The 57,406-nt window shown below is 41.4% G+C and carries 60 protein-coding genes (1 of these 60 cut by a window edge); 30 read left to right on the top strand and 30 right to left on the bottom strand.

Features of this window, described 5'->3' with window-relative positions; genetic code table 11:
- Positions 1–1,229 carry the 5' portion of a monovalent cation:proton antiporter-2 (CPA2) family protein gene (locus E7T07_RS07210; protein WP_135710279.1) on the bottom strand. Its footprint begins 574 nt before the window's first position, so 1,229 of the gene's 1,803 nt are visible here — the first part of the coding sequence; it begins with the start codon at positions 1,227–1,229; its stop codon lies beyond the left edge, outside the window.
- Positions 1,230–1,355: 126 nt separating this feature from the next.
- Between E7T07_RS07210 and rimO the strand changes: the two genes are divergently transcribed.
- The gene (gene rimO / locus E7T07_RS07205; RefSeq protein ID WP_135710278.1) at positions 1,356–2,687 is read left to right on the top strand and encodes a 30S ribosomal protein S12 methylthiotransferase RimO; all 1,332 of its coding nucleotides are present in this window, start codon (positions 1,356–1,358) and stop codon (positions 2,685–2,687) included.
- Between the two features lie 16 nt (positions 2,688–2,703).
- Positions 2,704–4,611: a UDP-glucose:protein N-beta-glucosyltransferase gene (locus E7T07_RS07200; protein WP_135710277.1), complete on the top strand. Its 1,908-nt coding sequence runs from the start codon at positions 2,704–2,706 to the stop codon at positions 4,609–4,611.
- 109 nt (positions 4,612–4,720) lie between these two features.
- On the opposite strand, the gene E7T07_RS07195 is transcribed toward E7T07_RS07200, so the two are convergent.
- The 7 genes from E7T07_RS07195 to mobA form a co-directional block, all read right to left on the bottom strand.
- Positions 4,721–5,020: a nucleotidyltransferase family protein gene (locus tag E7T07_RS07195; protein ID WP_135710276.1), complete on the bottom strand. Its 300-nt coding sequence runs from the start codon at positions 5,018–5,020 to the stop codon at positions 4,721–4,723.
- On the bottom strand, positions 5,013–5,426 hold the full coding sequence (locus E7T07_RS07190; protein WP_135710275.1) for a nucleotidyltransferase substrate binding protein: 414 nt from the start codon (positions 5,424–5,426) through the stop codon (positions 5,013–5,015). Before E7T07_RS07190 ends, E7T07_RS07195 begins: the two co-directional genes overlap by 8 nt.
- A 73-nt stretch (positions 5,427–5,499) precedes the next feature.
- Positions 5,500–6,249 carry an amino acid ABC transporter ATP-binding protein gene (locus tag E7T07_RS07185; protein ID WP_135710274.1) on the bottom strand — a complete coding sequence of 250 codons (750 nt, stop codon included), beginning with the start codon at positions 6,247–6,249 and terminating at the stop codon, positions 5,500–5,502.
- Positions 6,250–6,257: 8 nt separating this feature from the next.
- Positions 6,258–6,974, bottom strand: a complete 717-nt coding sequence (locus E7T07_RS07180) for an amino acid ABC transporter permease (protein WP_135710272.1) — start codon at positions 6,972–6,974, stop codon at positions 6,258–6,260.
- On the bottom strand, positions 6,964–7,749 hold the full coding sequence (locus E7T07_RS07175; RefSeq protein WP_135710271.1) for an amino acid ABC transporter substrate-binding protein: 786 nt from the start codon (positions 7,747–7,749) through the stop codon (positions 6,964–6,966). The genes E7T07_RS07180 and E7T07_RS07175 overlap by 11 nt, the downstream gene beginning before the upstream one ends.
- A gap of 118 nt (positions 7,750–7,867) precedes the next feature.
- A complete protein-coding gene (locus E7T07_RS07170) occupies positions 7,868–8,422 on the bottom strand; it encodes a DNA-3-methyladenine glycosylase I (RefSeq protein WP_135710269.1) in 555 nt (184 codons plus the stop codon).
- Positions 8,419–8,991 carry a molybdenum cofactor guanylyltransferase MobA gene (gene mobA, locus E7T07_RS07165; protein ID WP_135710267.1) on the bottom strand — a complete coding sequence of 191 codons (573 nt, stop codon included), beginning with the start codon at positions 8,989–8,991 and terminating at the stop codon, positions 8,419–8,421. Before mobA ends, E7T07_RS07170 begins: the two co-directional genes overlap by 4 nt.
- A gap of 84 nt (positions 8,992–9,075) precedes the next feature.
- Between mobA and E7T07_RS07160 the strand changes: the two genes are divergently transcribed.
- The 5 genes from E7T07_RS07160 to E7T07_RS07140 all read left to right on the top strand — a co-directional run bounded on the left by E7T07_RS07160 (position 9,076) and on the right by E7T07_RS07140 (position 12,264).
- Entirely contained in the window at positions 9,076–9,345 is a 270-nt protein-coding gene (locus E7T07_RS07160; RefSeq protein WP_135710266.1) for a YihD family protein, read from the top strand.
- 9 nt (positions 9,346–9,354) lie between these two features.
- Positions 9,355–9,972 (top strand): thiol:disulfide interchange protein DsbA, encoded by a 618-nt coding sequence (gene dsbA / locus E7T07_RS07155; RefSeq protein WP_135710265.1) that lies wholly within the window; start codon positions 9,355–9,357, stop codon positions 9,970–9,972.
- Positions 9,973–10,001: 29 nt separating this feature from the next.
- Positions 10,002–10,331, top strand: coding sequence for a MaoP family protein (locus E7T07_RS07150; RefSeq protein ID WP_135710263.1), 330 nt, complete (start codon positions 10,002–10,004; stop codon positions 10,329–10,331).
- An 83-nt stretch (positions 10,332–10,414) separates the two neighbouring features.
- On the top strand, positions 10,415–11,509 hold the full coding sequence (gene trmA / locus E7T07_RS07145) for a tRNA (uridine(54)-C5)-methyltransferase TrmA (protein ID WP_135710261.1): 1,095 nt from the start codon (positions 10,415–10,417) through the stop codon (positions 11,507–11,509).
- A 5-nt stretch (positions 11,510–11,514) separates the two neighbouring features.
- Positions 11,515–12,264 (top strand): class I SAM-dependent methyltransferase, encoded by a 750-nt coding sequence (locus tag E7T07_RS07140; protein ID WP_135710259.1) that lies wholly within the window; start codon positions 11,515–11,517, stop codon positions 12,262–12,264.
- 47 nt (positions 12,265–12,311) lie between these two features.
- Here E7T07_RS07140 and E7T07_RS07135 read toward each other — a convergent pair whose 3' ends face one another.
- From E7T07_RS07135 to E7T07_RS07070, 14 genes are all read right to left on the bottom strand, one after another.
- Entirely contained in the window at positions 12,312–13,088 is a 777-nt protein-coding gene (locus tag E7T07_RS07135; protein ID WP_135710257.1) for a Cof-type HAD-IIB family hydrolase, read from the bottom strand.
- 97 nt (positions 13,089–13,185) lie between these two features.
- Positions 13,186–13,614 (bottom strand): F0F1 ATP synthase subunit epsilon, encoded by a 429-nt coding sequence (locus E7T07_RS07130; RefSeq protein ID WP_135710255.1) that lies wholly within the window; start codon positions 13,612–13,614, stop codon positions 13,186–13,188.
- Positions 13,615–13,648: 34 nt separating this feature from the next.
- On the bottom strand, positions 13,649–15,025 hold the full coding sequence (atpD, locus tag E7T07_RS07125; RefSeq protein WP_135710253.1) for a F0F1 ATP synthase subunit beta: 1,377 nt from the start codon (positions 15,023–15,025) through the stop codon (positions 13,649–13,651).
- A 15-nt stretch (positions 15,026–15,040) separates the two neighbouring features.
- Positions 15,041–15,910: a F0F1 ATP synthase subunit gamma gene (atpG, locus tag E7T07_RS07120; RefSeq protein WP_135710252.1), complete on the bottom strand. Its 870-nt coding sequence runs from the start codon at positions 15,908–15,910 to the stop codon at positions 15,041–15,043.
- Between the two features lie 18 nt (positions 15,911–15,928).
- Positions 15,929–17,470 (bottom strand): F0F1 ATP synthase subunit alpha, encoded by a 1,542-nt coding sequence (atpA, locus tag E7T07_RS07115; RefSeq protein WP_135710250.1) that lies wholly within the window; start codon positions 17,468–17,470, stop codon positions 15,929–15,931.
- 15 nt (positions 17,471–17,485) lie between these two features.
- Positions 17,486–18,016, bottom strand: coding sequence for a F0F1 ATP synthase subunit delta (gene atpH, locus E7T07_RS07110; protein WP_135710248.1), 531 nt, complete (start codon positions 18,014–18,016; stop codon positions 17,486–17,488).
- 13 nt (positions 18,017–18,029) lie between these two features.
- Positions 18,030–18,500, bottom strand: a complete 471-nt coding sequence (gene atpF / locus E7T07_RS07105) for a F0F1 ATP synthase subunit B (RefSeq protein WP_135710247.1) — start codon at positions 18,498–18,500, stop codon at positions 18,030–18,032.
- 58 nt (positions 18,501–18,558) lie between these two features.
- Complete coding sequence (gene atpE, locus E7T07_RS07100; RefSeq protein ID WP_115636838.1) at positions 18,559–18,813, bottom strand: F0F1 ATP synthase subunit C; 255 nt, start codon at positions 18,811–18,813, stop codon at positions 18,559–18,561.
- A 118-nt stretch (positions 18,814–18,931) separates the two neighbouring features.
- Positions 18,932–19,720: a F0F1 ATP synthase subunit A gene (atpB, locus tag E7T07_RS07095; RefSeq protein WP_135710245.1), complete on the bottom strand. Its 789-nt coding sequence runs from the start codon at positions 19,718–19,720 to the stop codon at positions 18,932–18,934.
- A 12-nt stretch (positions 19,721–19,732) separates the two neighbouring features.
- Entirely contained in the window at positions 19,733–20,107 is a 375-nt protein-coding gene (locus tag E7T07_RS07090; RefSeq protein ID WP_425455038.1) for an ATP synthase subunit I, read from the bottom strand.
- 249 nt (positions 20,108–20,356) lie between these two features.
- Positions 20,357–20,989 carry a 16S rRNA (guanine(527)-N(7))-methyltransferase RsmG gene (rsmG, locus tag E7T07_RS07085; RefSeq protein WP_135710406.1) on the bottom strand — a complete coding sequence of 211 codons (633 nt, stop codon included), beginning with the start codon at positions 20,987–20,989 and terminating at the stop codon, positions 20,357–20,359.
- A complete protein-coding gene (gene mnmG, locus E7T07_RS07080) occupies positions 20,982–22,871 on the bottom strand; it encodes a tRNA uridine-5-carboxymethylaminomethyl(34) synthesis enzyme MnmG (RefSeq protein ID WP_135710241.1) in 1,890 nt (629 codons plus the stop codon). Before mnmG ends, rsmG begins: the two co-directional genes overlap by 8 nt.
- Before the next feature lie 599 nt (positions 22,872–23,470).
- Positions 23,471–23,794 carry a DMT family transporter gene (locus tag E7T07_RS07075; protein WP_135710239.1) on the bottom strand — a complete coding sequence of 108 codons (324 nt, stop codon included), beginning with the start codon at positions 23,792–23,794 and terminating at the stop codon, positions 23,471–23,473.
- Entirely contained in the window at positions 23,791–25,722 is a 1,932-nt protein-coding gene (locus E7T07_RS07070) for an ABC transporter ATP-binding protein (RefSeq protein ID WP_135710237.1), read from the bottom strand. Before E7T07_RS07070 ends, E7T07_RS07075 begins: the two co-directional genes overlap by 4 nt.
- Positions 25,723–25,881: 159 nt before the next feature.
- Here E7T07_RS07070 and E7T07_RS07065 point away from each other — a divergent pair, with 159 nt between their 5' ends.
- The 10 genes from E7T07_RS07065 (at position 25,882) to waaF (ending at position 36,694) form a co-directional block, all read left to right on the top strand.
- Positions 25,882–26,145: a type II toxin-antitoxin system Phd/YefM family antitoxin gene (locus tag E7T07_RS07065; protein ID WP_135710235.1), complete on the top strand. Its 264-nt coding sequence runs from the start codon at positions 25,882–25,884 to the stop codon at positions 26,143–26,145.
- A complete protein-coding gene (locus E7T07_RS07060; protein WP_135710233.1) occupies positions 26,142–26,546 on the top strand; it encodes a type II toxin-antitoxin system VapC family toxin in 405 nt (134 codons plus the stop codon). The genes E7T07_RS07065 and E7T07_RS07060 overlap by 4 nt, the downstream gene beginning before the upstream one ends.
- Positions 26,547–26,627: 81 nt before the next feature.
- Positions 26,628–27,479: a protease HtpX gene (htpX, locus tag E7T07_RS07055; RefSeq protein WP_135710231.1), complete on the top strand. Its 852-nt coding sequence runs from the start codon at positions 26,628–26,630 to the stop codon at positions 27,477–27,479.
- An 18-nt stretch (positions 27,480–27,497) separates the two neighbouring features.
- A complete protein-coding gene (locus tag E7T07_RS07050; RefSeq protein WP_135710229.1) occupies positions 27,498–28,112 on the top strand; it encodes a MarC family protein in 615 nt (204 codons plus the stop codon).
- A 211-nt stretch (positions 28,113–28,323) separates the two neighbouring features.
- Complete coding sequence (gene glpT, locus E7T07_RS07045; protein ID WP_135710227.1) at positions 28,324–29,769, top strand: glycerol-3-phosphate transporter; 1,446 nt, start codon at positions 28,324–28,326, stop codon at positions 29,767–29,769.
- Positions 29,770–29,850: 81 nt separating this feature from the next.
- On the top strand, positions 29,851–30,930 hold the full coding sequence (gene glpQ, locus E7T07_RS07040) for a glycerophosphodiester phosphodiesterase (RefSeq protein ID WP_135710225.1): 1,080 nt from the start codon (positions 29,851–29,853) through the stop codon (positions 30,928–30,930).
- 237 nt (positions 30,931–31,167) lie between these two features.
- Entirely contained in the window at positions 31,168–32,847 is a 1,680-nt protein-coding gene (gene glpA / locus E7T07_RS07035) for an anaerobic glycerol-3-phosphate dehydrogenase subunit A (RefSeq protein ID WP_135710223.1), read from the top strand.
- Positions 32,837–34,129: a glycerol-3-phosphate dehydrogenase subunit GlpB gene (glpB, locus tag E7T07_RS07030; protein WP_135710221.1), complete on the top strand. Its 1,293-nt coding sequence runs from the start codon at positions 32,837–32,839 to the stop codon at positions 34,127–34,129. The genes glpA and glpB overlap by 11 nt, the downstream gene beginning before the upstream one ends.
- Before the next feature lie 10 nt (positions 34,130–34,139).
- A complete protein-coding gene (gene glpC / locus E7T07_RS07025) occupies positions 34,140–35,417 on the top strand; it encodes an anaerobic glycerol-3-phosphate dehydrogenase subunit GlpC (RefSeq protein WP_135710219.1) in 1,278 nt (425 codons plus the stop codon).
- 233 nt (positions 35,418–35,650) lie between these two features.
- Positions 35,651–36,694, top strand: a complete 1,044-nt coding sequence (gene waaF, locus E7T07_RS07020) for a lipopolysaccharide heptosyltransferase II (protein ID WP_135710217.1) — start codon at positions 35,651–35,653, stop codon at positions 36,692–36,694.
- A gap of 157 nt (positions 36,695–36,851) precedes the next feature.
- On the opposite strand, the gene E7T07_RS07015 is transcribed toward waaF, so the two are convergent.
- From E7T07_RS07015 to E7T07_RS07005, 3 genes are read right to left on the bottom strand one after another with little or no spacing between them, the layout of a single operon-like run.
- Positions 36,852–38,183 (bottom strand): chloride channel protein, encoded by a 1,332-nt coding sequence (locus E7T07_RS07015; protein ID WP_425455037.1) that lies wholly within the window; start codon positions 38,181–38,183, stop codon positions 36,852–36,854.
- A gap of 38 nt (positions 38,184–38,221) precedes the next feature.
- Positions 38,222–38,602 carry a fluoride efflux transporter CrcB gene (crcB, locus tag E7T07_RS07010; RefSeq protein WP_135710213.1) on the bottom strand — a complete coding sequence of 127 codons (381 nt, stop codon included), beginning with the start codon at positions 38,600–38,602 and terminating at the stop codon, positions 38,222–38,224.
- A 15-nt stretch (positions 38,603–38,617) separates the two neighbouring features.
- Positions 38,618–39,436, bottom strand: a complete 819-nt coding sequence (locus tag E7T07_RS07005) for a Cof-type HAD-IIB family hydrolase (protein ID WP_135710211.1) — start codon at positions 39,434–39,436, stop codon at positions 38,618–38,620.
- 147 nt (positions 39,437–39,583) lie between these two features.
- Between E7T07_RS07005 and ilvG the strand changes: the two genes are divergently transcribed.
- The 3 genes from ilvG (at position 39,584) to E7T07_RS06990 (ending at position 42,107) form a co-directional block, all read left to right on the top strand.
- On the top strand, positions 39,584–41,239 hold the full coding sequence (ilvG, locus tag E7T07_RS07000) for an acetolactate synthase 2 catalytic subunit (protein ID WP_135710209.1): 1,656 nt from the start codon (positions 39,584–39,586) through the stop codon (positions 41,237–41,239).
- Positions 41,240–41,267: 28 nt separating this feature from the next.
- The gene (ilvM, locus tag E7T07_RS06995; protein WP_135710207.1) at positions 41,268–41,498 is read left to right on the top strand and encodes an acetolactate synthase 2 small subunit; all 231 of its coding nucleotides are present in this window, start codon (positions 41,268–41,270) and stop codon (positions 41,496–41,498) included.
- Positions 41,499–41,573: 75 nt separating this feature from the next.
- Positions 41,574–42,107, top strand: coding sequence for an inorganic diphosphatase (locus E7T07_RS06990; protein ID WP_135710205.1), 534 nt, complete (start codon positions 41,574–41,576; stop codon positions 42,105–42,107).
- A gap of 82 nt (positions 42,108–42,189) precedes the next feature.
- Here the strand turns inward: E7T07_RS06990 and lptD are convergent, their stop codons facing one another.
- The 3 genes from lptD to E7T07_RS06975 all read right to left on the bottom strand — a co-directional run bounded on the left by lptD (position 42,190) and on the right by E7T07_RS06975 (position 47,154).
- Positions 42,190–44,553 carry an LPS assembly protein LptD gene (gene lptD, locus E7T07_RS06985; protein ID WP_135710203.1) on the bottom strand — a complete coding sequence of 788 codons (2,364 nt, stop codon included), beginning with the start codon at positions 44,551–44,553 and terminating at the stop codon, positions 42,190–42,192.
- A 255-nt stretch (positions 44,554–44,808) separates the two neighbouring features.
- A complete protein-coding gene (locus E7T07_RS06980; protein ID WP_135710201.1) occupies positions 44,809–46,188 on the bottom strand; it encodes a rhodanese-like domain-containing protein in 1,380 nt (459 codons plus the stop codon).
- Positions 46,189–46,200: 12 nt separating this feature from the next.
- A complete protein-coding gene (locus tag E7T07_RS06975) occupies positions 46,201–47,154 on the bottom strand; it encodes a YeeE/YedE family protein (RefSeq protein WP_135710199.1) in 954 nt (317 codons plus the stop codon).
- Between the two features lie 188 nt (positions 47,155–47,342).
- Between E7T07_RS06975 and E7T07_RS06970 the strand changes: the two genes are divergently transcribed.
- From E7T07_RS06970 to E7T07_RS06960, 3 genes are read left to right on the top strand one after another with little or no spacing between them, the layout of a single operon-like run.
- Positions 47,343–47,609, top strand: coding sequence for a FeoA family protein (locus E7T07_RS06970; protein ID WP_135710197.1), 267 nt, complete (start codon positions 47,343–47,345; stop codon positions 47,607–47,609).
- A gap of 1 nt (position 47,610) precedes the next feature.
- Complete coding sequence (gene feoB / locus E7T07_RS06965) at positions 47,611–49,467, top strand: ferrous iron transporter B (RefSeq protein WP_135710195.1); 1,857 nt, start codon at positions 47,611–47,613, stop codon at positions 49,465–49,467.
- The gene (locus tag E7T07_RS06960; protein WP_135710193.1) at positions 49,464–49,601 is read left to right on the top strand and encodes a FeoB-associated Cys-rich membrane protein; all 138 of its coding nucleotides are present in this window, start codon (positions 49,464–49,466) and stop codon (positions 49,599–49,601) included. The genes feoB and E7T07_RS06960 overlap by 4 nt, the downstream gene beginning before the upstream one ends.
- A gap of 72 nt (positions 49,602–49,673) precedes the next feature.
- Here E7T07_RS06960 and E7T07_RS11265 read toward each other — a convergent pair whose 3' ends face one another.
- A complete protein-coding gene (locus tag E7T07_RS11265; protein ID WP_135710191.1) occupies positions 49,674–49,766 on the bottom strand; it encodes a methionine/alanine import family NSS transporter small subunit in 93 nt (30 codons plus the stop codon).
- Between the two features lie 2 nt (positions 49,767–49,768).
- Entirely contained in the window at positions 49,769–51,274 is a 1,506-nt protein-coding gene (locus tag E7T07_RS06950) for a sodium-dependent transporter (protein WP_135710189.1), read from the bottom strand.
- A gap of 132 nt (positions 51,275–51,406) precedes the next feature.
- Between E7T07_RS06950 and E7T07_RS06945 the strand changes: the two genes are divergently transcribed.
- The 7 genes from E7T07_RS06945 to E7T07_RS06915 all read left to right on the top strand — a co-directional run bounded on the left by E7T07_RS06945 (position 51,407) and on the right by E7T07_RS06915 (position 57,186).
- The gene (locus tag E7T07_RS06945) at positions 51,407–51,955 is read left to right on the top strand and encodes an RBBP9/YdeN family alpha/beta hydrolase (RefSeq protein WP_135710187.1); all 549 of its coding nucleotides are present in this window, start codon (positions 51,407–51,409) and stop codon (positions 51,953–51,955) included.
- A gap of 205 nt (positions 51,956–52,160) precedes the next feature.
- Positions 52,161–53,126: a mannose/fructose/sorbose PTS transporter subunit IIA gene (locus E7T07_RS06940; protein WP_135710185.1), complete on the top strand. Its 966-nt coding sequence runs from the start codon at positions 52,161–52,163 to the stop codon at positions 53,124–53,126.
- A 12-nt stretch (positions 53,127–53,138) separates the two neighbouring features.
- Positions 53,139–53,936 (top strand): PTS mannose/fructose/sorbose transporter subunit IIC, encoded by a 798-nt coding sequence (locus E7T07_RS06935; protein ID WP_135710183.1) that lies wholly within the window; start codon positions 53,139–53,141, stop codon positions 53,934–53,936.
- Between the two features lie 14 nt (positions 53,937–53,950).
- On the top strand, positions 53,951–54,778 hold the full coding sequence (manZ, locus tag E7T07_RS06930; RefSeq protein WP_135710181.1) for a PTS mannose transporter subunit IID: 828 nt from the start codon (positions 53,951–53,953) through the stop codon (positions 54,776–54,778).
- A 109-nt stretch (positions 54,779–54,887) separates the two neighbouring features.
- On the top strand, positions 54,888–55,268 hold the full coding sequence (locus tag E7T07_RS06925; RefSeq protein WP_135710179.1) for a hypothetical protein: 381 nt from the start codon (positions 54,888–54,890) through the stop codon (positions 55,266–55,268).
- Complete coding sequence (gene mobB, locus E7T07_RS06920; protein ID WP_135710177.1) at positions 55,265–55,774, top strand: molybdopterin-guanine dinucleotide biosynthesis protein B; 510 nt, start codon at positions 55,265–55,267, stop codon at positions 55,772–55,774. The genes E7T07_RS06925 and mobB overlap by 4 nt, the downstream gene beginning before the upstream one ends.
- A gap of 5 nt (positions 55,775–55,779) precedes the next feature.
- The gene (locus E7T07_RS06915) at positions 55,780–57,186 is read left to right on the top strand and encodes a DHA2 family efflux MFS transporter permease subunit (protein ID WP_135710175.1); all 1,407 of its coding nucleotides are present in this window, start codon (positions 55,780–55,782) and stop codon (positions 57,184–57,186) included.
- Positions 57,187–57,406: the final 220 nt, after the last annotated feature.

The raw sequence follows: 57,406 nt of genomic DNA, 5'->3' as shown, positions 1-57,406 counted from the left end.
AAACCAATTAGCACCGTTGGATGTTGTTCTTCAATATGATCAGCCGCTTGCTCTTGCGTATGGGTTAAATGTGGGATGAGATATTTTTTGTGCAAAATAATGAAAACTGGCGTTAAAACCATTGATAGCACCACAATAGCGGTCATATTGGCTTGCACTTCGGCACTAATCACGCCTTTATCAGCAGCTGCTGCGAAGAGAACGAAGGCAAATTCGCCACCTTGCGCCATAATAATCATACGATCAATGGCGTTGGCATGGCTGGTGCGCGTAACACGTGCCACAATATAAATACAGAGCGCTTTGACCAACATAAAGCTCAACACACCTGCGATAATTAAACCCCAGTTTTCCATAACCACCGTTAAGTTTAGGGACATGCCCACCCCTAAGAAAAACAACCCTAGCAATAAGCCACGGAAAGGCTCAACGTCTGCTTCAAGTTGATGACGGAAGCTTGATTCGGATAACAATACGCCGGCCACAAACGCCCCCATTGCCATGGATAAACCGCCGCCTTCCATTAGCAAAGCGGAACCCAATACTACCAATAATGCGGCTGCCGTCATCACTTCTCGGTTTTTGGTTTTGGCGAGAATTTTAAATAATGGATTTAATAGCCAAAGCCCTGCTGCCACTAATACCGCAATAGATCCCCCTGCCAAAGCAATTTTTTGCCATAAAGGCTCACTGGATTCTACGTGGTTTGGCGATAAGAAAGTGACGATGGCCAGTAAAGGCACAATCAATAAGTCTTCAAATAATAAAATGGAAACAATACTTTGTCCCCTTGGGGTGGCAACATCACCGCGATCGCTGAGCTCTTGCATCACAATCGCTGTTGAAGTTAACACAAAGCCTGCGGCACTGACAAACGCCACGCGCCAATCAAACCCAAATGCCATAGCAAGCCCTGTTAAGGCAGAAGCACAAAGCCCGATTTGAAATGCGCCTAAACAGAAAATATGGTTACGTAATCCCCAAATATGGGAAGGTTTCATCTCAAGCCCGATAATAAATAGAAACATTACCACACCGAGTTCAGCGAGATGAATAATGCCCTCGGGATCCGTAAAGACCCCCAAGCCAAAAGGTCCAATAACAAGTCCTGCGGCTAAATACCCTAAAATAGATCCCAAACCTAAGCGTTTAAATAACGGCACGGCAATGACCGCGGCGGTTAACAAGGTTACAACATTAATCAGTTGATTTGCCCCTTCTGCTGCCATAAATACTCCTTAATAAGCAGATTTTCTCAATTAAAATCTTTACAAAACCTTTACACTAAAAATTCGCCTTTTTCAGGGTTCTTCGGTAAAATATGCGTCCAAATTATTTACCGGAAATATCTATTTATGTCTAAAACTCCAAACATTGGCTTTGTAAGTCTTGGTTGTCCCAAAAACTTAGTGGATTCAGAGCGTATTCTGACAGAGTTACGCACCGATGGCTACAATATTATTCCAACTTATGAGAACGCTGATTTAGTGATTGTAAATACCTGTGGCTTTATTGATTCCGCGGTACAAGAATCGCTGGAAGCAATTGGCGAAGCCTTGGAAGCCAATGGCAAGGTGTTGGTAACAGGTTGCTTAGGTGCCAAAGAAGATCAAATTCGCGAAGTCCATCCTAAAGTATTAGAGATTACAGGACCACATTCTTATGAAGCGGTGATGGAACATGTGCATAAATACGTGCCAAAACCGGAATACAATCCTTATGTGAACCTTGTGCCGAGCCAAGGGATTAAATTAACACCGAAGCATTATGCCTATTTGAAAATTTCCGAAGGCTGCGACCACAATTGTACATTCTGTATCATCCCATCTTTGCGCGGAAAATTAGACAGCCGCCCAATTACACAGGTGTTAGATGAAGCGAAACGTCTAGTGGATTCCGGGGTGCGAGAGCTATTAGTGGTTTCACAAGATACGTCAGCCTATTCCCTTGACCAAAGCAAAGAAGCACAAAATAAAACGGTTTTCTGGAATGGAATGCCGATTAAAAATAACTTAATTACATTATGCCAAATGCTGGGAACGCTAGGGGCTTGGGTACGTTTGCATTATGTTTATCCTTATCCGCATGTGGATGATTTAATTCCATTGATGGCGGAAGGAAAAATTTTGCCGTATTTAGACATTCCATTGCAGCACGCCAGCCCGAAAATCTTGAAAGCGATGAAACGCCCGGGTTCCGTAGAGCGTGTCTTAGAACGTATTAAAAAATGGCGTGAGATTTGCCCGGAGTTAACCTTACGTTCAACCTTTATTGTGGGCTTTCCGGGGGAAACTGAAGAAGATTTCCAAATGCTGTTGGACTTCTTACAAGAAGCACAACTTGATCGCGTAGGTTGCTTTAAATTCAGCCCGGTTGAAGGTGCCAAAGCAACGGATATGGCAGACCAAGTGCCTGAAGAAATCAAAGAAGAACGTTTCCAACGTTTTATGGAATTACAACAACAAATTTCTGCCCAACGTTTACAACAAAAAGTGGGCAAAACACTGAAAGTTATCGTAGACGAAATTGATGAAGAAGGCATCATTGGTCGCTCAATGGCGGATGCCCCTGAAATTGATGGTGTGGTTTATGTGGATAATTTAAGTGAAAGCGCGGTGAAAATTGGGGATGTTTTGGATGTAACCATTACCAACGCCGATGAATATGATTTATGGGGAACTTGTTAATATTAAGGAATATGTGATGACTGAAGGGCAAAAGAAACCTAATGTAGAACGTTTTGAGCAAGCGGTTGCTGCCAAAAACTATGAAGAAGCCTGCGTTGAGCTATTAGAAATTTTAGGTAAATTAGACAGCAATTTTGGTGCCATTGACGGTATTGAATTTGCAATGCCTGCGCAACTGAATGAACCAACGTTAAAGTATGATCTTGTTAAATATTTTTGTACACGTATGGCAACGGCAATCAGCACCTTATTCAGCGATAAAGAATTAATTATTTCTGATAGTGGTGCGACACGCTTCTTCTCATTCCAACGTTGGATAACAATGATTTTTGCCTCATCGCCTTATATCAATGCTGACCATGTGTTGCAAGTCTATAATTTAAATGCCGCCAACAATGATCCTGCGGATGTGCAATTAGACGGAACAAAAGAAAGTTTAGTTAAATTCTGTATTCTTTACTTACCGGAATCTAATCTTGTTTTAAATTTAGATACGCTTTGGCAAATTAGCCCCGAAATTTGTGCATCTCTTTGTTTTGCCTTGCAATCAGCGCGCTTCATTGGCACAAAAGAAGCCTTTGCAAAACGCTCAGCAATTTTGCAATGGTTCCCTGAAAAATTAGCACAAATTCAGAACTTAAATAACGTACCAAGTAGTATTAGTCACGATGTTTATATGCATTGTAGCTATGATATTGCCCCAAATAAACATTGGGTAAAAAATGCATTAAACCAAGTAATCCGCCGCCATATTGTCGAATCTGGCTGGCAAGATCGCGATGTCTCTACGATTGGCTACCATAACGGCAAACCTGTAATGGTCGTTGTGTTAGAGCACTTCCATTCCGCCCATTCTATTTATCGCACGCACTCAACCTCAATGATCGCCGCGCGCGAACATTTCCACTTAATTGGCTTAGGTAATTCAAGTGTTGATCAGTTGGGACAAGAGGTCTTTGATGAATTCCATTTATTGGAAGGCGACCATATTCTAGATCGTATGAATTTTGTGCGTGATATTTGCGAGAAAAACAACGCAGCAATCTTATATATGCCATCTATTGGGATGGATTTATTACCAATTTTCTTAAGCAATACGCGTCTTGCACCAATTCAAGCGGTGGCATTAGGTCATCCGGCGACCACGCATTCTCCGTTTATTGAGTATGTTGTTGTAGAAGACGATTATGTCGGTTCTGAAGACTGTTTCAGTGAAACCTTATTGCGTTTGCCTAAAGATGCGTTACCTTATGTGCCTTCTGCGTTAGCACCAAAATCTGTTAACTACAAATTGCGCGAAAATCCTGAAGTGGTCAATATTGGTATTGCTTCAACCACCATGAAATTAAACCCTTATTTCTTGGAGGCATTAAAAGTGATTCGCGACCGAGCTAAAGTGAAAGTGCATTTCCATTTTGCCTTAGGACAATCAAGCGGTGTGACGCACCCTTATGTAGAACGTTTTATTAAATCTTATTTGGGCGATGATGCCACCGCACATCAGCACACCCCATATCAGCAATATTTAGAAATCTTGCACAATTGCGATATGATGGTGAACCCTTTCCCATTTGGCAATACCAACGGTATTATTGATATGGTGACCTTAGGTTTAGTGGGGATCTGTAAAACCGGCCCGGAAGTACATGAACATATTGACGAAGGCTTATTTAAACGCCTTGGTTTACCGGAATGGTTAATTGCCAATACCGTTGATGAATATGTGGAACGTGCGATTCGTTTAGCAGAAAATCACGAAGAACGACTTGCATTGCGCCGTCATATTATTGAAAACAACGGATTGCAAACGTTATTCACCGGCGATCCAAGACCAATGGGACGCATCTTCCTACAAAAATTAAAGGAATGGGAAGAACGGAAAACCAAGTCTCAAAAAAGCGCGGGTAAAAAAAAGAAACGTTAGTCGATTAGGTTCAACTTAGCACGAGCAATGCTAGGTTTGTAAAACCCAGTTCTAGGTGTAATAAACAAAAAAGTTGCTAATATTTGTTTGTCTTAGCAACTTTTTTCTCTTATTGAAGTTCAATATAATGAGATTGAATGATTTTTCTGAATGTCTCACTTGTTGTTGCCCAATCAACCACATCAACTTTCCAAATTAAATCTGATTCAGCAAATGCTTCTCGCAAAGCTGCACTTTCCGCAAGAGAAAGAGGCGTATCAGTGATAATGGCTAAATCGAGATCTGAATATTTTTTTGCAGTCCCTTTAACACGCGATCCAAAAGCCCACACTGGATAGTGAGGGATCACGGTTTGCAGAATTGATTTAACAATGTTCAATTCTTCATCTGTAATAGCTAATTTATTCATTTAATAAAGAAAGTAATTTATTGCCTAAATACTGAACTTCTTCTAAGAATTTTGGAATACCCGCAACAACATCTAATGCGGTATTTTCATCGTAAGTGTGGCTGGTTCTGCTTCGCATTTCCCGATATTGTCGCCAATCAAGCCAATTTCCTAACAACAAATTTCGTTCATTTCCTGTTCGAATAAGATCTTGAAAAGTCATTTCATCAAAGGCTTCCATATTGGCAGAAGTCGCTTCTAAATAACGCTTTAGCATTTTATGACTGACTTCATAAGTAAATTCAAAACGTTGAATAAGTCCATCGCGAATTTGAATATCAGAAATATCCTGTTGATAACGCGTTAACCCTTCAGCAAGGCGATGAGTAGCGTTAATTAATGGGGTAATGTCTAATTTATCCGTCATTATTTTCTGTCCAACATAAAAAAAGTGCGGTTAGTTTACCACACTTTTTTGTTTATTAAGTCAGCTAATAGCTTCAATGAGAACGCAAACGCTGTAAAAAAGCCTTGGTACGTTCATGTTGCGGATTATCGAATAATTGTTGTGGTGAGCCTTGTTCAACAATCACACCACCATCCATCACAATCACTAAATCCGCCACATCAAGGGCAAATTTAATTTCGTGGGTCACAACCACCATTGTCCAGCCTTCTTTGGCAAGGGATTTCATGGTGTCTAATACATCTTGCACTAACTCAGGGTCAAGCGCCGAAGTGGGTTCATCAAAGAGCATTAATTCCGGTTGTAATGCTAAGGCACGGGCAATACCGACTCGTTGTTGTTGCCCGCCTGATAATTGGAACGGATAGAGATCCGCTTTGTCAGCGAGCCCAACTTTGGTGAGTAATGTTAATGCTTCTTGGCGTGCTTGTTCTTTGGCTTTACCTTGAACTTGAACAGGGCCTTCCATCACATTTTCCAACGCAGTTTTGTGGGGAAAAAGATTGTAATTTTGGAACACCATCCCTGATTTACGGCGCAAGGCAAGAATCTCTTTTTTAGTAGGTTTTGCGCCAAAATCAATGTGTAATCCGTTGGCATTATCAAATTCAATGGTGCCTTGTTCGGGCATTTCCAGCGCATTTAAACAACGTAAAAAAGTGGTTTTTCCCGAACCCGAAGGCCCAAGAATAACGACTACTTCGCCTTTGGTAATCTCTAAATCAATGCCGCGTAAAATCGTATTATCGCCAAAAGATTTCTGAATATTTTTAATTTTTATCATCGGATCTCCTAGTGTGCTACAAAACGAGACATTCGTTTTTCAATTCGTGCTTGAATAAAGAATAATACCCAGCAGAAACACCAATACACTAAACCTGCTTCAATATAAACAGGCAAGAAATCGTAGGACATATTAGCCATTTGTTGTGCCACGCGGAACATTTCCGTTACCGTAACCACCGAGGCTAATGACGTGTCTTTAAATAAACCAATGAAGGTATTACTTAATGGCGGAACGGCTACGCGAAAGGCTTGCGGTGCAATAATACGGCGGAATGTTTGAAGGTAATTCATGCCTATGGTATAGCCCGCTTCCCATTGTCCTTTAGGAACGGAAGAAATGGCTGCGCGAACCGTTTCCGACCCATAAGCACCAATATTGAGCGAAAAACCAATAATTGCCGCAGGAATAGGATCGATAAAAATACCAATAGCCGGCAAACCGTAAAACACCACGGAAATTTGCACTAACATTGGGGTGCCGCGGATAATGGATATATAGATTTTCACCAACACCAAGGCAATGCGATGAACAATACCATTCACCGGCGTAATACGAATTAACGCAACGCCTACGGCAATAATCATCCCGATAATAAATGACGAAATTGCCAATGGAATAGAGACTAAAAAAGCCGCTTCAACCATTGGCCAAAAAGCACTAATGACCAAGTCCACGCGGGACTCGGTCATAAAAGGTAAAGAAAGAAGAAAATTATTTAACACTGATATCTTTTCCGAAGAATTGTTCACCTAATTTTTTCAATGTACCGTCTTTTTGTAATTCCACCACGGCAGCACTAATTTTCGCAAGGGCTTCATCATTGCCTTTATTAACAATGAAACCTGAGCCTAATTTATCTTCAGCAGGGGCTTCCCAAGCGGTTTTTAAACCGGCATTAGGATTTTTCTTCAAGTAATCTAAAATCGCCAAACTGTCATTTAAGGTTAAGTCTGCACGTTTTTGCTGAACAACCAATAATGATTGGGCTAAACCATCTACCGGCACGATATTCGCTTGTTTTTCGCGCGCCAGTTCACCATAGTTACTGGTTAAGGATTGTGCTGCTTTGCGTCCTTTAATATCATCTAAGGTTTTAATGCTGTTGTCATCTTCACGCACAACCATCATTGCGCCAGACCAACTATAAGATTCTGATTTATCAAAAGTCGCACGGCGTTCAGGCGTAGTTAACGCCACTTGGTTTGCCACAATATCAAAACGACCGGCTTTTAAACCCGCCATCATCGAATCCCAAACCGTCTCTTTAAATTCGACTTTAACCCCTAATTTTTCCGCCACAGCACGCGTTACTTCTACGTCATAACCCGTTAATTTACCGCTGGCATCATGGTAAGTGAATGGCGCATAAGTGCCTTCTGTACCCACGGTAATGGTTCCTTTGTTGTTAATGCGCTCAAGCAAACTATCAGCGGCAATCGCTTGTGTAGTTGTAAAAGCAAAAACAGAGGTGGCTAAGAGTAAAAATTTTTTAAACATAATACTTTCCTTTTGAATGTTGTTATAAACGAAACTGATTTTAAGGATATTGAATGAAATTAAGAAATACAAAAAACATATATCTTATAACTGAAATTTTCAGCGGCTTATTTATAACTTATTTTGCCTTGCAAGGGCAACTATTTAAATGATCGTCCACTAATCCCATCGATTGCATAAAGGCATAACAAGTGGTTTCGCCCACAAATACAAACCCACGCTTTTTTAAGGCTTTGGACAACGCTTTTGACGTATCCGTTTTGACCGGAATAACGCTTAGCGTTGGTACATCATTAATTTGTGGTTTATGGTTCACAAAAGACCACACAAAATCACTAAAATTTTCACCGCACTTTTGCATTTGAAGATAGGCCTTAGCATTTTTAACAATAGCTTCCAATTTGGCGCGATGGCGAATTAAACCTTCATTTTGCATTAAGCGGTCAATATCTGCACCGGTCATTGTGGCAATTTTTTCAGGATCAAAGTGATGAAAAGCCGCGCGATAGGCTTCTCTTTTCTTTAATACCGTAATCCACGAAAGCCCGGCTTGTTGCCCTTCAAGGCAGATTTTTTCAAATAATTTTTGGCTGTCAAACTGGGGTTTTCCCCATTCCTTATCGTGATAATCTATATAAATTTGGCTGTCGCCGGACCAAGGACATCGGCTCATGGTTGCTCCTGTAAATCCGCTAAGGTATTAAAATTGCGAAAGGCGTTTTTTTGTTCGGAAAAATCCACACTCACCGCACCTTGTTCACGTAAAAACGTAAAGATTCGCCGTTCACCACCGGCAAGATATTGTTCAAGTGCGGTGAATAATTGGCGAGAAATAAGGCTGAATGTCGGGTGATCTCGTTCGCCATCATGGGCATAAGCACATAAAACAGCCGAATTTTCTACCGCACTTTTGAGTTTTTCCGCTAAATTGAGTGGCAGATAAGGACAATCACAAGGGACAAATAACACATAATCCGTTGTCGCTCGGCGTAGTGACGTTAACATTCCGCTGAGTGGGCCTTGAAAATCGGCCATTTCATCGGGAAACACAGGCACGCCAAATTGTTCATATTCTGCCAAATGGCGATTAGCATTAATGGAAATGGCGTTAACTTGTGATTTTAAGCGTGCTAAAACCTGTGCGATAAGCGGTTGGTGATGCAAAAGCTGCAAGCCTTTTTCGACACCGCCCATCCGTCTTGCTAGTCCGCCTGCTAAAATTACGGCACTGATGGTGATCATTGTTTGTCAATTGCCCCTAATTCAAGTATCATTCTGCGCGAGCTATTTGCTACGCAATTAAATCTAATTTTAAAGGAAGTTTTTATGAAATGTCATCGTTTAAATGAAGTATTGGAACTTTTACAACCTTATTGGTCTAAAAAAGACCCGGAAATGAATTTGGTACAAATTTTGCAAAGCATTGCCGATGAAGCGGGTTTTGATAAACCGCTTGCGGAATTATCTGATGAAGTGATTATTTATCAATTAAAAATGCGCGATGCTGGCAAATATGACCCTATTCCGGGTATTCAAAAAGACTATGAAGAAGACTTTAAAACCGCTATTTTAAAAGCACGCGGTATTATTAAATAAGGATAAATGATGAAAAAATTATTAGCCGCTTTAGTTGTGGCAACGGCCACCATGACCGGTTTTCAAGCGCAAGCTGCTGAATTAAAAGACGGCGAGCAATATATTACCTTAAACCAAGCACGCGCCGCCCAACCTGAAGTGATTGAGTTTTTCTCATTCTACTGCCCACATTGCTATAGCTTTGAAATGCAATACAAAATTCCAAGCAAAGTGAAAGCGCAATTACCACAAGGCACGACTTTCAAACAATATCATGTGGATTTCTTAGGTCCGCAAGGTAAAAACTTAACTCGTGCTTGGGCATTAGCCATGACTTTAGGCGTAGAAGATAAAGTCAAAACGGCTTTATTTGATGGCGCACAAGCAAATGCATTTAAATCAATGGATGATATTCGCCAAAAATTTATCGACAATGGCGTCACCGCAGAACAATTTGACGGTACCATTAATAGTTTTGCTGTGACTACGTTAGTGAAAACACAACAGAACTTAGTGAAACAATTCCAAGTTAATGGTGTGCCAGATTTTTATGTAAATAACAAATTCCGCGTAAATCCTGAAGGTTTATCTCGAGATGATTTCGTGGGCGATTATGTAAAAACAGTGATCGAATTATTGAAAAAATAACCTTATTAAATAGACCCTAGGAGCAAAAAATGGCTGAGAGTTTCAGTGTTGAACGTCGTTTTTTTGACGACAAAAATTATCCACGTGGCTTTTCTCGTCACGGTGACTATACCATCAAAGAATCACAAGCATTAGAACAATACGGACAAGCGTTTAAAGCATTGGATTTAGGTGAACGTGAACCAAAAACAGCAGAAGAAAAAGCCTTTGTTGCAGTTTGTAAAGGCGAACGTCAGCCGGAAACTTTCTTTGAAAAAACATGGAATAAATACCGCACTTTAACCAGCAAAACAAAACGTGTTTACACCCTTTCAGGAGTGGTTGCGGATAGCGTTGAAGATATGGCAACGGCAGATTAATCTTTTGTAACAAAAGACAAGGCTTGAGAAATCAAGCCTTTTAATTTTCCATAACAATCCCCTAAAAATGAGTAAAAACAGTAATGCAATCATTACCCATTGAACAATATGATAATTTATTAGCCCAAAAGCGTGAAAAATTAACCGCGCTTTTGTCGCCATTTAATGCGCCTGAGTTGGACGTATTTTCTTCGCCGAAACAACATTTCCGTATGCGTGCTGAATTTCGTGTTTGGCACGATCGGGGCGATCTGTATCACATTATGTTCGATCAGGAAACGAAGCAACGTTATCGTGTAGATAACTTTCCCATTGCCAGCCGGCTGATTAATCACATGATGACAACGCTGTTGCCTTTGTTAAAAGAGCAAGAAGTCTTAACGCGTAAATTATTCCAAATTGATTATCTTAGTACCTTGAGCAACAAGATTGTTGTGAGTTTGTTGTATCACAAAACCTTGGATGCACAATGGGAAACAGCAGCACGCGCGCTGAAAGTGCGGTTAGAAAAAATGGATTTTGATGTACAACTCATTGGTCGTGCTACAAAACAAAAAATTTGTCTCGATCAAGATTTTGTGGATGAAGTTCTGCCTGTGAATGGCAAAAATTATGTGTATCGCCAAGTGGAAAATAGTTTTACTCAACCCAATGCGGCCGTAAATAGCAAAATGTTGGCATGGGCGATTGATTGCACGAAAAATTCTACAGGCGATTTGCTTGAGCTTTATTGCGGTAACGGTAATTTTTCCATTGCCTTGGCACAAAATTTCCGCAAGGTGTTGGCAACGGAAATTGCGAAGCCCTCTGTGGCTGCGGCACAGTTTAATATTGCAGCTAATGGTGTGAACAATTTGCAAATTATCCGTATGTCCGCGGAAGAATTTACCCAAGCGATGAACGGTGTGCGTGAGTTTAATCGCTTGAAAGGCATAGATTTAAAAGCCTATGAATGTAACACTATTTTTGTCGATCCACCGCGCGCGGGGCTTGATCCTGATACGGTGAAATTAGTGCAAAATTACGACCGCATTTTGTACATTTCCTGTAATCCACATACCTTGTGTGACAATTTACACGAACTAAGCAAAACCCATCGCATTGAACGCGCAGCCTTATTTGATCAATTTCCTTATACTGATCATATGGAATCAGGCGTTTGGTTGGTGCGTAAATAGGGCATATTATGATTCAATTAATTTGCGAAACCGAAACGCCTGAAATGTTCACCGCACTTTGTGCCGCAAAAGGCTTAACGCATAATCCGGAAAGCACGCTTGCATTGGTACAAACCCAAATAAATGACGAAGTGCGGTTAGAATTGCGTAAACTGGATGAACCCAAATTAGGTGCGGTGTTTGTGGATTTTGTGGGCGGCACCATGGCACATCGCCGTAAATTTGGTGGTGGGCGTGGTGAAGCCGTGGCGAAAGCGGTAGGCATAAAAGGCGCTGAGCTGCCTACGGTGATTGACGCAACCGCAGGTTTAGGGCGAGATGCCTTTGTGCTGGCAGCGATTGGTTGCCAAGTGCGTTTGGTGGAACGCCACCCTGTAGTGCGTTTGTTGTTGGAAGATGGTTTACGCCGCGCTTATGCGGACAGTGAAATTGGTGAAATGATGCAACAAAATATGCGCTTGCTTGATGTGGCGCATATCAATGCCTTAAACCCAGAAAAGGATTTCGCAGACGTGGTTTACCTTGACCCTATGTATCCCCATAAACAAAAATCTGCTTTGGTAAAAAAAGAAATGCGCGTATTTCAGCATTTAGTGGGCTCAGATTTAGATGCGGATACCTTGCTTGAGCCCGCCTTGCAATTAGCCAAAAAGCGCGTAGTAGTTAAACGCCCCGATTATGCGGAATTTCTTGGAAAAATCGCACCGCACTTTAGCCGAGAAACAAAGAATCATCGGTTTGATATTTATTTATAATAATTATGGGGTAAATGCTATATAAACAATGCAATGCCCCAAAACCGTTAAAACTCTCTTTCTAATACCAACGCAATACCGTCTTCATTATTGCTGGCTGTCACTTCTTTTGCCACTTGTTGTATTTCATCAGGGGCATTACCCATGGCAACACTTAAACCTGCGTATTCCAACATATCAAGATCGTTGAAATTATCGCCAAAGGCGATGACGTCATCCGCACTTACGTGCAAATAATGTTCCATAAAACGAATGGCTTTCGCTTTTGTTGCGGCTTTATTCATAATTTCTAAATATTCAGGTTTAGAACGATGAATACTTAAATGTGGTAATGCGCGCTTTAAAAGTTGCTCCACGTCTAAAATCGCATCAGCATTTCCCATAATAAGGATTTTATGCACATTTTGGATGTTTTCAGGTGTTTTTTGTGCCTGTAATCCTGTTATTTCCGTTTCTTGCTGTGCCCAATAGTCATGTTGGTTAACAAACCAATTTAAACCTGAATAATGGCTAATGGATAAATGCGCGTAAGGCGTAAGCAAGGTGGTCAATTTATTTAAATCCGCCGTATCAATTAACACACTATAAAGTTCATTTAACTCTTTATCTAAAATCAACGCACCGCTATAGCAAATAATCGGGGCATTTGTTTGTAATTGATTTGTATAAGGTGTTATGGCATAAGGCGGACGGGCTGAGACAGGAATAAAGGGGATTCCTTTGCGGATAACGGATTTAATGGCTTGCTCAGTTCTAGAGCTGATTTTATGTTGACTATTTAATAGCGTACCGTCCATATCGCTGAAAATGGCTTTGTATTTCATTTTATACTCCCTATAAGTACATTGCGTTCCGACATGATTTGGCTCAAATGATAAAAAAGTCGTTCCCATAATAGGAACGACTTAAAGTGCGGTTATTTTAGCGTTTGTTTTTCACTAATTTTTCCGTTAATTCGTAAGCACGAAGTTTTGCAAGTTCTCTTGAAAGTTTTGCTGTTAACAATTCATGATTTGTATCAGCGGATTTTGCTACGATATTTTCTTCAGCTTTTTTCTTCGCTGCTAAAATACGTTCTTCATCAAGTTCAGAACCGCGGATCGCCACGTCTGCAAGTACGGTAACAATATTCGGTTGAACTTCTAAGAATCCACCCGATACGTAAACCACTTCTTCGATACCATCAGTATAAGTAAATTTTACAATACCCGGTTTAATAGCAGTAAGTAATGGTGTGTGACCGGCTAAAATACCCAATTCACCTTCGATACCCGTAGCTTGCACACTTTTTACTTCGCCTTCGAAGATTTTATTTTCTGCACTTACGATTGTTAAAGTAAATGTTGACATATGTTTCCTCCAATCTGGTAATCAGTTGAAGTGATTACATATTTTTCGCTTTTTCAATAACTTCTTCGATTGAACCTACCATATAGAACGCTTGTTCCGGGATATGGTCATATTCACCGTTAAGAATACCTTTGAAACCACGAATCGTATCTTTTAATGATACATATTTACCTGGTGAACCTGTAAAGACTTCCGCAACGAAGAACGGTTGTGATAAGAAACGTTCGATTTTACGCGCACGTGCTACCACAAGTTTATCGTCTTCTGAAAGTTCATCCATACCAAGAATAGCAATGATGTCTTTCAATTCTTTATAACGTTGCAAAATACCTTGTACACCACGCGCTACATCATAATGCTCTTGACCAACCACTTGTGGGTCTAACTGACGTGACGTTGAATCTAATGGGTCAACCGCAGGATAAATACCTAATGACGCAATGTTACGACTTAATACAACTGTTGAGTCTAAGTGCGCAAAGGTTGTGGCCGGCGATGGGTCAGTTAAGTCATCGGCAGGCACGTAAACCGCTTGAACAGAGGTGATAGAACCAGTTTTGGTTGAGGTAATACGTTCTTGTAACACACCCATTTCTTCTGCCAATGTAGGTTGGTAACCTACCGCTGATGGCATACGGCCTAACAATGCCGATACTTCTGTCCCTGCAAGGGTATAACGATAGATGTTATCCACGAAGAATAATACATCGCGACCTTCATCACGGAATTTTTCTGCCATGGTTAAACCGGTCAACGCAACACGTAAACGGTTACCCGGTGGCTCATTCATTTGTCCGTAAACCAAGGATACTTTATCTAAAACGTTAGATTCTGTCATTTCATGGTAGAAGTCGTTACCTTCACGGGTACGTTCACCTACGCCCGCAAAGACTGAGAAACCCGAGTGCTCAATCGCGATATTACGGATTAATTCCATCATATTAACGGTTTTACCTACACCCGCACCACCGAACAAACCAACTTTACCCCCTTTCGCAAACGGGCAAATTAAGTCGATAACTTTGATCCCTGTTTCTAAAAGTTCAGTACTGTTAGATTGTTCTTCGTAGCTTGGTGCTGCACGGTGAATTGCCCAAGTTTCTTCTGCGCCAATTTCACCTTTTTGGTCAATAGGTTCACCTAATACGTTCATAATACGACCTAGGGTTTTTGTGCCCACGGGTACAGAAATAGGATGACCTGTATTTGTTACGGTTAAACCACGTTTTAAACCGTCTGATGAACCTAATGCGATACAACGCACTACGCCGCCACCTAATTGTTGTTGAACTTCAAGTGTTAAACTTGCACCTTCAACTTTCAATGCATCGTAAACTTTTGGTACTGCATCCTGTGGGAATTCAACATCGATTACCGCACCGATAATCTGTACAATTTTTCCTGCTGACATTACCGCTTCTCTCCATTAAATTGCTGCAGCGCCTGCAACAATTTCATTTAATTCATTTGTGATACTTGCTTGACGGGCTTTGTTATACACCAACTGCAAGTCGCCAATTAAGTTACCTGCATTATCCGTTGCTGCTTTCATCGCGACCATTCGAGCTGCCTGCTCTGAAGCTAAGTTATCAACCACTGATTGATAAACTTGAGATTCTAAATAACGAATCAATAAACTATCCAATAAAATTTTTGGATCAGGTTCGTAAATATAATCCCAAGATTGTTGTCTTTCACCTAAGTTATCTGTATCAAGTTCAGGTAATGGAACTAGCTGCTCAAAACATGGTTTTTGCGACATCGTATTAACGAATTTGTTGTACGCGATGTATAACGCATCAAATTCACCATTTTTATAGGCTGTAAACATACCATTTGCAATCCCCAACAATTCTTCAACCGATGGATTGTCCCCCATCCCTGAATGTTGTGCGCGAATAGTTAAGCCTACTGAGCGGAAAAAGGCGATACCTTTTGAGCCAATAACACCCACTTCAACGGTGACACCTTTTTCTTTCCATTGTTTGATTTCAGTTAACACGGTTTTAAACAGGTTAATGTTCAAACCGCCACACATACCGCGGTCAGTTGAAACAATTAACACACCCACTTTTTTAATTTCACGTTCTACTAAAAATGGGTGTTTATAACCTATGCTGGCTTTAGACACGTGGCTAATAACGTTTCTAATGGTTTCAGAGTAAGGACGAGATGCTGCCATACGATCCTGCGTTTTACGCATTTTCGAGGTGGCAACCATTTCCATTGCCTTGGTAATTTTTTGCGTACTTTGTACGCTGGCAATTTTGGTTTTTATCTCTTTTCCACTAGCCATTGTCTTTCTCCGAACTTATTACCACGTATTATTTGCTTTAAAGTTATCTAAGATAGCTTGCAACTGAGCTTTAATCTCATCGTTGTAGTTACCTGATTTGCTTAACTCTTGCATAAATTCGGTGTGAGTACGGTTGGCGTAATCTAAAAGTGCGGTCTCAAAATCAGCAATTTTGTTAAGTTCCACATCATCTAAATAACCAAATTCAACCGCAAATAAAAGCACTGCTTGTTCTGCGACATTTAATGGCGCATATTGTTTTTGTTTCAACAGTTCAGTAACTTTTTCACCGTGTGATAATTGTTTACGTGTTGCATCATCTAAGTCTGACGCAAATTGCGAGAATGCCGCTAACTCACGATATTGAGCTAAAGCCGTACGAATACCACCCGCTAATTTTTTCACCACTTTAGTTTGTGCTGCACCACCTACACGAGATACGGAAATCCCCGGGTTTACCGCAGGACGCACACCCGCATTGAATAAGTTAGATTCTAAGAAAATCTGACCATCGGTAATCGAAATTACGTTTGTCGGAACGAATGCCGAAACGTCACCCGCTTGGGTTTCGATAATCGGTAATGCGGTTAAAGAACCTGTTTTGCCTTTTACTGCACCATTAGTGAAACGTTCTACATATTCTTCGTTAACACGTGCTGCACGTTCAAGTAAGCGTGAGTGCAAATAGAATACGTCACCCGGGAAAGCTTCACGACCCGGCGGACGGCGAAGTAATAATGAAATTTGACGATAAGCAACCGCTTGTTTTGAAAGGTCATCATAAATGATTAACGCATCTTCACCACGGTCACGGAAATATTCACCCATAGCACAACCGGCATAAGGTGCCAAATATTGTAATGCCGCTGATTCAGAGGCTGAAGCCACAACCACGATAGTGTTTGCTAACGCGCCATTTTCTTCTAATTTACGTACTACGTTAGCAATGGTTGATGCTTTCTGACCAATCGCAACGTAAATACATTTAATGCCTGAGTCTTTTTGGTTAATGATTGCGTCAATCGCTAATGCAGTTTTACCTGTTTGACGGTCACCGATAATCAACTCACGTTGACCACGACCGATTGGCACCATGGCATCCACACCTTTATAACCGGTTTGAACAGGTTGGTCTACAGATTTACGATCGATTACACCTGGGGCAATCACTTCAACCGGCGAGAAACCGTCATGTTGAATTTCACCTTTACCATCGATTGGCTCACCTAAGGTATTCACCACGCGACCTAATAAACCACGACCAACCGGAACTTCAAGGATACGACCTGTACATTGTACTTCCATACCTTCCGCTAAATCAGCGTAAGGCCCCATAACTACCGCACCCACAGAATCACGTTCAAGGTTTAATGCCATCGCGAAACGGTTGCCCGGTAAAGCAATCATTTCACCTTGCATTACTTCGCTTAAACCGTGGATACGAATAATACCATCGCTCACAGAAACAATTGTCCCTGTATTACGCGCTTCGCTAACCACATCAAATTGTGCAATGCGTTTTTTAATTAATTCACTAATTTCTGTTGAATTTAGTTGCATCTTAAATTCCTCTTATCATTGCAATTCGTTTGCCAAACGAGCAAGTTGTCCACGGCTTGAACCGTCAATAACAAAATCGTCTGTACGAATGATAACCCCTGCGATGAGAGAATTATCCACGCTGCAATTTAATTTAACTTTACGAGCAAGTCTTTTCTCCATTGCGGCTGCAATTTTTTGTTCTTGTGTTGCATTTAATGGTTGTGCTGAAACCACTTCCACTTCTGCTGTCGCGTTATGTTCTTCCACATAATGTTGGAATAACTCAAAAACAGCAGGAAGAACCGTTAAACGCTTATTTTCAGCCATTAACCGAATCAGATTTTGCCCATATTGATCAAGTTGTTCGCCACAAATTGAAATTACCGTATCAGCGGCTTTTTGAGCAGAAAAGGTATTTTTCAAGAAATCTTGGATTTGTTCGTTTTCTGCCACTTGAGCAGCAAAGGCCAACATTTCTTCCCATTTTTCCACCGCACTTTGTTCTACGGCAAAATCAAATGCTGCTTTGGCATAAGGGCGAGCTATCGTAGTTAATTCTGACATAAGCCCAACCTTCTTATAGTTCTGCAACTAATTTATCAATAATATCGTTGTTCGCTGCTTCATCCACAGTACGACCAACAATTTTTTCTGCACCTGCAATCGCAAGTGATGCCACTTTCACGCGTAATTCTTCTTGAACACGTTTACGTTCAGATTCCACTTCTGCATAGCCTTGTTCAATGATTTTGGCTTTTAATGCTTCCGCTTCTACTTTCACTTCTTCAAGAATATCGTTACGGCGTTTATTGGCTAACTCAATAATTTTTTGTGCTTCTTCTTTAGCGGCAATAATTTCTTGTTCTACTGCAGCTTTAGAATCCGCTTGTTCTTGTTTCGCTTTTTCAGCTGAAGCTAACGCGTTGGCAATATTTGCTTGGCGATCTTCAATGGCTTTAATAAGCGGTGGCCAAACAAATTTCATGCAGAACCATACGAAAATGGCAAATGCAATCAGTTGACCAATTAGTGTTGCATTAATATTCACAACGCCCTCCTAAAAGTCGGTTAGGTTATTCGATGAATAACGGTTAAAAAAGCCCGACTTATTTCAATAAATCAATGAACGGGTTCGCGAAAATGAAAAGTAATGAAATACCTACAGCGATCATTGCGATAGCATCTAAAAGACCTGCCACGATGAACATTTTAGTTTGTAAGCTTGATGCAAGTTCAGGCTGACGAGCTGAAGACTCTAAGAATTTACCACCTAAAATAGCAAAGCCAATTGCTGTACCTAAAGCTGCGAAAGCTAAAAGGATTGCTGCACCAATGATTGTTGCTGTAATTACAGATTCCATAATAATCTCCATTAAGTTAAGGAATGTTGTAGCCCGAAGGCTGGTTTAGTTTAAAAATAGTCGTGTGCATAACCGCACTTTTATTGTGTTGAATGTATAAAACATCCGACAAAATTCATTAATGATCCGCTTTGTTATAAGCAATACTCAAATACACAATGGTTAACATCATAAAGATAAAGGCTTGTAATGTGATAACCAAAATATGGAAGATTGCCCATGCTAAATGTAACGGAATACCCAATGCTTGTAATAAGAAATTATCCGCCATGTACATAACAGCAATTAAGATAAAGATTAATTCCCCCGCATACATATTACCGAATAAACGGAATGCCAATGAAATAGGTTTAGCTAATAATGTGACGGTTTCAAGCACAAAGTTCACTGGAATAAATGCCCAATGATTGAAAGGATGAAGCGTATATTCTTTCACCAAACCGCCAAAACCTTTTGATTTTACGGTATAGAACAAAATTAAGAAGAATACACAGATTGACATACCAAGGGTTGCACTAATATCTGCACTCGGTACGGCACGAAGATAATGAATACCAAAAAGATTCGCGAATTGTGGTAGGAAATCCACCGGAATTAAGTCGATGGCATTCATTAAGAATACCCAACAGAATACGGTTAAGGCGAGCGGTGCAATAAAATCACGAGAGCCATGGAAATTATCTTTCACTAATCCATTTACCCATTCAATGATCATTTCTATAAAGCACTGCAATTTACCCGGTACACCAGAAGTTGCCTTTTTTGCCACTTTACGAAAGACAAAGAGAAAAATGAGAGCAGAAAGGATAGAAAAGAACAGTGTATCTAAATGCACTGACCAAAAACTATCGCCTGACGATAAGAACGTCAAATGGTGACTGATATATTCTGCAGTTGTTCCAGCCATAATAATAGTCCTTTAAATTTTGACCTTTGAAAGTACAAAGGGGATGAGATTATTGAACACTAACATCATGATATAGCCTATAAAAAAAGCTAACACATTTAAATTCATCATCAGTTTGAAACTTGCAACCACAAGCACAATGGTTAATAACCATTTTAGACCTTCACCACGATAAAGTGCGGTCATTTTTGACTGATTTTTAGGGGTAAATCTAAAAAAAATCCAATATACAAATAAGCAAAAAGGTAAGAAACTTGATAATAGGCCCGATAAAAAGGACATTGTTACATCAAATCTAAATACTGACACTATCAACGTAGCAAAAATGATTATACCCAATTCTATTAACAACGCTTTGCGATAGTGTTGTTTTGCTTGATTTATCACAAAAGACACAGACTTTTCCCATCAACAAAAACATTTTGATTATACGCCTTGAACTGTCGATTGCAACCGTTCACCTACTCAAAATAGGTAAAAGTAAATGTTTTTTGATTTAAGCTAAATTTTACCGCCAGAATTGTAATTAGTTTACAAAAATTTAACAAGATGCAACGGCTTGTTTTTTCATTATTTTTAGCTTAATCAATTCAGTAAAAAATAACCGCACTTTAACGAATTAAAGCACGGTTTCTCTTATTTAATTAAGACTAAATGACGTTCGCCTTCTAATTCAGGCACACTTAATTTTATTACTTGCTGAACCTGAAAGTCGGCGTGCAATTCTTGTACTTCGTCTGCATGATATTGCCCTTTCAAGGCATAAAATAGCCCCGATTCACTCGGTAGATGATGACACCAATCTGTCATATCTTTTAGACTTGCAAAAGCACGGCTTAATACACCATCAAATTGATGATCGGGTTTAAATTCTTCCACCCGACTTAATACAGGCTCTACATTGGTTAGCCCTAACTCACGTACTGCATTTTTAATAAAATTAATACGTTTACCCAAGCTATCCAGCAGGAAAAATTGTTTATCAGGATTCATAATTGCCAACGGTAACCCCGGTAAACCCGGCCCCGTTCCCACATCAATAAAACGCGTACCTTGTAAATACGGACTGACAACAAGACTGTCCATAATATGTTTGACCAACATTTCCCTAGGATCACGCACAGAAGTTAAATTATAGGCTTTGTTCCATTTGTTTAGTAACAACACCAGCTTCACTAATTGTGATTTTTGCTGATCGGTCAACGAAAGTGCGGTCTGTTTTAGCAATATTTCGAGCTTTTGACTTAAATCCGCTTCTAAATTATTCACCACGTTTAAGCATCCCTTGTTTTTTCAAATTCACCAACAAAATTGAAATCGCCGCCGGGGTAATGCCTGAAATACGGCTGGCTTGTCCGATAGACACCGGGCGATGTTGCATTAGTTTCGCACGCACTTCGTTAGACAGGCTTTCCACTTTGTCGTAATCAAATTCAGGTGGAATTTGCGTATTTTCGTGACGTTTTTGTTTTTCGATTTCATCTTGTTGATGTTCGATATAACCTTGATATTTAATGGAAATTTCCACTTGCTCCGCCGCTTCTTTATCTTCAATTGCTGGGGCAAAAGGCTCAATTTGGGTTAAAGCATCATAAGTGACTTCAGGACGGCGAATTAAATCTTCACCACTTGCTTCACGGGCTAATGGTGTTTTTAACAATGCATTCAGCTCGGCAAGGTTCGCCATTTGTAAATGTGCCCAAGTTTGTTTTAAACGCGCTCTTTCCTTTTCAATGTTATCCATTTTTTCATTAAAACGCGCCCAACGTGTATCATCAATTAAACCCAATTGATGGGCAATCGGTGTTAAACGAATATCCGCATTGTCTTCACGCAACAACAAACGGTATTCTGCTCGGGATGTAAAGACACGGTAAGGTTCTTTGGTACCTAATGTACAAAGATCGTCCACCAATACCCCCACATAAGCCTGATCACGGCGCGGGAACCATTGCTCTTTTTCTTGTACAAATAAACCTGCATTAATCCCCGCTAACAAACCTTGTGCCGCCGCTTCTTCATAACCGGTTGTACCGTTAATTTGACCCGCGAAGAACAAACCGCGAATCGCTTTGGTTTCTAAAGTAGGTTTCAAATCGCGCGGATCGAAATAATCATATTCAATGGCGTAACCCGGTTTAATAATTCGGGTTTTTTCTAACCCTTTCATGGAATTCACAATGCCTATTTGTACATCAAAAGGCAAGCTGGTTGAAATTCCATTCGGGTAAACTTCATTTGAAGTTAATCCTTCCGGTTCAAGATAAATTTGATGAGAATTACGTTCAGCAAAACGCATGACTTTATCTTCGATCGATGGGCAATAACGTGGGCCGATCCCTTCAATGATACCGGTATACATAGGACTACGATCCAAATTATTGCGGATCACTTCGTGAGTTTGTTCATTGGTATGTGTAATAAAACAAGGAATTTGGCGCGGATGTTGATCTACCGATCCCATAAAAGAAAATACCGGTAATTGTGCATCGCCGTGTTGTTTTGCCAATACATCAAAATTGATCGTACGCGCATCTAAACGTGGTGGCGTACCTGTTTTTAAACGATCTACGCGCAAACCAAGATCGCGCAGACGAGCAGAAAGCATCACGGAAGCGGGATCCCCTGCGCGTCCACCTTCATAATTTTGTAAGCCAATATGAATTTTTCCCGCTAAAAATGTTCCTGCGGTTAAAATCACGGATTTCGCACGGAATTTTAAGCCCATTTTAGTGGCAACGCCTGTTACCTGATCCTGTTCGATCAATACATCCGTCACTTCCTGCTGGAAAATATCTAAATTAGGTTGATTTTCAAGGGCGATCCGTACCGCTTGACGATATAAAACACGGTCAGCTTGCGCACGTGTAGCACGCACCGCAGGGCCTTTTGAACTGTTTAAGGTACGGAATTGGATCCCGGCTTTGTCTGTGGCGGTTGCCATTAAACCGCCCATAGCATCAATTTCTTTGACCAAATGTCCTTTACCGATCCCACCAATGGCAGGGTTGCACGACATTTGTCCTAAGGTATCCACATTGTGGGTTAAAAGTAAGGTTTTTAAACCCATTCGAGCAGGCGCAAGCGCAGCTTCGGTTCCAGCGTGACCACCACCGATCACGATCACATCGTAATTTTCTGTATAAAACATAATAGCCTTATCTTAGTTAAAAGGAAGTCAGGATCGCTTTCACCGATCGCCGTTCAAGATAGCCGTACATTCTACTGAAAAATCCCTTTTCTTGAAAGAAAGAATTAGGGAAATGCTGAAATTAGATCGAATGGGATCACAAAGATGATCCTGTGCTAATAAAAAGAGATCTTATTTATCTATAAAGATCTAATTATAATGATTATTAGGATCTACTGATCCTTGTGAGAAAGTGATTTTTTAGTAGAAAAATAAAGAAGTTAGATCTAAAAAGATCTTGTATATAAATCCGATCTTTACAGGAAAAAATCTTGTTGATAAAACCTTAAGTTATCCACAATTTTGTGATTGAGTTATTTTATTCAAGTGAAAAACACAGCTTATAAAGGTTTTTTTAGATAAGTTATTCACAGGTAAGCAAATGAAAAATGAGTATATTTCGTCATTTTATATTGCTGAAATGACAGTTGGTGAGCTTGTCGAACCATAAGGAATTTCAGCGTTTTTTTCTACAAGGCTTACGTTTCGACAAGCTCAACGAACGTTTTGTTGAATTGCAAAAAAAAAAAGCGATGATATCACCGCTTTTTTCTTTAATTTTAATGAGTTGAATAGAGATTTATCACTAACACACCCGCCAAGATCAAAGCTATGCCAATAAATCCGGCGAGATCTAATTTTTGCCCAAAGACAAAATAACCAACGATTGCCGTGAGTATAATGCCCACTCCGGACCAAACCGCATAAACAATGCCAATAGGTAAGGTTTTAGCAATAATGGAAAGTAAATAAAGGGCGCAAACAAAGGCGATGATAGCAACCAATGTTGGTAAGGGTTTGGTAAATCCTTCGCTGGCTTTTATACAATTTGTCCCGGTAACTTCGATCATAATGGCGAAAGCTAATAAGATCCATGGGTTCATTCTTGTGCTCCTAATATTTGTTCCAATTGATCCTGCGCATCAAGCCAATCCATTTCCACTTGTTCCAACGCTTGCTTTGTTTTAACTTGATCCACTAAAAGTGCGGTGAGTTTTTCTTTGTTTTCAGCATGATAAATTGCATTATCGGAAAGCAGATTTTCAATTTCCGCTAATTGTGCAGACAGGGTTTCCATTTGCTTTTCAAATTGCGTAATTTGCTTACGTAAGGGGGCAGTTTGTTGACGCAATTCCGCTTCACGGCGTTTTTGTTCTTTTCGATTTTGACTTGAATTTTCGTTTTCTGTTTTCAAACCATCTTCATTTTTTACCGCACTTTTTTCTTGCCCATTGATGTCATTCAACCATTTGGCGTAATCCTCTAAATCTCCACGGAATTCTTCTACTTGCTTATCGTGCACAAGATAAAATTCTTCTACGGTATTGCGCAATAAATGGCGATCATGGGAAACCACCACCAAGGATCCTTGATAATCCACTAAAGCTTCCGTTAAAGCTTGGCGCATATCCAAATCTAAATGGTTAGTGGGTTCATCGAGTAACAGTAAATTTGGGCGTTGCCAAACGATCAAGGCCAATACCAAACGGGCTTTTTCGCCCCCTGAAAATTGCTTCACCGGATCTTTCACTTTATCGCCGTGAAAATCAAAACTGCCTAAATAATTGCGTAATTCTTGTTCCGTTTGCTGGGGGGCCAGTTTTTGTAAATGCCAAAGGGCACTTTCTTCAGCGCGTAAGGTTTCTAATTGATGTTGTGCAAAATAACCCAATTGAACCCCTTTCGCCAATTGAACGGTTCCCGAAAGTGCGGTCAATTCTTGGGCTAAAAGTTTGATTAATGTGGATTTACCCGCGCCATTTTTACCTAACAACCCAATGCGCGAACCGGGCACTAAATTGAGTTTGATTTTAGATAAAATTTCCACCGCACTTTCGCCTGTTCCATAACCCGCGCTGGCTTTGTCGATCATCACCAAGGGATTTGGCAAAGATAAGGGCTCACGGAAAGAAAAGGTAAACGGATTATCCACGTGAGCAGGGGCGATGAGCTCCATTCGTTCTAAGGCTTTCATACGACTTTGCGCTTGTTTCGCTTTGGTGGCTTTGGCTTTAAAACGGTCGATATATTTTTGCAAATGGGCTATTTTTTCTTGTTGTTGACGGAAAAGTGCGGTCTGTTGTGACAATTTTTCCGCCCGTTGCAGCTCAAAACTTGAATAATCGCCGGTGTATTCATTCAATTTTTGATTTTCAATATGAATAATTTTATTCACGATAGGATCAAGAAAATCGCGGTCGTGGGAAATTAATACCAATGTCCCTTGATATTGCACCAACCAGCGTTCCAACCAAATTACCGCGTCTAAATCCAAATGGTTAGTGGGTTCGTCCAACAATAATAAATCCGAAGGGCAAAGCAATGCTTGCGCTAAATTTAACCGCATTCGCCAACCGCCCGAAAAGGATTTCACCGGGCGCGAAAGTTCTTCTTGCGAAAAACCTAAGCCATTTAATAATGCTGCGGCGCGAGATTGAATGGTCCAAGCATCAATGACATCCAGTTGTCCGTGAATTCGCGCAATAGCATTGCCGTCATTTTGTTGATTTGCTTGTGCTAATTCTTGTTGCAAACGGGTATAAGTGCGGTCGCCTTCAATGACATAATCTAGGGCAGACATATCTAGCGCAGGGGTTTCTTGATTTACCCAAGACACTGCCCAATTTAAGGGATAGCTGACTTCGCCCCCTTCAGGTTGCATTTCTTTTTTGAGTAAGGAAAACAGAGAGGATTTACCACAACCATTTTTTCCCACCAAACCCACTTTTTGTTTTGGGTTAATGGTGGCATTAGCATTATCAAGCAGCAAATTTTGCCCACGTTTTAGGGATAAATTAGAAAATAAAATCATAATAATCAGAGTTTATACAGAAAATGAGCGTTATTTTCCTTGTTTATGGGGATTTTGCAAGTGTATTAGGTCAAAGGAAAATCAATGTAAATATTCCTTGAGTAAAGAGTAAAATAAGAATAGACTAACTATATGGACTAAGTTTAAAAAGAAGGCTTTATGTTGATACAATCCGCTGAGAATGTAAATATTCACGAAGCAAAAACTCATTTTTCACGCCTTGTTGACGAAGTGAAGCGTTTTGGTAAGCCGATTGTTATTGCTAAATCAGGTAAACCGCAAGTGAAAATTGTGCCGTTGGATAATGTGCCAAATGGAAGCCGTTTTGGTTTTATGAAAAATCAATCGGTAAATATTCCTGAAAATTTTGACCGCTTATATGAAGATGAAATCGCGGCGATGTTTGAGGGAAAAAGTGAATGAAGTTGTTATTAGATAGCCATATTTTGCTTTGGCTTGCTTGGGATAAAAAAGAGTTTTTATCACCGCAAGCAGTGGAGTTGTTGGATGATACTAACAATGAACTTTATTTTAGTTTAGCGAGTTTATGGGAAATTGCGATTAAATCTAGCTTGGGTAAACCTGATTTTGATATTGATGTAGCAGCATTGGCGCGCGGGTTAGTTGATGTAGGCTGTCGAGCCGTAGCCATTGATGTACCACATATTTTAAAACAATCTCAATTGCCCTTTATTCATAAAGATCCTTTTGATCGTTTATTGATAGCGCAAGCAGAAGTGGAAAATTTGTTTTTTATTACTGCGGATACGATGATTTTGAAATATCAAAAACCATATATTCTTGATGCAAGAAAAATGGCTTAGTTTTTGAGCTTTTTATTGAAAGATAAACAAATTCTATTTAAGAAAATTTATCCCATATTTTAACTTTGGAGAACGATTTGTATGATGAGAATAATGCTTTTCCTTGCGACAAACTTTGCCGTAATGATTGTATTAGGGATTATTTTAAGCGTAACAGGTATTGCTGGTAATAGTACTGGCGGTATTTTAATTATGTCTATGCTTTTCGGTTTTGCCGGTTCATTGATTTCATTATTTATGTCAAAAACGCTCGCGTTGAAATCCGTAGGTGCTGAAATTATTACCACTCCGCGTAATGATGCTGAACGTTGGTTAGTTGAAACTGTTACACGCCAATCCAAACAAGCCGGTATTCCTATGCCTGATGTGGCAATTTATTATTCTGCTGATGTAAATGCTTTTGCCACAGGTGCGACAAAAAATAATTCCTTAGTGGCTGTTAGTAGTGGTTTATTGAATGTCATGACAAAAGATGAAGCAGAAGCAGTGTTAGCTCATGAAGTCTCTCATATTGCAAATGGTGATATGGTGACAATGACTTTATTACAGGGGGTATTAAATACCTTTGTGATCTTTTTATCTCGCATTATTGCTAGCGTAGTAGCCAATGGGCGAAATAGTGATAACGAAGAAGGTCAACATTCGGGAACTTATTTCTTAGTCTCTATGGTGCTTGAAATTGTATTTGGCGTATTAGCGACCATTATTGCAATGTGGTTTTCTCGTTATCGTGAATTCCGTGCCGATGCAGGTTCTGCCCAATTAGTGGGTAAAGAAAAAATGATTGCAGCTTTGGAACGTTTACAACGCGTTCATTCGCCAGAAGAATTACCGGGTTCATTAAATGCCATGATGATTAATGGTAAAGCTAAAGAGTTTTTTATGAGTCATCCACCATTAGAAAAACGTATCGCTGTATTGAGAAACTTATAAAGTTTAGGTGGTTTGGTCATGTTTGATTCATTAATGGTGCAATTTGTCGTACTTTGGGCTGTGATCGATCCCATTGGTTCGATTCCTGTTTATTTAACAAAGACAATTCGTCTGTCGGAAGAAGATCGGCGGAAAGTTGCCTTAAAATCGGTCATTATTGCCGGTGGTATTTTGCTGTTTTTCTTGGTGGTAGCGCAGGGATTATTTGAAGCCATGCAAATTCCCTTGAGTGCCTTCCAAATTGCGGGCGGTTTGGTCTTGTTTATTTTTGCCTTAACCATGATTTTTGGCGAAAGTAAACCTGAGCATGAGATTAAAATGAGTACCAATCTAAATGAACTGGCGGTTTATCCGCTTGCCGTCCCGTCCATTGCTTCACCCGGTGCGATGATGGCTATTGTGTTGTTAACGGATAATCATCGTTTTAGTTTTACTGATCAGGTTATTACCACTTTGATTATGTTATCGGTATTGTTGATCACCTATTTGTTATTTTTAGTCGCAAACCGAATTCAGCGGCTTATCGGGATGACGGGAGCGGCGGTCATTAGTCGGGTTATGGGATTAATTTTGGCTGCTGTGGCGGTGAATAATGTGCTGGTAGGCTTCCACGATTATTTTATTCAACAGTAAATAGCATTTAGATAAAAGATTAAAGCGCGGTCAAAAAGATAATAAATTTTGACCGCACTTTATTTTTATTTGTGACGCACTTCACAATTCTTGATAAATGAAGTTTGTGAAAGTTTTATTTTGAACTATATTACCCCGCAGCAAACACAGCGGTTTGGGTTTTTCGCATAAAAAAGACCCGAGTGTTAAATTTATGAACTAGGAGTTTATTATGTTTGGTCCATTTAAACCGGCTCCACATATCGCGGAGCTACCTGCAGACAAAGTTGATGCAAGGTATAAATTTTTACGTTGGCAAGTTTTTGCAGGGATTTTCTTTGGTTATGCCGCTTATTACTTTGTGCGTGCAAACTTCGATTTGGCGCAAAAAGGGTTAATTGAAGCGGGTATGTATAATAAAGCTGAGCTTGGTATTATCGGTACCGGTGCAGGTTTGGCTTATGGTTTATCTAAATTCGTGATGGCAGGGATGTCTGACCGTTCTAACCCGAAAGTTTTCTTACCATTCGGTTTGTTACTTTCAGGTCTTTGTATGACCATGATGGGGTTAATGCCTTGGGCAACGTCCGGTATTGCGGTTATGTTCGTGATGATTTTCTTAAACGGTTGGTTCCAAGGTATGGGATGGCCACCGTGCGGACGTACCATGGTTCACTGGTGGTCTAAATCTGAACGCGGTACTATCGTGTCTATTTGGAACTGTGCGCACAATGTGGGTGGTATGGTTCCAGGTGCGATGGTGTTATTAGCTTCTGCCATTTATTTCAGTGAAACAGGGGTTCACGCTACAGCGAAAGATGTATGGCAACAAGCCTTATACTATCCGGGTATCGCTGCTATGATTGCTGCAATTCCTGTGTATTTCGTGATGAAAGATACACCGCAATCTTGTGGTTTACCGCCGGTTGAAAAATGGCGTAACGATTATCCAGATGACTATAACGAAAAAACCTACGAACACGATTTATCTACAAAAGAAATTTTTGTGACTTATGTGTTAAAAAACAAATTGTTATGGTACATCGCGATTGCTAACGTATTCGTTTACTTAATCCGTTATGGCGTATTGAAATGGTCACCGGTTTATCTTGGCGAAGTGAAACACTTCAACATCAAAGGTACTGCTTGGGCATATACCATTTATGAATTAGCGGCCATTCCGGGTACATTATTATGTGGTTGGGTATCGGATAAAGTATTCAAAGGTAAACGTGGTTTAACCGGTTTCATCTTCATGATTTTAACTACGATTGCTGTAGTAGCGTTATGGAAAAACCCGGCAACACCTGAAGCGGAAATGGCACAATATGCCGGTCATGCTTGGTATGAAAACCCATATCAATTAACCGACTTTATCTTAATGACCACAATCGGTTTCTTAATCTATGGTCCTGTTATGTTAATCGGTTTACATGCTCTTGAGTTAGCACCGAAAAAAGCGGCAGGTACATCAGCAGGTTTTACCGGTTTATTTGGTTATCTTGGTGGCACGGTTTCTGCATCAGCAGTTGTTGGTTGGGCAGCAGAATACTACGGCTGGGATGGCGGTTTCTATGTGATGATTGCCGGTGGTGTATTAGCCGTATTGCTCATGCTTATCGTTATGCTTGAAGAAGGCAAACATAAAGCGAAATTAGGCGATCATTACGGTAAATAGTATTGATATCCGTAAAGGTGGGTTTTATGCCCACCTTTTATTTCAATAAGTCAATGACATTTCATGTTAAAAGGATATGGTATGAAATTAAAAACGGTATTTTCACTCGTTGCATTAGCAACAATAACCGCTTGTTCTAATCAGGCACAAGTACAGCAAATGAGTAATAAAGATAAATTGGTGATCGCTCATCGTGGCGCGAGTGGTTATTTGCCAGAACATACTTTAGAAAGTAAAGCCCTTGCGTTTGGTCAAAAAGCCGATTATTTAGAACAAGATTTAGCTATGACGAAAGATAACAAATTAATTGTTATCCATGATCATTTTTTAGATGGTTTAACCGATGTGGCGAAGAAATTTCCAAATCGTGCACGTAAAGATGGACGTTTCTATGTGGCTGATTTTACTTTAAAAGAAATTAAAACCCTTGAAATGACAGAAAACTTTAAGGTGGAAAAGGGTAAACAAGTTCAGGTTTATCCAAACCGTTTCCCAATGTGGAAGTCACATTTTACGATCCATACTTTTGAAGAAGAACTTGAGTTTATTCAGGGATTAGAAAAATCAACAGGTAAAAAAATTGGTATTTATCCTGAAATCAAAGCCCCTTGGTTACATCATCAAGAAGGCAAAGATATTGCATTAGAAACCTTAAAAGTATTGAAAAAATACGGTTATGATAGCAAAGATGATTTAGTTTATTTACAAACCTTTGATTTCAATGAATTAAAACGCATTAAAACAGAATTATTGCCTAAATTGGGTATGGATTTGAAATTAGTTCAACTTGTAGCATATACCGATTGGCATGAAACGGAAGAAAAAAATGCGCAGGGTAAATGGGTCAACTATGATTATGACTGGATGCACAAAGCAGGTGCAATGGCTGAAATTGCTAAATATGCTGATGGCGTAGGCCCAGGTTGGTATATGTTGGTGGATGATAAAAATTCTAAGTTAGGTGATATTAAATACACGCCAATGGTACAGGATATTGCTCAAAACAAATTAGAATTACATCCATACACCGTGCGTAAAGATGCCTTACCTACATTCTTTACCGATGTAAATCAAATGTATGATGCGTTATTTAACAAAGCGGGGGCAACGGGGATTTTCACAGACTTCCCTGATACCGCTGTAGAGTTTTTGAAAAAATAACAAAATAATTTAATGATTAGGGTCTATTTATTGAAAAATAAACAGACCCTAAAGTGCGGTGGAAAAATTCATTATTTTTAACCGCACTTTTTTCATTTATTGTTTATCAAACAAACATTTATTTCAAAATTTCGTGACCTTGTTCACAAAAATTTATTAAATTTAACAGTGATTTTTATTCTAAGTGTAAAATATGCCTAATTATTTTGTCGTAACTTTATTTCTCGTGGGGGCATTATGGTAATGTCATCTCTTTATAAAAATGCGGGTGATTTTTCGCCAATGAGCACAGATGTCATCATTATTGGTGGCGGTGCTACAGGGGCGGGGATTGCTCGTGACTGCGCATTGCGTGGTTTAAAATGTATTTTATTAGAACGCCGTGATATTGCGACTGGGGCGACTGGGCGTAATCACGGGTTATTGCATAGTGGCGGACGTTATGCGGTGAATGACCGTGAGTCGGCTGAAGAATGTATCAAAGAAAATCTTATCTTAAAAAATATTGCGCGCCATTGTATTGACGATACAAAAGGTTTGTTTATTACCTTGCCTGAAGACGATTTAGATTATCAGAAGAAATTTATTCAAGCCTGTACAGATTCGGGTATTGAAGCCGTTGCCATTGATCCGGATTTGGCTCGCTATATGGAACCTTCCGTTAACCCTGATTTAGTGGGCGCGGTGGTGGTGCCTGACGGTTCTATCGACCCATTTCGTTTAACCGCGGCTAATATGATCGATGCTACAGAACATGGAGCCCAAGTTTTTACTTATTGCGAAGTCACAGGATTAATCCGTGAGGGCAATAAAGTCATTGGGGTTAAGGTGTTCGATCACAAAAATCGTATTCAACGTGAATTTTTTGCCCCAATTGTGGTGAATGCTGGCGGTATTTGGGGGCAAGGTATTGCAGAGTATGCGGATCTGAAAATTCGTATGTTCCCAGCCAAAGGCGCATTGTTGGTAATGGGACACCGCATTAACAAAATGGTGATTAACCGTTGCCGCAAGCCTGCGGATGCGGATATTTTAGTGCCTGGGGATACTATTTGTGTGATTGGAACGACTTCAGATCGTATTCCTTATGACCAAATTGATAATATGGAAATCACCCCGGAAGAAGTGGATATTTTATTCCGTGAAGGGGAAAAATTGGCACCAAGCTTGCGCCATACGCGCGTATTGCGTGCGTATGCCGGCGTGCGTCCATTGGTGGCAACGGATGATGACCCGTCAGGTCGTAATGTCAGCCGTGGTATTGTTTTATTGGATCACGCAGAACGAGACGGTTTAGACGGCTTTATTACCATTACCGGCGGTAAATTAATGACTTACCGTTTAATGGCTGAATGGGCAACGGATTTAGTGTGTAAAAAATTGAATGTCAGCAAAAAATGTGAAACTGCGGACCGCACTTTACCGGGTTCAGACGAAAGCCGTGATGAAGTGAATAAAAAAATTGTCAATATTCCGAAAACCATTAGTAGCTCGGCAGTTTATCGCCACGGAACACGCGCCAAACCAATGCTTGAAAATGAACGTTTAGACCGATCATTGGTGTGTGAGTGCGAAGCCGTGACCGCAGGCGAAGTGCGTTATGCGGTAGATAATTTGGATATTAATAATCTCGTAGACTTACGCCGCCGCACGCGTGTGGGCATGGGCACTTGCCAAGCGGAACTTTGTGCTTGTCGTGCTGCCGGGTTAATGGCACGTTTTGAAGTGGCAACGCCACGTCAATCCACTATGCAATTGAATTCCTTTATGGAAGAACGTTGGCGCGGTATTCAACCTATTGCTTGGGGCGAAGCTATGCGCGAAGCGGAATTTACCAGCTGGATTTATCAAAGCCTATTAGGTTTAAATGATGTTCAACCGCAAGCTGTAGAAGGAGTGAACAACAATGAATTTTGATGTGGTGATTATTGGCGGTGGCTTAGCAGGCTTAACTTGCGGCATCGCCTTACAAGAACAGGGTAAACGTTGTGCCATTATCAATAATGGACAAGCGGCAATTGATTTTGCAACAGGTTCCATGGATTTGTTGGCGCGTTTGCCAAATGGCGAAAACGTCACGAATTTTGACCGCGCTTTTGATGCACTCAACGCACAAATGCCAGCGCACCCTTATAGTTTAATCGGTAAATCACGCGTGATTGAAAAAGCCAAAGCCTTTGAGTTGTTGGCGCAAAAATTAAAATTGGGTTTGGTGGGTTCTGTTGAGCAAAATCATCATCGTGTCACCCCATTAGGCGGGTTGCGCGCCACTTGGCTTTCGCCAAACAGCGTGCCAACGGTTATCGCGGACAAACCTTTAAGTTATAAAAGTATTGCCATTTTGGGCATTGAAGGTTATCACGATTTCCAACCGCAATTGTTGGCAGATAACTTACTACAGCAACCACAATTTGCGCATATGTACATTCACACGGGCTTTTTACGTTTGCCTGAGTTAGACTTTTTACGTCAACAATCCCGTGAATTCCGCAGTGTGCATATTGCCCAATCCCTTGAACAAAAAGTGGATTTTAAAGCCTTGTTGCAAGAAATTAAACAAGCGGCAGGCAATGTGGATGCGGTATTTTTGCCTGCTTGTTTTGGTTCGGATAGCCAAGAATTTTTCAACCGTTTACAAGACGGCACAGATTTGCAACTCTTTGAATTGCCAACTCTTCCACCGTCATTATTAGGCGGTCGTCAACATAAAATTTTGCGTCATCGTTTTGAAACCTTAGGCGGAACCATGATGAATGGTGACCGCGCTTTGCGTGCAGAATTTGACGGCAATCGGGTTAAACAAATTTTTACTCAAATTCACGAAAATGAACCAATTTGTGCGGAACATTTTGTGTTGGCTTCGGGCAGCTTTTTCAGCAATGGATTAGTTTCTGAATTTGATGAAATTTATGAACCGATTTTCCGCGTGGATATGGCGCAATCGGAAACCTTTAACCCAACGGATCGCTTCTCTTGGACGCACAAACGTTTTGCTTCGCCACAGCCTTATCAATCGGCTGGTGTGGTGATTAATGAACATTGTCAAACGCAAAAGTGCGGTCAAATTTTAGAAAATTTATATGCGACAGGCATGGTTATTGGTGGCTATAACGGCATTGAATTGGGTTGTGGCTCAGGGGTGGCGGTGGTATCTGCCTTAACCGTTGCCGATGAAATTTTGGCACATTCAGCGCAATAAGGAGACGATGATGAATATTCAAGAACTTATTGCTAAAGCGCAAAAAGAATTACAAACCGCAGTTCATCAACATGAACACGCCGATGAAAGTTTTGAGCAATGCTTAAAATGTACCGCTTGTACCGCCGTTTGCCCGGTCACCAAAGTTAATCCGTTTTACCCGGGACCAAAACAATCGGGGCCTGATGGCGAGCGGTTGCGTTTAAAATCAGCGGATTTCTTTGATGAAGCCTTAAAATACTGCTTAAACTGTAAACGTTGCGAAGTGGCTTGTCCGTCTGATGTGAAAATCGGGGACATTATTGTCCGCGCGCGAAACAAACACATTGACCGCCAACATAAACCGGCGTTACATAAATTGCGCGATGCGATTTTGAGTAACACGGATATTATGGGTTCGCTCAATACCCCGTTAGCACCGATAGTCAATAAAATTACAGGCTTGAAAGCCACGAAATTTTTGCTTGAAAAAACCATTGGTGTAAGCCAACATCGCCAGTTACCAAAATACGCTTTCGGCACATTCCGTAATTGGTATTTGAAAAAAATGGCAGCACAACAAGCGAAATTTGAGCACAAAATTGCCTATTATCATGGTTGTTATGTGAACTATAACAATCCACAATTGGGTAAAGAGTTGATTGATGTGTTCAATGCCTTGGATATTGGCGTTGTATTGCTTGAAAAAGAAAAATGTTGTGGCTTGCCGTTAATGGTCAATAGTTTCCCTGAGCGTGCGAAGAAAATCGCCCAATTCAATACGGATTATATTGAAAAAATGGTGGATGAAAACGGCTTGGATGTCATTGGCGAAGCGTCAAGTTGCACTCTAAATTTACGCGATGAATACCATCATATTTTAGGGATCGACAACGTAAAAGTACGTCCGCATATTCATATGGTTACCCCTTATTTGTTCAAACTCTTTGAACAAGGCAAAAAATTGCCATTGAAACCGCTAAAATTGCGCGTGGCATATCATACTGCTTGCCATGTGGAAAAAGCAGGTTGGGCACCTTACACCTTGGAAGTGCTTAAACAAATTCCAGGGCTTGAAGTGGTGATGTTGCCAAGTCAATGCTGTGGTATTGCAGGGACTTACGGTTTCAAAGCAGAAAACTACGAAAGCTCGCAAGCGATTGGTAAAACGCTGTTTGAAAATATCAATTCAGGCGGGTTTGATTATGTGGTTTCTGAATGTCAAACCTGTAAATGGCAAATTGACATGTCGAGCAATGTAACCTGCATTCACCCAATAACCTTGCTGGCAATGGCGTTAGAGCGGTAAAATCGGATAACGTTCATCTGTGAGAACCAACCTAGCACGAGCCGTGCTAGGTTTTTTAAGCCTAGCCCCGCTGGGGCTAAATGAAAGAGCCGCAGCGCGGCTCAGATTAAGTAGCCCTATACGGCTCGTATAGGGCTTTTCAATGCTTGCTATTCATTCCCATTTGTGACTTGCAACAAAACTCAAGTGCGGTCAAAATAGCAAAGATTTTTAACCGTACATTAAGTTAAATTATGAATATATTAATCATCGGCCCATCTTGGGTTGGCGATATGATGATGTCGCACAGCTTATATCAAGCCCTAAAAAAACAATACCCCGATTGCGAAATTGATGTTCTCGCGCCTAACTGGTGCAAACCGTTGCTCGCGCGAATGCCTGAAGTGCGCAACGCCATTGAAATGCCCATCGGTCATGGTGTGTTTAATTTAGCACAACGCTACAAAATCGGAAAATCCCTGCGTCATCAATATGATATGGCAATCGTATTGCCCAACTCATTAAAATCCGCCTTTATTCCGTTTTTCGCCAAAATTGCCTTACGCCGCGGTTGGAAAGGAGAAAGCCGTTATTTCTTTTTAAACGATTTGCGCAACAACAAAACCGATTACCCAATGATGGTGCAACGCTACGTAGCGCTTGCCTATGAAAAAGGCAACATTCCAAAAGCCGAAGATTTGCCTATTGCCAAACCCTATTTAGCAGTCAATGACCAACAGGTCGCGCAAACCTTAAAAACCTTTGAAAAACAAACCGCACTTGCGGAAAATCGCCCAGCCATTGGCTTTTGCCCGGGGGCAGAATTTGGCCCGGCAAAACGCTGGCCCCATTATCATTACGCCAAATTAGCGCAAATGCTCATTGAAAAAGGTTACAGCATCCGTTTATTTGGTTCTGCCAAAGATACGGAAGTGGGCGAACAAATTCGCCAAACTCTGCCCGAAAACCTACGCCATTATTGCGTAAATTTAGCCGGGCAAACCCAACTAAATCAAGCGGTTGATTTAATTTACGATTGCGTTGCCATGGTCACCAACGACAGCGGTTTAATGCACATCGCCGCCGCCGTAAACCGCCCATTAGTTGCCGTTTACGGCCCAACCAGCCCCCAATACACACCGCCCCTATCAGACAAAGCGGTCATCATCCGTTTAATCGAAGGCGGCTTAATCAAAATCCGCAAAGGCAAAGACAGCACCGAAGGCTATCACCAAAGTTTAATTGATATTACACCGGAGATGGTGTGGGAAAAATTGGAAGGGTTGTTGGGGGCATAAAATAATACAACACTCATAATAGAAGAAGCCTGTGACTTGTATGTCGGTTGCTTTAACTGATCAAATGAAAATAACGTACACAAGAAAAGTGTGTTTTATGTGCATATCGGAATAACATACACAAGAAATCCCAATTTCTTGTGTATGTTTTTTTATATCACTTCGTCTCTTCTCGAACCCGTTGGCGAAAACGGGCGGCAGCGAAGTGGTAGAATGGTTTTGGCATAATTTGACGTGAGACGAAAGAAGCGATTAGTGCACCGATGAGCGACCAAATTAATGCGGGTTGGGTGCCGGTCATTTCCATGACCACTACGCTGGCGGTGAGCGGTGATTGGGTGGCGCCGGCGAGAAAACCTGCCATACATAACAAAACGAGCAAACGTTGATCGACTAATCCACCGGTTAAGCTGTGAATGTGCGCGCCAATGCCTGCGCCAACGGTTAAGGATGGGGTGAAGATACCGCCTGCAATGCCTGTCCAGTAGGTGCCTACGGTGGCAAAGAGTTTGGCGATGCCTACCGCTTCGGGGGAAATAGGTTGTCCGTCTAGGGCGTTGGCGACAACGTGGTAGCCTGTACCGTAGGTTTGTCCGTTGGTATAAGCGCCAAGTGCGGCGAGAATTAAGCCTAAAATACAGGCAACATAAATGGGATGACGGCGTACCCAACCGCGCATGAATTGTGGGCAAACGCCTGCGGCGCCTTTGGCTAAAAGTTTGGCAAAAAGCCCACCGAAAATGCCGCAAACTACGCCACAAATCAATATCCACATCAGCATATTCGGAATATGATACGCGCCTTGATATTGTGGGAAATAAGGGCTATTGCCTTGAATGGCGACCAAAATAAAACCGGCGGCTAACACCCCTAATAACACCCGTCTTTCCCAGCGCAATAACACGCCGCGCCCGATTTCTTCAATGGCGAAAATCACGCCGGCTAAAGGCGCGTTAAAAGCGGCCGCTAAGCCACCGCCGGCACCGGTTGCCATTAATTCATTTGCGCTCAAACCTGTAAAGGCAATGCCATAACGGCGACATAAATTTCCCCACGCGAGCATCACTGCTGCGCCTACTTGTACGGAAGGGCCTTCGCGCCCAACGGATGCGCCAATGCACATGGCGAAAAACGTGAGCGGAATTTTCCATAAGGTTTGTACAAATTGCAGCAAGCGATTTTTTTGCGCGCCATAGGGCAAACTTAAGGACGCGATGACTTGGGGAATACCGCTGCCTGAAACATAAGGCGTATATTTTGGGGTAAACCAAGCCAGTAACATTAAGCCCAAGGGCAACACAAACCAAGGTGCAAGGGGATATTTTGCTGACCAATGGGCGTTCCATTCCAGCCCCCAATCCGCTAATTTGGCGAAACCTAGAGACGATAATGCCACTAAGGCGGCGCCAATTAATAAGCAGCTGAATTCAATGGATTTGCGTGAAATTCGGTTGCTTTGACGCAGTTTTTTGTGAATAAAAAAGCGCATTTTGGCGCGAAACGAGATTGGTTTTTGATGATGTTCTGTCATTTAAGCGCGATGCCTGTGAGATAAATGCCAATAAAGGTACAGAGTAAACAGCCAAACAAATGCAGCCCAATAATCCCGAGACTTTCCGCTATTCGTCCGTTCAGCATATTTTCCATCACTTCCGCGGAAAAGGAAGAAAAAGTGGTTAAACTGCCCAGAAAACCGGTGACCAAAAATAATTTGGCAGACGCGCTAATAGTGGGAAATTGCCAAAATAGTGCGGTGAAAATGCCGATAATCAAGCAGCCGAGATAATTTGCCACAAGTGTACCAAAAGCAAGGGGGTTAAACAGCGGATTCAGCCAAAGCCCTAAACCCCAACGTAGCGATGCGCCTAGGGCGGCACCGCTACTGATAAGCAAAAGAGATTGCCACATTAAGTGATTCTCGCATTAGTAAATGCCAAATACCGCGCGCACGTAACTTGCTACGGATTCATGGGTATTTAAGCCGATTTGTTCCGCATCAGGCAACAGGGTTTTTAAGCGCGGATCCGCGTTGCCCATCACTAAACCTTTGCCCACTTCACTTAACATTTCCACATCATTTAAGCCGTCACCAAAGGCGATACAATCGCTTAATTGGTAATCTTTATGCGCTACCCATTGTACAAGTGCGGTGGCTTTTGACACATTTTTATTCATCACTTCAAGGCATTGTGGCGTAGAGTAAATAATTGAAGTGCGGTCGCCGTATTTTTCTTTTAGGCGTTGTTCCAAGGGCAATAAATCTTCTAAGGTTTTGCCGATGAAAAAGACTTTTTGTGTATTGCGGCCATGATGTTGACTAAAATCCACCACTTGATAGCTAAACCCTGAATCTTTGTGGTATTTGTTTAAACTTGGCACATCTGTATTGATAAACCAATCGTCCCCTTGATAGGTGTTTAAGCAAATTCGTTTGTTATCAAATGCTTCTTGCATAATATCAAAAGCAAGATCTTCGGGCAGGTAGTTGCTATAAAGCAATTCCCCTTTGAGATTGTGCACTTCTGCGCCGTTTGACGTCACCATTGCGGCATTTTCAATGTCCATATTTCGTAGTTGCGCCACCACGTCTGCGTAACCGCGCCCTGTGGCTAAAATAATATCCACGCCTTTGCGCGCTAATTTTTCTAAGGTGTCGCGCGTAAAATCGCCTACAACGTGATTGCCGTTTAACAATGTGCCGTCCATATCTGAAACAAACGCACGGAAAGGTAAAGCTGTCATAAATTCTTCCTATGTCCAAAAAATTGTTTGAATTATATCAAAACTTGCCCTAATTTAACCGCACTTAAATCAATAAATGGTAGGAATAACGCGAAATATCGCTATAATGAAACCTTTCAATTTCGCAAACGATTAACAGGATTTTAAATGAACGGTTCAAGATTAGTGACTGAATGCCTAAAAGCCCATGGTGTAACGACAGTGTTTGGTTACCCGGGCGGCGCAATTATGCCTGTCTATGATGCCTTATATGATAGCGGTATTGAGCATTTTCTTTGTCGCAATGAGCAAGGGGCGGCGATGGAAGCCATTGGCTATGCGCGCGCTAAAGCGGACGGCACAGTGGGTGTTTGTATTGCGACATCAGGGCCCGGCGCAACGAATTTAATTACAGGCTTAGGGGATGCGTTAATGGATAGCGTGCCTATTGTTGCTATTACAGGGCAAGTGGGCAGTCCGTTAATCGGGACAGACGCGTTCCAAGAAGCGGATGTGCTTGGTTTATCCCTTGCTTGTACTAAACATAGTTTTATCGTGCAACATATTGATGAGTTGCCGGAAATCATTGCGCAAGCCTTCCAAATTGCCCGCAGCGGTCGCCCCGGTCCTGTGTTAATCGATATTCCGAAAGATGTGCAATTTGCTGAAACGGATTTAATGCCCGTGGTCAAAACGGCGGAAAAACCGACCGCACTTAAACCGGCTTTACTGGAAAGCGCGGTGAAATTATTAAAAGAAGCCAAACGCCCTGTGGTTTATGTAGGCGGTGGTGTGGGAATGGCAAATGCCGTTCCTGCCTTGCGCGCATTTCTTGCCACAACAAAAATTCCCAGTGTCGCCACCTTAAAAGGGCTAGGCGCAATCTTACCTGAAACCCCTTACTATATGGGAATGATTGGCATGCACGGCACCAAAGCCGCTAACTACGCTACGCAAGAAGCGGATTTGTTGATTGTGTTAGGCGCGCGTTTTGATGATCGTGTAACAGGTCACTTAGCCAGCTTTGCCGCGGGTGCAAAAGTGATTCACGCGGATATTGATGCCGCGGAATTAGGCAAATTGCGTAAGCCTGATGTGGCACTTCAAGGCGATTTAAATCAGGTTTTAGCCGCTTTAACCCTTGAGTTAAGTATTGCGCCTTGGCAAGAAGACGTCCAGCGACTAATCAATGATTTCGCGTTTATTTATAAAGAAAATCAAGGGGATAATAATATTAACCCAATGTGGTTGCTACGGACGTTGTCCAATAAAAAAGCCGACAATGCCATTGTGGTGACGGATGTGGGGCAACATCAAATGTGGTCAGCCCAACATATTCAACACAATGCCCCTGAGAACTTTATCAATTCTGCGGGCTTCGGCACCATGGGCTTTGGTTTGCCTGCGGCAATTGGCGCGAAAAAAGCACGTCCACAAGATGACGTGATTTTGGTGACCGGCGATGGTTCAATTATGATGAATATTCAAGAATTGGGCGCGGTAAAATCAGGCAAAGTGCCGGTGAAAATTTTGTTGTTGGATAATCAACGTTTAGGCATGGTGCGTCAATGGCAATCGTTGTTTTTCAAAGGTCGTCATAGTGCCACTATTTTAGATGACAACCCTGATTTCGTCACCTTGGCTAAAGCCTTTGATATTCAAGGCGAACGCATTGAAAAAGCCGGTGAAGTAAACGCTGCCCTAGATCGTTTGCTTGCCTCTGAAAAAGCGTATTTCTTACACGTTTGTATTCACGAAGATGAAAATGTTTGGCCATTGGTGCCGGCGGGCGCGCCAAATACCGAAATGTTAGACAGTCTGTAAAGTGCGGTGATTTTAAGAGAGATTTGATATGAATACGGAATTAACTATCGTTGCTAACTACCGCCCTGAAGTGCTAGAACGCATTTTGCGTGTGGTGCGTCATCGTGGCTATCAGGTGACAGAAATGAAAATGGTGCTTGAAAATGAAAAAGTGTGGGTGGATTTAACTGTGACGAGCCAACGCGATGTGTGTTTACTTGTGCCACAACTGAAAAAACTTTTTGATGTGATCGATGTCACTTGTGAAAGTTGCGACTAAATAACCCTATGCAAACAGGCAAAAACTGATATACTTTTGTCCGATTTTACAACCTATGAATAAAAGGAAAATACAATGGCAGATTTTAACCAAATCTTAACTCCAGGTGATGTTGATGCCGGTATCATCAACGTAGTAAACGAAATTTCAGAAGGCAGCTGCCACAAAATCGAATGGAACCGTAAAGTGGCGGCATTCCAATTAGACCGTGTAGAGCCAAAAATCTTCGCAAAACCAACCAACTACGGTTTTATTCCACAAACCTTAGATGAAGACGGCGATGAATTAGATGTGCTTTTAATCACACGTGAACCGCTTGCAACAGGCGTATTTTTAGAAGCGCGCGTTATTGGCGTGATGAAATTTGTTGATGACGGCGAAGTGGATGACAAAATCGTTTGTGTGCCGGCAGACGACCGCGACACAGGTAATGCTTACAAAACCTTAGCGGATTTGCCTGAGCAATTAATCAAACAAATCGAATTCCATTTCAACAACTACAAAGCGTTGAAAAAACCGGGTTCAACGAAAGTCACGCACTGGGGCGATATTGAAGAAGCGAAAGAAGTGATTCGTGAATCAATCAAACGCTGGAATGAGCAAAAATAATTCTTAAATTATTGATAAAACTGATAAGAGCCGCTTTATGCGGCTCTTTTTTCGGGTATTGTGTAGCTGTTGCACAAACACATTAGTCATTAAATGGTTTCACGTATGGCAACATCCCTTTATCCAACATATCCACTAAACCGCTGTGGTGGTCATTACGACCTAATCCGGTGAGTTTAATGGTGAAATTAATGCTGTTATCATAAAGTGTGTCTTTTTCATCTTTGTAAGCTCTTTTTGAGCTTTTGTCTACCAAATAACGGCGTACGCCAACGCCGGCAGACCAACAGCAGGTGTTGTATTGTACTCCTGCATATTGTTCAACGGGTTTATTTAGTGCCATATCGTGATAATAACGTCCTACAACAGCCCATTTGTCACCAAGTTCCCAAGCTACAGTACTTCCCAATTGTTGAATATCTTGGTTGTAGCGGTTAGCGCTTGATGTTAAGTTTTGGTCAATATAATCTTCACTGGCATAGCGATAATTTAATTGCACGAGATTATTACCTGATGGATTATATTCCAAGCTAGTATTAGCCAGGGCCGTATGATCTAAACGTGTATCATATTGATAACTGCCTCGCCAATTCCATTTCTCGCTGATTTTCCAATTGCTTTCCAGTGCCCAAGATGATGATCGTCCTGTTGTGCTATTTTTTGTATTGTCATCAATGCGTGAGTTATTGAGATAGATAATTTGCCCAAGGGACAGATTAAAACGTTCTTCTGCATTGTTATCGTAGAAACGGGTCGTGCCACCTAATGTAAATTGGTTTGCGGAAGCTATACGGTCTAAACCACTATAACGACGATCACGGAACAATGAAAAATAATCTTGTTGCAATAAGGCAGAATCATATCCTAAACCTAAATAATCAGAAGTACTTTTTGAACCTATATTGCTTTGATCGCGGTAAGGGCGGTATAAATATTGGATATGTGGTTCAATCGTTTGAGTATAACCTTTAATAAAGTGTTCATTGCTTGCCAAAACAGATTGGAAATCGACTTTGACTTGCGGAATAACACGGTTTACTGAATTCTCAATATTGGCATCAACCCCCGTTCCCGCTTTTTGTTGATAGTGGGTTGCATAGAGCTTGGTTTCAATATTTAAGCTGCCATAGCGGTTTGCTAAAGGCATGGTAAAACTGGGTTCTAAATGATAACGCCACGCCGTTGGCATATTTTTACTGGCGTTATCAAAATGTACTGCTTGGGCAAAGAGTTTAAAATCGCCCCAACCGTTAGCGAGCCCATTTTTATAATAGTTAAAGTCAATTTGTGGCAAGGCTTTATAAGGCCCGATGTTGACTTCATCAAAAATTTGATATTGTTTTGCCGAAATAGCCACATTCCAGTTTGGTTGGTAATAACTTAAACGGGTAGATTGGGTGGCGTAGCCGTCTGTGCTACTACCATAAACGGAATCGAAATCGCTAAAATAACGTTTATCGCTGACGCGCGTGTAATCAATATTAAAACGCCAATCGCCGAACAGACTGGCATTGTGCAACCAACGGAATAAATGGCGTGAACGGTTTTCATCGCTATAATCATCATAACGATCTTTGCCAATATACTCACTTGCCAATAAGCCCGTCCCAAACTGAGTTAAATAACGAAATTCGGAATTGAGTTGCCAACCACGATTTGACATATATTTAGGTGTAAAGGTGGCATCATAATTAGGCGCAATGTTCCAATAAATCGGTTGTTCATACCATGTTCCATCGCGACTTGAAATCCCTGCATTAGGAATTAACAAGCCCGAACGGCGGCGATCGCCAATGGGCATTTGCATATAAGGCATATAAAACACAGGCACCCCTGCAATTTTAAAGCGTGTATGCCACATTTCCGCATATTCTTCTTGAATATGCTGTTTCATTTCATTGGCGACAATCGACCAAGATTCATCGTTAGGCAAACAAGAGGTAAAGGTTGCATTTTTCAGTAAACGATAACCTTCGCGCATTTCAGTGGTTTCAGCAGTACCACGTCCCTGACGCCCCACAAATTGATAATCGGCATTAGCCACATCGGTATCTTTGCTGTTTAAATGAATTTTAGCGTCATTTCCCTTGAGATTAATTTGCTCATCTTGATAATCAAACGCCCCTTTGGCAAAGGCAAAACGTTGAGCGTTATCCCCTTCGCCTTCTTGGATAACTTCAACTTCAGGGGCTGTTAAATGACGATTACCTTGTTTTAAATCCACATCACCACTGTAAGTCGCACGAGACGGATTAATTATATCGGCATTATCCGCTTCAATATAAACAGGCTGATCATTGGGATCGCCTGTAATAGGTTCGCCTGTAAATTGCGGCACACCATTTAAGCATTGCAAATGCAATTCACGGCTATCCGCAATACTTGCCCCACTATAAAGCGCGGTCAAAATTGCGAGAGAAAGTAAGCTATAAACATTCTTTTTCATTACGTAACCATTAAGTTCTGAAAATTAGGTGGATTATACTTGAAAAAAGGAATGAGTGGGAAAATAAAATGCGGTCAAAATTGACCGCGCTTTGGGGGATTTTGTCATGTTGATATTCATGTTTAAAAGGTGTTGTAGGGGCAAAATATTTTTTGCCCCAAAATCACCGAGACATCAGGGCGAAAAATTTTTCGCCCCTACATATTGGCGTTAACATTGCACAATAGGTGGAATAATTCAGTAATTTACACCCCCCTAACTCTTACAAGATGCCCCTTTTTTTATCACTTTGCCAAAATCATTTTTGGCGTCAGGTTTGCTCATATTATGTGGTGCACCTTTTTGTACAGGGAATTTAGAGTCCATTTGCCACGCATTCCAGCCGCCGTCATAGACATAAGTATCGTCCCAACCTGCCAATTGGGTCATAAACCAAGGTACGCCGGCGCGCCAGCCTGTACCACAATAAAAGGCTAATTTATCGCCTTTTTTAATGCCTTGGGTTTCCCATAAGGCAAAGATTTCATTAGGGTTGCGCAAGGTGTTGTCGGGGTCGTAATAATCTGCCATATTGGACGAATTGGTTCCTGCAAATCCCCAAATTGCCCCTTGCGGTTCGCCTTTACCCGGGATGTAATCATAGCCGCTGATTTTGCCTTGATATTCATCCCAAGAGCGATTGCTGATAAGTTTTGTGCCTGCTTGTTGTGCTTGAATGGCCTCTTGCGGCATTGAAATATTAATTTCCGGGTGTGCAGGAATGGTTGCACCAAAAGCCGTTTCTGGCTGTGGCATATTCACTTGGGTTTCTGTTGGTAAATTGGCGTCCATCCACGTGCTAAGATTGCCATTGAGTACACGAACATCTTCTACGCCCGCCCATTTGAGTGCCCAAAATACACGGTATGCTGCCAGTTGATTATCGGAATATAAAATAATGGTTTTGTCTTTTGTAATACCGTTTTTGAGCAAATTGGCTTCAATGGTTTGCGGATCGGATAAATTCCAAACAGGGTCATTTTCAATCCAGTCCGTATTAAAATGGTACGAGCCGACAATATGTTGTGTATAGGCTTTGGCTTGTTCTAACGGCCCCCAAGACACTTCAAAAATCATAAATTTGTCATTGTGGTAGCTTTCCGGTTTTTCCCCTTTCATTACCGCATCCACCCATTGCGGCGATACGCTATATCGGAAATTGGGGAACTGCTCAAGCGGGTAATCCGTGGCATTGGCGTAGTTTAAATAGTCATTAAATACGCGCACTTTGTAGCCTTTTGCGGCAAATTCCGCTGAAACGCGCTCTAAGTTGTCAGGATTACTATCGTAAAACACCAAGGTTTTTTCTTTTGTAATCCCCTTTCCTGCAGCAAAACTTTCAAATTTATCTTCGGCAATGCCGTCTAGCCATTCAGTAGTAAATTGAATGGCGCCTTTGATATGTCCGCCGCGTGTGGCATTCTTATCTTTGAAACCGTTGTATAAGCTGTCTTGGCGCGTGTCGATAACCACATAATCGGGGTTGTCTATATTTTTGAGCAGGGTTTCTGTGTCGATGTTTTTTACACTGCGATCTTCGCAAGCGGTGAGTGCTAACGCGATAGAGCTTGTTAAAAGTGCGGTTAAAAATTTCATGGTTTTTCCTTTTTAAGAACGTTTGAAAACTAAGTTGGCGATCCAACTTCCGATGAAAATCATTAGGGTGGCAAGCCAACCTTGCCAAGAAAAATAAGCGGTGGCGACAAGCGCATTGGTCACCGTACAACCACCCGCAAGTGCTGCGCCGATTCCCATTAGTACACCGCCCACAATGCGGCGTAAAAAATCTTGGGGCTCAGGAACGCGCAAGGTGAAATTACCGGCGAGTTTTGCGGATAGGAATGACCCCACAATAATGCCGAGCACAAACAAACTTCCCCAGTTCAAATAGCGTTGTTGTCCGGTGACTAAATATTGCACTACGTTTGCAGAGGGCACGGCGATGCCAAAGCCGTAATGACGTCCGGTTTGTGCGCTGAAATACCAAGCGACTATGCCGAGCAAGCCGATGAATGCGCCTGTTATGAATGGGGTGAAGGACGAGGCATTGTCGGAATGAATGGTTTTTTTGATTAGAATCAAGGTGATAAGCACTAAAAAAGCAACGAAAACCCAAGGCGAAATACCGAAGGTGAGATAAATGTTGTCGATTTCAGTTGGGTTGGCAGTCAGTCCATTAATCATATTTTTCAATGAACCTGTTTGTGTGGATGCCATTGTGATGGAAAAAGTGATTAGGGCAATAAAACTGCCCAAGGCACCTTCGCCCGAGCGAAACCATGCGCCACTGCCGCAACAGTTTGCAAGCACCATGCCAACCCCGAAAATGAGTCCGCCGAGTAAGGTGGCGAGAACGGGAAGTTGTGATGTGGGAATGGTGATTAAACCTAATTCAGCGAGCGCAAAGAAACCAATGGATTGAATACTAATGGCGATAAAAAGCGCGGTGAGAAAACGGAGACTTTTTTGCTGATAAATTTGGCGAAATCCTGAAACGAAACAGAATTGCCCACGTTGAAGCAAGATGCCGAAAAGCATCCCAATGAGAAGACCTGAATACATCGATTAAACCTTAATACGATAATGAGTTGGGCTATTAAAACATAAAAATGGTTGAAAAGAAAATAGTTACACAGAATCGTTTATAAATATGACCTAGATCAATGAATTGAATACTTGTTCCATTTACGATTAATTCTCATTTATGTATTATAATGCGAGTTATTTTTATTTAACATGAGAGGTGCAAAATGTCAGTAATTTCACTTTCTTCACTAGAAAAAAATGTCTCGGCGCAAATTCATGAAATTGCGAGCAGTGATGTTTTTGGTGAGATTGATCATATTGTGAGCCGCCGTTTAGCTGATTTAGGGTTCTATAAAGGGATGCCGCTTAAAGTGATTGCCAAAGGCCCCTTAGGTCAAGGTCCTTATGCTGTGCGCTTGGGGAATAAGTCTCAATTTGCCTTACGGGCAACTGAGGCGGATAAGATTTTATGTCGAATTGTAGGTGAGTAACATGAGTTGCTATTTTTCTCTTTTAGGTGCGCCCAACTGTGGCAAAACCGCACTTTTCAATCGATTAACGGGTTCCAATGCCAAAGTTGCCAACTATGTTGGGGTAACCGTTGATAAGTTAGAAGGGACGTTTATTGAGGATACCAATATTCGTATTGTTGATTTACCGGGAACCTATAGTTTACGTACCACCACATTAGACGAAGCGGTGGCGCGCGATGTGGTATTAGGCAAAATGGGCCAACGCCCTGATGGGATTATTGCCGTTGCCGATGCAACCAATCTTCGCATGACATTACGTATGGTGCTTGAAATTAAGCAGCTTGGTTTACCCATTGTGGTAGCCCTTAATTTAAGTGATGTAGCGCGTTCGCGTGGTTTGTTGATTGATACGCAAAAACTGAGTGAATTGCTCGATGTGCCGGTTTTGGAAACTGTTGCCATTAAAAAAGATGGAACGAAAGCTTTATGTGAAGCGATCAAAAATTTACCCCACCAAACTGCCACGCCTTTAGATACGGAATCTGCCGAAAAAATGCTTGAGCAAATCGATAGCCAGCAACTTTATCAAGACGTTGAGCAGATTTTGTCTCAGGCTGTTACGCGAGAGCTAGAACTTCCTATGTGGCATCAGCGGTTAGATCATTTTGTGATGCACCCTATTTTGGGCGTGAGCTTATTATTGGTTATTCTTCTTTTGGTGTTCCAAGCCGTGTATTCTTGGGCGGAACCTATTATGACGCTAATTGAAGACGGCTTTACCTGGTTAGGGGAATGGGTGACAACGCAATTACCTGAAGGTTTGTTGGCGGATTTGTTGGTCAATGGGGTGATTGCCGGCGTGGGTGGTGTGTTGGTTTTCCTTCCGCAAATTACCATTTTATTTGCCTTTATTTTGTTATTGGAAGACTCAGGCTATTTACCACGCGCCGCATTCTTATTGGATAACTTGCTTGCTAAAAGTGGTTTATCAGGACGTGCTTTCATTCCGTTGCTCTCGAGCTTTGCTTGTGCTGTTCCTGCCGTGATGTCCGCAAGAACAATTCAAGATCCACGTGAGCGTTTAGTGACGATTGCCATTGCACCGATGTTAACCTGTTCTGCGCGTTTGCCTGTTTATGCGTTGATTATCGGGGCGATTATTCCCGATCAAACCGTTTGGGGCATTTTTAATTTACAGGGTTTAGTGCTGTTTGCTTTGTACTTTATTGGTATTTTATCCGCAGGATTAGTGGCTTACGTCACCAAACGTTTTGCGTTACGAAAAGGCACAATCCAACAATTCCCGCTGTTAATGGAATTGCCAACTTATCGTATGCCAAACTTTAGACATATTTGCTTAACGTTGTGGGAACGCGTGAGCGCATTCTTAAAACGAGCAGGTACGGTAATTTTTGCTTTAAGCGTGATTTTGTGGTTCTTAGTGACATTCCCTTCTGCACCGGAAAGTGCGGCAGCCCCTGCGATTGATTATACTTTTGCGGGGATGTTAGGTCATATTATTGAACCTATTTTCGCGCCATTAGGTTTCACATGGCAAATGTGTATCGCCATGATTCCGGGTATTGCGGCACGTGAAGTGGTGGTTGCAGCATTGGGAACGGTATATGCTATGAGCGGTTCTGAAGATCAAATTATGGAATCGCTCACGCCAGTGGTCACCAATGATTGGGGCTTACCAACGGCGTTGGCTTTTATCACTTGGTATATTTATGCGCCAATGTGTATGGCGACACTTGCCGTAATTAAGCGAGAAACGAAATCAACCAAACAAACTGCCTTAATTACCGCTTATCTGTTTGCCTTGGCTTATTTCTTTGCACTGGTGGTTTATCATATTGCATCGGGGGTTTTATGATTCAAAATATTATTGTAGGAATAATCGGCATTGCTTGCGTGAGCTATATTGTTTGGAAGTTTGTACTTAATCGCAAGCGAGGTGTTTGCAATGGTTGTGATAAATGTTGTAGTAAAAAAGGCAGTTGTCATTAACTGAGCAACGCTTTAGAAAGGCAGTAAAATTTAACCGCACTTAAGAAAGCGCTTAAAGTGCGGTTAATTTTTTTATTCTTTTGGCAAGTGGAAAATTGACAGTGCCAATCCACCCCAGATGATCACTAATGCCACTACCATCATAATTATTGCGCTTGTTGACATTATTATTCTCCTTTATGTTCCGCTAAGGTTTCACTTTTCCATTTTAAGCGAGAGAGTAAGAACGCTACGACAACGAGACTGCCTGCCATTCCCCAACCGAAAATGTTAATAAACCAACTTGGATAACCTTCATAACCTTCCGTAAAGACTTTCGCCCCTTCGCTAAAGAGCATAAAGGCTAAGATACCCGTGGTTACAACAATACATAAACGCCAGAAAAAGCCCACTTTAAATGATGAGGTTTCATTGATGTGTTCACCCAATAAACCTAATTTTTCATTGGCTACAATAACCATCAGTGAAACGAAGGCTACGGCAACAATACCAAAGTAGTTGACGAATTTATCGAGAACATCGAGCATTGGTAAGCCTGTTGTGGTTCCAAAGAGCACCACAGAAACAACCATCATTGGTAAGCCCACAATAAAGGTGACTTTTGAACGGCGAATACGAAGCTTATCTTGTACTGCAGAAATAATCACTTCAATCACAGAGATGAAAGACGTTAAGGCTGCAAAGGTTAATGAACCAAAGAATAAGACGCCGATGACTTCGCCAAACGGTGTAATTTCATTGATAATGGTTGGGAAAGCAAAGAACGCTAAACCAATACCGCCTTTCGCCACTTCACTCACTTCAACGCCCTGTGCAGTTGCCATAAAACCAAGCGCAGAGAAGACGCCGATCCCCGCCAATACCTCAAAACTTGAGTTAGCAAAACCCACCACTAAGCCGGTACCTGTTAAATCAGAGTCTTTTTTCAAGTAAGACGCGTAAGTTACCATGATACCGAAACAGATAGAGAGCGAGAAGAAAATCTGCCCATAAGCCGCAATCCAAACACTTGGATCAGAAAGTTTATCCCAATCAGGTGTAAAGAGAGCGTCCAAGCCTTTGGCTGCGCCGTCTAAGGTTAAAGAATACACCACTAAAGATAAGAACATGACAATGAGTAATGGCATCAAAATGCTTGAGGATTTTGAAATCCCTTTTTGCACCCCAAGGGCTAATACCGCAAGTGCGATCACCCAAACAGCAATTAATGGGCCTACAACCATTCCCACAAATTCTAGGCTAATGCCTTGGGCAATATCACCCATTTTCAGGAAATTACCTACGAAGAAATCAACGGGTTTATCGCCCCAAGCTTTGGTGAATGAGAAGTAAGTATAGGTCGCTGCCCAACCTAAAACCACCGCATAATATAAACCGATAATCACATTGACCATCACTTGCCACCAACCAAAGGTTTCGAAATGGCGGTTAAAGCGGCGATAAGACAACGGTGCGCCGCCACGGTGACGGTGACCGATAGCGTAGTCTAAGAATAACAACGGAATTCCCGCTGTTAATAAGGCAACGATGTAAGGAATAATAAAGGCACCACCACCGTTTTCGTACGTGGTATAAGGGAAACGCCAAATGTTTCCGAGACCAACTGCAGAACCAATGGCTGCCATAATAAAGGCTTTACGCCCAGAGAATGTTTCGCGTTTTGAATTGCTCATTCTGACGCTCCTATTGTAGTTATTGAAAATGTGTAAACTATGAAATATAAAGGAATTTTGTGTTCAGTCAAGAAAAACACCGATAAATCAAGCAAAATCTGCTATATTTTGGCGAAATTGAAGGAGAATGTTATGCAAAAAAGGGTTTTTATCACGCACGGCTACACGGCAAATTCACAGAAACATTGGTTTCCTTGGTTAAAAGCGCGGTTAGAAAATCAAGGGTTTTTCGTCAAAGTATTCGATATGCCCAACTCAAATCAACCTAATGCGCAAGAATGGCTTTCGCACCATCAAAAAGCGATTTCGGATATTCGCGAAACCGATATCTTTATCGGGCATAGTTTGGGGTGTATTGCCACATTACGCTTTTTAGCACAGCAAAATCAGAAAATAGACAGGCTTATTCTAGTGGCAGGGTTTGATCAGCATTTGCCAAATTTGCCCGAATTGGACTGTTTTACGCAAGAGAAATTAAATTATCTTCCGATGATAGCGAATATCTCACAGCGTATAGTGATTGCTTCAGCGGATGATCAGGTGGTCAATCCGCAATTGACAGAACAACTTGCCGAGCACTTGGAAGCGAAATATTTGTTGTTAAATGGTTATAAGCATTTTACGGAAAGTGCTGGTGTGGAGGAATTACCCGTGGTATTGGACGAAATTCTTTCGCGTTAAAGTGCGGTTAAATAAGGGTAAGATTTTTAAAAAATGAAGCGACTAAAAATTTAGTGTGATCTTGATCAAACTTTAGAAAAAAAGCGTTTGACTATTTTTAGGTAACACATACACTAGGGCAGTATTTTTCAGCAAACGTTTGCTTTTTTATTGGATGTATTGCTGAAACGTGAAACCTATTTTTTGGCTAAAATGGAGATCTGAAATGACTCATATTATCGTTGCGACACACGGTAAATTTTCAGAAGAAATCGTAAACTCAGCGGCAATGGTTTTCGGTGAAGATGAAAATACCCATGTTGTTACATTCTTACCTGGTGAAGGTGGTGATGATTTAGTGGCGAAGTACAACGCGATTATTGAAAAACTGCCTGAAAATGAACCGGTATTATTCCTTGTAGATTTATTCGGTGGTAGTCCGTATAACGCGGCAGCGCGTGTGGCGGCAAACCGAGACAATACGGATATTGTCACGGGCATTAGCCTTCCAATGTTATTGGAAGTTTTAGATGCCAAAGACGGTGCAGATCTCGAAGAATTAGCAGAAACGGCAAAAGAAGTGGGCGTGATGGCGGTGAAATCATTCCGTAATCCTGAGCCTAAAGCGGCGCCTGCGCCAAAAGCAGAGCCGGCACCTGTTGCAGCCCCTGCGCCACGCGATCCAAACCTAAAAGGTAATATGAATATTACGTTGTTGCGTATTGATGACCGTTTGATTCATGGTCAAGTGGCAACCTCTTGGGCAAAAGCAGTGAAATGTGAAGCGATTTTTGCGATTAGTGATGAAGTGGCAAACGACAAATTACGTAGTGAATTATTGTTACAAATTGTGCCACCGGGCTTAAAAGGTTATGTCATCCCGGTAGAAAAAGCGATTAAGGTTTACCATAATCCGCAATACACAGGTAAAAATATTTTGTGGTTAGTCACCAAACCGGCAGACGTGTTACGTTTAATCGAAGGCGGTGTGAAAATCGACAAAGTGAACGTGGGCGGTATGACCTATAAAGACGGCAACAAAATGTTATCGGATGCGGTGACCGTAGGTAAAGCTGACGTGGAAGCGTTCCATAAATTATTAGATTTAGGCGTTGATTTAACCATGCAAAAAGTGGCGACCAACCCGAAAGTCGAAATTACCAAAGCAAAATTAGATGCTCTTCAATTCTAAGGAAACGAACTTATGACAACATTAGAAATTATCTTAGTCACTTTAGTGGCTGCCATTTGCGGTATGGGTTCTGTACTTGATGAACGCCAAACCCATCGCCCATTAGTGGCTTGTACCTTAATCGGTTTAGTGCTTGGCGATTTACAATCCGGTATTATCGTAGGCGGTATGCTTGAAATGTTAGCGCTTGGCTGGATGAACGTAGGTGCGGCAATGGCACCGGATGCGGCATTAGCCTCTGTTATCGCGGCTATCCTTGTTATCAAAGGCGGTCAAGATAAAACAACAGCTATCGCGGTAGCCATTCCGGTAGCGGCAGCAGGTCAAGTATTGACGATCTTTGTACGTACTTTAACCATTTTCTTACAACACAAAGCGGACGATTATGCGACACAAGCTAACTTCCGTGGTATTGAACTTTGTCACTTTACCGGTCTTGCTTTGCAAGCATTACGTGTGGCAATTCCTACTTTTGCGGTGGCTTTAGTGGCGGGTACAGATACGGTAACTAACGCCTTAAATGCAATCCCTGAAGTGGTAACACGTGGTTTACAAATCGCAGGTGGCTTTATCGTGGTCGTAGGTTATGCGATGGTGATCAATATGATGCGCGCAGGTGCGTTAATGCCATTCTTCTTCTTAGGTTTCGTTATCGCGTCATTCTCTGACTACAACTTAGTAGGTTTAGGTTTCTTAGGCGCATGCTTAGCATTAATCTATATCCAATTAAACCCACAATTTAACCAAAACGCGCAAGTGGCAACGCAAGCAAAACGTGAACTTGCAGATGATGAACTTGAAGGTCTATAAGAAGGAATTTGAAAATGTCTGAGAAAAAACAATTAACGGCAGCGGATATTCGCTCAACTTACTGGCGTTCAACCTTTTTATTAGGTTCTTTCAACTTTGAACGTATGCAATCTATGGGTTTTGCGGTATCAATGATTCCTGCAATCAAACGTCTTTACTCAACCAAAGAAGATCAAGCGGCAGCCTTAAAACGTCACCTTGAATTCTTCAACACACAACCTTGGGTCGGTTCTGCTATCATGGGCGTAACTGCCGCGATGGAAGAAGAACGCGCCAATGGTGCGGACATTGATGATGCGGCAATCAGCGGTGTGAAAGTGGGTCTTATGGGGCCTTTAGCCGGTGTGGGTGACCCGATTTTCTGGGGAACATTACGCCCGGTTTTAGCCGCACTTGGTGCCGGTCTTGCGATTAGCGGTAGCTTACTTGGCCCATTATTGTTCTTTATCGGTATCAATATTTTCCGTGCCTTAACCCGTTGGTATGGTTTCAAATATGGTTACCAAAAAGGGACGGAAATCGTGGGTGATATGGGTGGTGGCCGTTTACAAAAAGTGACTCAAGGGGCGTCAATTCTTGGTCTCTTTGTCATGGGCTCCTTGGTGTCCAAATGGACAAGCATCAATATCCCATTAGAACTTTCTCGCTACACAAACCAAGCTGGTGAAGAAGTGGTGACCACTGTTCAAAGCGTGTTAGATTCTTTATTACCGGGCTTAATGGCGTTATTGTTAACATTCGTTTGTATGGCATTATTACGCCGTAAAGTAAACGCCATGTACATTATCTTTGCATTATTCGGTGTGGGGATTTTAGGTTATTGGTTAGGTATTTTGGCGTAATTTCGTTGAAATAATGATATGATTTAGGGCAGCTTTCGGGCTGCCTTTGTTTTTGTGTGCAAAAAGAGAAAAGTGCGGTCAGAAAAAACAATATTTTGAGGATGTGAATATGAATTTAAAAGAATTAATCAAAGCACCACCGGCAGAAACCTACGTTAAAAATTCATCGCCATTAGTCACCGCACTTTTAATTATTGCCGGATTGCTTTGGTATGTTTCGCAATATGCGTCAATTGTGGCATTGATTTTGGCGTTGTTTGTCTTGATGGGGCAAAAAATGTTATTGGCACAGGCGAATAAAGATTTTAATGAAATGTATGCGGCAAAAGCGCAGTTTGAAAGTACAAAAAATGGCGATTATTTGAAATATATTCAGCTACGTAGCGAACAAATGCTACGAGAGAATAAAGTGCTTTCAGATAAGGCGAAACGTGAAATTACACAATTACAAAAATTTGTGGCGAATAACTTAAAAGAAGACAAAGAATGATTCCATTATTGGGTATTACCGGTTACAGCGGTAGCGGCAAAACCACTTTGCTTGAAAAAATCGTGCCGGAATTAACCGCACTTGGATTGCGTGTGGCGGTGATTAAACATAGCCATCATAATGCAACGGTGGATAAAGAAGGCAAAGATAGTTGGCGCATGAAAGAAGCGGGGGCAAGTCAGGTGATTATGGCTTGTGATACTCGTTGGGCATTAATGACGGAAACGCCTGTGGAACCTGTTTCTTTAACCTATTTGGCAATGCAATTTGACCCAGCTTTAACTGATTTGATTTTGGTGGAAGGATTTAAGCAAGAACCGATTCCAAAAATTTTGCTTCATCGCCAGTCGATGACAAAACCTTTTCCTGAATTGGATCAAGATGTGCTTGCTGTTGCAACGGATTATGAAGTGCAAACAGATAAAGTGCGGTTAAATCTTAATGAGATTTCGGAAATAACTTCTTTTATTATGGATTATTATCTGCAGCAAGTGAAAATAGGATGAGCGTGATGATCAATGCTGAAGGTAAAGTCGAGAATTATCGTCCCTTGGCGTGGATTGCGGCAATGGCGTTATTTATGCAGTCTTTGGATGCGACTATTTTAAATACGGCGTTGCCGGCTATTTCGGCAAGTTTGGGTGAGTCGCCCTTAGAAATGCAAATGGCGGTGATTAGTTATAGTTTGACGGTGGCGGCTATTATTCCGTTGAGTGGTTGGATCGCCGATCGTTTTGGTACGCGCCGAACCTTTCAAGCCGCGGTATTGGTTTTTGGATTGGGATCATTGGCTTGTGCGATGTCTTCGAGTTTGAATGTATTAATTGCGTCTCGGATTTTACAAGGGGTTGGTGGGGCGTTGATGATGCCCGTGGCACGGCTGGCAATTATTCGGAATGTGCAAAAATCTCATTTAATTTCGGCTTGGAATTTAATGGCCATGGCGGGCTTGATTGGGCCTGTACTTGGGCCGATTCTGGGCGGTTGGTTTGTGATGCATATGACGTGGCATTGGATTTTCTTCATTAATATTCCGATTGCTGTAGTCGGTATTGGTGTGGCGAATCAATATATGAAGAATGATTACGGTACATCATCGCGCTTAGATTGGGTGGGATTTCTTTTATTTGCTTCGGGATTAGTGGCATTAACTTTCGGCTTAGATGTGATTGCGGAAGATATTCATCAAAAAGCGAAAGCGCTGATACTGATCTCAAGTGGTGTTGGATTGCTTTTGATTTATGTGATTTATGCTTCACGTATTGAGAATGCGTTAATTCCGCTTTCGCTGTGGAAAATTCGTACCTTTAGATTGGGGCTTTTAGGGAATTTATTTGTGCGAATATCGGGATCGGGCGTACCGTTTTTGTTACCTTTGATGTTGCAAATTACTTTTCATTATGATGCGCAAACCGCAGGATTGATGATTGCCCCCATTGCGTTAAGTTCTATATTGGTAAAAACTTCCACGACTAAGTTATTGATGAAATTTGGCTATAAAAGAGCATTGATTGTTGATGCGATTTTAATGACTTGTGCCATTGCGACAATGTCTTGTTTGAATGAAAATACGCCTTTATGGATTTATGTCCCCGTTGTGATGTGGTATGGCGGCTGTATGTCTTTGATGTTTACCGCAGTTAATACCTTAACCATTAGTGACTTAAATGATAAGCAAGCCAGTGCGGGATCAACGGTGTTAAGTATGATGCAACAAGTGGGGATTGGATTTGGGATTGCGGTTTCTTCTGTAATTTTGGCGTTGTGGCGCGCACACTTGGGAAATGAACAGCTTGAATTGGCAAAGGCGTTTAGCAATACCTTTTTAATTTCTGCTAGTTTTGGCCTTGTTTTAGCCTTGCTAATGGCTTGTTTGCATAAAAATGATGGTGATAATTTGCGCAAAAAAGCAAAATAATACAGATTTTGACCGCACTTTGTATGCAAAATCATCGTTCGTAAATTAATTTCAACTTTTTTGAAAAAAGTGCTTGCAAAGGATTTTGAAATCCCTATAATACGCCCCACACAACGACGCGCTGTTGTGAAAACAAGAAAAAGCCAGCGTGTCGTTATTTTTTGCTCTTTAACAATTTATCAGACAATCTGTGTGGGCACTTGTAAGAATTCGTTTTGAA

Origin of the sequence: Actinobacillus porcinus, assembly GCF_901764995.1 — a bacterium.
In the GTDB taxonomy this organism is placed as follows: Bacteria; Pseudomonadota; Gammaproteobacteria; order Enterobacterales; family Pasteurellaceae; genus Exercitatus; species Exercitatus porcinus.
Note: the sequence above shows the minus strand (reverse complement) of the source record. Positions and strands in the feature narration are given on the sequence as shown.

Excerpts from the sequence above, each read along its gene's own strand:
- rimO (WP_135710278.1), top strand. The coding sequence starts at position 1,356 with ATGTCTAAAACTCCAAACATTGGCTTTGTAAGTCTTGGTTGTCCCAAA.
- E7T07_RS07200 (WP_135710277.1), top strand. The coding sequence starts at position 2,704 with ATGACTGAAGGGCAAAAGAAACCTAATGTAGAACGTTTTGAGCAAGCG.
- E7T07_RS07195 (WP_135710276.1), bottom strand. The coding sequence starts at position 5,020 with ATGAATAAATTAGCTATTACAGATGAAGAATTGAACATTGTTAAATCA.
- E7T07_RS07190 (WP_135710275.1), bottom strand. The coding sequence starts at position 5,426 with ATGACGGATAAATTAGACATTACCCCATTAATTAACGCTACTCATCGC.
- E7T07_RS07185 (WP_135710274.1), bottom strand. The coding sequence starts at position 6,249 with ATGATAAAAATTAAAAATATTCAGAAATCTTTTGGCGATAATACGATT.
- E7T07_RS07175 (WP_135710271.1), bottom strand. The coding sequence starts at position 7,749 with ATGTTTAAAAAATTTTTACTCTTAGCCACCTCTGTTTTTGCTTTTACA.
- E7T07_RS07170 (WP_135710269.1), bottom strand. The coding sequence starts at position 8,422 with ATGAGCCGATGTCCTTGGTCCGGCGACAGCCAAATTTATATAGATTAT.
- mobA (WP_135710267.1), bottom strand. The coding sequence starts at position 8,991 with ATGATCACCATCAGTGCCGTAATTTTAGCAGGCGGACTAGCAAGACGG.
- E7T07_RS07160 (WP_135710266.1), top strand. The coding sequence starts at position 9,076 with ATGAAATGTCATCGTTTAAATGAAGTATTGGAACTTTTACAACCTTAT.
- dsbA (WP_135710265.1), top strand. The coding sequence starts at position 9,355 with ATGAAAAAATTATTAGCCGCTTTAGTTGTGGCAACGGCCACCATGACC.
- E7T07_RS07150 (WP_135710263.1), top strand. The coding sequence starts at position 10,002 with ATGGCTGAGAGTTTCAGTGTTGAACGTCGTTTTTTTGACGACAAAAAT.
- trmA (WP_135710261.1), top strand. The coding sequence starts at position 10,415 with ATGCAATCATTACCCATTGAACAATATGATAATTTATTAGCCCAAAAG.
- E7T07_RS07135 (WP_135710257.1), bottom strand. The coding sequence starts at position 13,088 with ATGAAATACAAAGCCATTTTCAGCGATATGGACGGTACGCTATTAAAT.
- E7T07_RS07130 (WP_135710255.1), bottom strand. The coding sequence starts at position 13,614 with ATGTCAACATTTACTTTAACAATCGTAAGTGCAGAAAATAAAATCTTC.
- atpD (WP_135710253.1), bottom strand. The coding sequence starts at position 15,025 with ATGTCAGCAGGAAAAATTGTACAGATTATCGGTGCGGTAATCGATGTT.
- atpG (WP_135710252.1), bottom strand. The coding sequence starts at position 15,910 with ATGGCTAGTGGAAAAGAGATAAAAACCAAAATTGCCAGCGTACAAAGT.
- atpA (WP_135710250.1), bottom strand. The coding sequence starts at position 17,470 with ATGCAACTAAATTCAACAGAAATTAGTGAATTAATTAAAAAACGCATT.
- atpH (WP_135710248.1), bottom strand. The coding sequence starts at position 18,016 with ATGTCAGAATTAACTACGATAGCTCGCCCTTATGCCAAAGCAGCATTT.
- atpE (WP_115636838.1), bottom strand. The coding sequence starts at position 18,813 with ATGGAATCTGTAATTACAGCAACAATCATTGGTGCAGCAATCCTTTTA.
- atpB (WP_135710245.1), bottom strand. The coding sequence starts at position 19,720 with ATGGCTGGAACAACTGCAGAATATATCAGTCACCATTTGACGTTCTTA.
- mnmG (WP_135710241.1), bottom strand. The coding sequence starts at position 22,871 with ATGTTTTATACAGAAAATTACGATGTGATCGTGATCGGTGGTGGTCAC.
- E7T07_RS07075 (WP_135710239.1), bottom strand. The coding sequence starts at position 23,794 with ATGAACCCATGGATCTTATTAGCTTTCGCCATTATGATCGAAGTTACC.
- E7T07_RS07070 (WP_135710237.1), bottom strand. The coding sequence starts at position 25,722 with ATGATTTTATTTTCTAATTTATCCCTAAAACGTGGGCAAAATTTGCTG.
- E7T07_RS07065 (WP_135710235.1), top strand. The coding sequence starts at position 25,882 with ATGTTGATACAATCCGCTGAGAATGTAAATATTCACGAAGCAAAAACT.
- E7T07_RS07060 (WP_135710233.1), top strand. The coding sequence starts at position 26,142 with ATGAAGTTGTTATTAGATAGCCATATTTTGCTTTGGCTTGCTTGGGAT.
- htpX (WP_135710231.1), top strand. The coding sequence starts at position 26,628 with ATGATGAGAATAATGCTTTTCCTTGCGACAAACTTTGCCGTAATGATT.
- E7T07_RS07050 (WP_135710229.1), top strand. The coding sequence starts at position 27,498 with ATGTTTGATTCATTAATGGTGCAATTTGTCGTACTTTGGGCTGTGATC.
- glpT (WP_135710227.1), top strand. The coding sequence starts at position 28,324 with ATGTTTGGTCCATTTAAACCGGCTCCACATATCGCGGAGCTACCTGCA.
- glpQ (WP_135710225.1), top strand. The coding sequence starts at position 29,851 with ATGAAATTAAAAACGGTATTTTCACTCGTTGCATTAGCAACAATAACC.
- glpA (WP_135710223.1), top strand. The coding sequence starts at position 31,168 with ATGGTAATGTCATCTCTTTATAAAAATGCGGGTGATTTTTCGCCAATG.
- glpB (WP_135710221.1), top strand. The coding sequence starts at position 32,837 with ATGAATTTTGATGTGGTGATTATTGGCGGTGGCTTAGCAGGCTTAACT.
- glpC (WP_135710219.1), top strand. The coding sequence starts at position 34,140 with ATGAATATTCAAGAACTTATTGCTAAAGCGCAAAAAGAATTACAAACC.
- waaF (WP_135710217.1), top strand. The coding sequence starts at position 35,651 with ATGAATATATTAATCATCGGCCCATCTTGGGTTGGCGATATGATGATG.
- E7T07_RS07015 (WP_425455037.1), bottom strand. The coding sequence starts at position 38,183 with ATGCGCTTTTTTATTCACAAAAAACTGCGTCAAAGCAACCGAATTTCA.
- crcB (WP_135710213.1), bottom strand. The coding sequence starts at position 38,602 with ATGTGGCAATCTCTTTTGCTTATCAGTAGCGGTGCCGCCCTAGGCGCA.
- E7T07_RS07005 (WP_135710211.1), bottom strand. The coding sequence starts at position 39,436 with ATGACAGCTTTACCTTTCCGTGCGTTTGTTTCAGATATGGACGGCACA.
- ilvG (WP_135710209.1), top strand. The coding sequence starts at position 39,584 with ATGAACGGTTCAAGATTAGTGACTGAATGCCTAAAAGCCCATGGTGTA.
- ilvM (WP_135710207.1), top strand. The coding sequence starts at position 41,268 with ATGAATACGGAATTAACTATCGTTGCTAACTACCGCCCTGAAGTGCTA.
- E7T07_RS06990 (WP_135710205.1), top strand. The coding sequence starts at position 41,574 with ATGGCAGATTTTAACCAAATCTTAACTCCAGGTGATGTTGATGCCGGT.
- lptD (WP_135710203.1), bottom strand. The coding sequence starts at position 44,553 with ATGAAAAAGAATGTTTATAGCTTACTTTCTCTCGCAATTTTGACCGCG.
- E7T07_RS06980 (WP_135710201.1), bottom strand. The coding sequence starts at position 46,188 with ATGAAATTTTTAACCGCACTTTTAACAAGCTCTATCGCGTTAGCACTC.
- E7T07_RS06975 (WP_135710199.1), bottom strand. The coding sequence starts at position 47,154 with ATGTATTCAGGTCTTCTCATTGGGATGCTTTTCGGCATCTTGCTTCAA.
- E7T07_RS06970 (WP_135710197.1), top strand. The coding sequence starts at position 47,343 with ATGTCAGTAATTTCACTTTCTTCACTAGAAAAAAATGTCTCGGCGCAA.
- feoB (WP_135710195.1), top strand. The coding sequence starts at position 47,611 with ATGAGTTGCTATTTTTCTCTTTTAGGTGCGCCCAACTGTGGCAAAACC.
- E7T07_RS06960 (WP_135710193.1), top strand. The coding sequence starts at position 49,464 with ATGATTCAAAATATTATTGTAGGAATAATCGGCATTGCTTGCGTGAGC.
- E7T07_RS11265 (WP_135710191.1), bottom strand. The coding sequence starts at position 49,766 with ATGTCAACAAGCGCAATAATTATGATGGTAGTGGCATTAGTGATCATC.
- E7T07_RS06950 (WP_135710189.1), bottom strand. The coding sequence starts at position 51,274 with ATGAGCAATTCAAAACGCGAAACATTCTCTGGGCGTAAAGCCTTTATT.
- E7T07_RS06945 (WP_135710187.1), top strand. The coding sequence starts at position 51,407 with ATGCAAAAAAGGGTTTTTATCACGCACGGCTACACGGCAAATTCACAG.
- E7T07_RS06940 (WP_135710185.1), top strand. The coding sequence starts at position 52,161 with ATGACTCATATTATCGTTGCGACACACGGTAAATTTTCAGAAGAAATC.
- E7T07_RS06935 (WP_135710183.1), top strand. The coding sequence starts at position 53,139 with ATGACAACATTAGAAATTATCTTAGTCACTTTAGTGGCTGCCATTTGC.
- manZ (WP_135710181.1), top strand. The coding sequence starts at position 53,951 with ATGTCTGAGAAAAAACAATTAACGGCAGCGGATATTCGCTCAACTTAC.
- E7T07_RS06925 (WP_135710179.1), top strand. The coding sequence starts at position 54,888 with ATGAATTTAAAAGAATTAATCAAAGCACCACCGGCAGAAACCTACGTT.
- mobB (WP_135710177.1), top strand. The coding sequence starts at position 55,265 with ATGATTCCATTATTGGGTATTACCGGTTACAGCGGTAGCGGCAAAACC.
- E7T07_RS06915 (WP_135710175.1), top strand. The coding sequence starts at position 55,780 with ATGATCAATGCTGAAGGTAAAGTCGAGAATTATCGTCCCTTGGCGTGG.